The organism is Bacillus sp. AY3-1 (genome assembly GCF_008368785.1).
In the GTDB taxonomy this organism is placed as follows: Bacteria; Bacillota; Bacilli; order Bacillales; family Bacillaceae_G; genus Bacillus_A; species Bacillus_A wiedmannii.
This window is the reverse complement of sequence record NZ_QORZ01000020.1, coordinates 115344-165580: the sequence shown is the minus strand read 5'-3', so window position 1 is coordinate 165580 and position 50237 is coordinate 115344. Positions and strand designations below refer to the sequence as shown.

The following is a 50237-nucleotide window of genomic DNA, read 5'->3' as shown; positions in this document are numbered from 1 at the left end:
TTTTCGGGGTTCACTTCATTCATAATAGGCAAGCTTTTTCAAGTTAATTCTCACTCATTCTCTTCTTATACCAATCCTGCATTCTCTCCGCATCTGCTACTCTCGTATGCTCTAGTTTATAATTGGATGATGCGTTAGAGAACTTATACGTACATAAATCCGCTCGGCGCTGGAAATATGATTGTGTTTTTTCCATTGATTGGACATGTCTTCTTCTAACAAGTCCTGTATATTTTCCGACGCTGCGATATACAAGCGTAATTTGCTCTCCGTTTACACTGTAACCATTTGTTTTAAATGTTGCGTATCCAAGTGTAAAGATGAGGATCGCGAGCGGAATCAATGCCCACATGATGAAGTGCTTTTCAAAGTATATACTTATTCCAATAAGTGGGATTGCTAGCATTGCGAAGAATATAAAACTATCAATTAAGTAACGACGTAATGCTACTTTTGGTAATGAAATAATGTTTGTATTCAGTTCGTATGGTAATTGTAAATGTGCAAGTAACTGTTGTACGCGATCTTTTCGAATGATAGGATGCAGTGTAACTTTTTCTTTTTCGTCACCCATTCTCTTACTTTGAATGACTTCTACTTGCACAGCACAATAACCGAATGGCTGACGCAAAATACTTTCTTTTATCGTAATACCTTGAATACGATGTAACTTTAGTACGAGTTCTTTTTTCTCAAGTAATCCTTGCGAAATGCGGACCTCATCATTTCTTCGATTTACTGTGAAATTACCATGTTTTAACGCGTAACCAATTGTCGATATAATCCATGAAAGGACGATCAAAATGGCTACCATGAAAATCCAGCCATATACATCATGTTCCATTACATACGACTTTACGCCATTCTCTATCCATTTCGGAATGTACTCATCTACTTGGTGATACACGAAAAAGATTAATGAGAATAACAATCCAAACTGACCAGATGTAACAGATGCTAATAAAATTTCTTTCAAAGTTAATTTGTACTCTGTCGCTTGCTTTTCCTCTGTCATAACTTCTTTTTCTACTACTTCTTCTGATGTTTCTTCTGCTTTTACTTCTGGAGTTGGCTCATTTAGTAAGGAAATAAGCTCCTTCGCCTCATCTTCTGTAATACCAGCTAGGCTTACTTCGGCATCATCGCCTCCGCCAGCTGTTTCGATTTGAATTTTCTTTAAACCGAGCATTTGATATAACACGTTTGAACTTGTATTAATCGTTTGAACACGTTCTTTATTTAAGTAGCTCTCCTTCTTCACAAAGAGCCCTTGTTTCACATGTAATACGTTATTTTCAACCCAGTATGTTGTGTAATACCATTTTTCAAACGCTGAAAAGACGGTGAGTAAACCGAATGCAGCGGGAATTAAATACCAAAACGGGAATTTTCCATTTAAGCTAAACATAAAAATAATGAGTGGTATAAAGTCTGTTATTTTTAATTCTAATAACATCGTAATGGGATGCTGCCTCTTATACATCCTCATCACTCACTTTCGCTAATTCTGCGATTTTCGTTTTCAACATTTCTGCTTCATACATCGTTAAGCCTGGGATACTGTGAGAAGTTGCCGCTGTTGAAATGTGCAATTGTGCTAATCCATATTTTCTCATAATTGGACCTTGTTCAATTGTCACGTGCTGTACACGAATCATCGGTACTAATACGCGCTTTACGACGAAAAGACCGTGCTGAATTTCAAGTTCTTCTTCATTTAATTGATAACTGTAATAACGTTGACGAAGTTTTGGGAATAAAAAGTACGAAAATGGTGCAAACGCAACTGTTAGACCAATCATCACGTACAAAATCCACGCCCACCAATCAAACTTTATCATGAGGAAAAGGTAAGCTAGCATGACGAGAATACCGATTCCTTCTTCAATTACAGCACGAACTTTCCACACCTTGACCATGTCAGGGTTAATTTCATTTTTCAATGGATCCATGTAACCACTCCAAATCTAGTAATCTAATATATGAATACTCTCAATCTATATTTTACATAACTTTACATAAAATTGAAATTTTATTATTTATCCTCTTTCTTCTCAGGAATAAAATATCCGAACCAAAGTAACCAAATGAAGCCAATTAACTTCATCCAACTTCCATCTGCTTGAAAAGCTTCAATCATACCTGGTATTTTATAAATCCCAATAAACCCAAGAAAACCGAGCCACCAGTTTTTTTGCATTTTCATTTTTATTCCTCCTTCATTACGTTTTTCACATTTTGAATCCAAATTTCTTTATACTTTAACTGGAATCCCATCAGCATGTAATTACTCATATTATCGATTACGAGCGCTAACGTATGAGCATTTTCTTCCGTTGCATGTTGTGACACAACGTCAAGTTCTACACCTTTCTTCAATAAATCGTGGAAACCATTTAAGAAATCTTCTTGTATTTCAAATAAGCGTTTCTGATACTTTTCATTTCGCGCCGCAGTTACGATGAATTCATTTATAACACGTAATATTCCTTCTTGGCCTTCATACTCAGAGAGCATATGTAAACCATCGGCAATTAATTTTTCTGCAAAGTTTTCTTTCGTATATTGTTCTTTATTGAAATAACTCACGAAATGATACCCAGAAAAAATTTCTTCAAATAAAAAATCAACTAACGCTTCTTTAGAAGAAAAATGATAATAAATAGCCGGTTTTGAAATACCTACCTCTTTCGCGATCATGGAAAGGCTCATTTTCTCAATGCCGTGCTCTGCCATGAGTTTAAATGATGCCTCTACAATGTTTTGCGATGTTTGTAAATTCTTTGTCATACTGTACCTCACTTATTTTTACTTACCGGTCGGTAAGTAAATTATAAAATGAAACGAAATGATTTGCAAGTTAGTTAGCGCTTCAGGAGGAATTTATTGGTAAATACAGAAAAGTATAAAGTAAAAGCAACATATAACAATAAGGAGGATATTCCTATGGGACTTGGTGGTAAAGGCGGTAGTGGTGGCACTGGTGGCGGTGAAGCTGGACAAGACGGTAAGAGCGTTAGTAGTGGGTATATAGTACTCATTGTGCTCTTTATCGTATTGATTGTAGTCGGAGTTGGCTATAACGGCATTAACTTCTAAAAAAAGCATCCTACATTACACATGTAGGATGCTTTCTTTCTAATTTCTATTAAGTATTCGCATACGATAACAATTCATCGTCACTTCTCCGAGCCTTTGCAGTAATTGATAGTTCGCATATGCGCCGACCGGGGCACCGATTATTGGTACGAGCTGAAGCATTTTTGCTAAATCGATATAGTCTCGGTACTCTGTTTGGAACTTTTCCCAGTCCATATGATTTTCTTCTTCTGTATCCCACGTTTCGATTGCTTTCCATATTTCTTTTCGGTGGTCGTCACTTGAAAAGGCAAGTTGGAAAACATGGAGGATAAAAAGGCGTTCTTCTTTATTGCTCGTATCAAACCCGTACAACGTTGCTGCATCGAATAAAAATTTAATTTTAATGCCGAGTAAAAGCGGAAAATCAGCAAGGCCAAGGAGAATACCGCCAGCTCCCGTCCCTGCTCCTTCTGCCGCTGCTATTTTTTTGTACTCATCCATTTTTTTACGTACTTCGTCGTCTCTTCTTTGCAATGACCAGTTCGTCTCTTTTAATTTCGGCTTTATAAAGTTTGATCCGGCACTAATCGTTTGCACCATCATTCGAATCGTTTCCGTTAATACTTTTTGCACTTTCGCCGGAATAAGCTGTTGCACTTTCGTCTGCACTTTCTTAGAGAACCGTGTCATCATAGAAGAATCTTTCATGAATGTAGCTTTCCACTGCTCCAATTCTTTTATAACCTTCTCTTCGTATGTAATCATAGGTTCATTCCCTTCAATTTAAACGCTCAATACGTTTCGCCCCGTATTGATAAACGAAACCGATACTAAATACTATGCTTACGACTAGTAAAATTCCCGTCATCATGAAATCTTTCGTCGCAAGGGCGAATATAACTGTAAATACAACGCTGCCGGTAATAAGGATCGCATTTAATAAGACAAGAAAATCTTTCTTCTTCTCTTCTCCCCCTACCGGATACAAATCAAGCCAAATCTTCATGCGGTGATGTTTCCATAAAGTTAATAGCTGATAACCGATTAAGTATAGGAAAATAAGGCTTACGATAAATCGTCCATATAAAAACGGAATAAAGTAAAGAATAACTCCTCCAAGAGCGAGCAAACGCATATATAAACCGAAATAGTTACCAGATCGTAAAAACGTTCTCGTATATAAGTATAAATATGTACGCTTCTCACCAATCATCGAAAGAATGAAATCAAGCCATTTTCTACGTGCTACTCTTTCTTTTAATGCTGGTACATCAACGAACATGTTCGCGATGCGGTACAGCAGCATCATCTTCTTACCTTCTTCAGAAATTAAGTACTCCCAGTTTAGCGGCTTTCCCTTCACCATTTGATGCAGTACTACAAGGTATAACACCATGAGAAGGACGATTCCGCCAACAAAAATAACGGAAGTACGCTCTACAAGGAAGTACACAAATAAACCGTTTAAAATAAAACGAATGAACCAATCAGCTCTTTGTATATTTTGGTCTGTTAAAAATGATTTTTCCCATGCAACGAATAAGTTCCACGCTTTTACAATGACAAACGCGAGTACAATCCATATGTAAGCCGCTCCTGTTTGCTTCATTTGTTGGAAGTATAACGGGGCAAGCGCTGCCGCTACAATTGCGATTATGTATAACTGAATCATAAACGTAAAGAGAAATGCCTTTGTAAAGTACGGTTTTAACTTTTGTTCAACTGGCAGTAAGTAAACGAGATCTGCTTCTTTTAATAACGTTTGAATGGATCCGGCCGTTAATACGAGTCCAAGCAGCACTGCCATAACAAGTGCTGTCGGAAACGACGGTGTTAACGTTTGTAACCACTGCTGGTAATAATACGCTCCTGCGCCGATGATAAATACAAAAATAAATTTCAAATGATCATTAAATACGTATTTACTATATGTACGAACTTCTTTTAGAAAGTGACGAAATCGTTCTTTCCATAATGCTGTGCTATTCATAATCTTCTTCCTTCGTTAATGCAATATAAATATCATCTAACGTTGCACCTGGCATATTAAACTGTGATTGCAGTTCAGATAATGTTCCCTTCGCTCTTACTTCGCCTTGATGCAAAATAATAAACGAATCACAATAACGCTCTGCCGTCGCTAAAATATGTGTACTCATTAAAATGCCCGCACCGCTCTTTTTCATTTGATCCATCATTTGAAGGAGTGATTGAATCGCTAACGGATCAAGCCCAACGAAAGGTTCGTCCACAATGTAAAGAGATGGTTCCACTAAAAACGCACTCATAATCATTACTTTTTGTTTCATCCCTTTTGAGAAATGAGATGGAAACCATTTTAAACGATTTTTCATGCGAAATTCTTGTAATAGTTGTCCTACACGTTCTTCATATTGTTGTTCATCGACACCGTACGCCATCGCTGTTAATTTCAAATGTTCTTCTAGCGTTAGCTCGTCATATAATACTGGTGTTTCTGGGATGAACGAAAAACTAGAACGGTACGCTGTCATATCATCACGAATTGTTTTCCCGTTAATTGTGACAGTTCCTTTTTTCGGTTCCATTAAACCGATAATATGTTTAATTGTCGTACTCTTCCCGGCTCCATTTAAACCGATTAAGCCGACAAGTTCGCCTTTATTCACAGAGAACGAAACATCTTTTAGTACAGGTCGTTTCGTATATCCTCCTGTAACATTTTCTACACGCAATAACTCGCTCATACGACACCACTTTCTTCATTAGTATTCATTCTATATTCATCTTACCAAAAATAGCGCTGTACTACATAGTATCGATGCCCTCAAAAAAAAATTTAAATTTGTTAGCATATATTTTTACGAAAGCGGACATCATAATTAGTGAAGAAGGAACACATTGAAAAAGCAACCACCAATTGATGAGTACAACAACATAGTGAAGTCATCATGAAATGGGGTGTCCATGTTGGACAAAGAAATTTACACATAACCAGATCATTTGTTTCATTTTCGAAACGGGGTGTCTCCGAAAGAGCATATACTGTTTTAAAAAATAAACAATTTCCTTTTATAAAGATTGCAATTCATTTCACTTGAAAATGGGGTGTCTACGGCAGAAACTTTAGCCGATTTACCGTGCATTTCTTAAATAAATGAGGTGTCTGCGAAACGTAAATTACGATAATGCTTTTTCAATCCCTCTTCAGAAAACAGGAAGCTGAGTCAGCTTCCTGTTTTTCGTGTTTGTTCTCTTATATAATTATGGTAAAATACGGCTAAGGCTACTTGAAAGGATGAGATCAATGAACCATACAGCGGACAATTGTATTTTTTGTAAAATTATTGATGGGCAAATCCCTTGCTCAAAAGTATACGAAGATGAACATGTGCTTGCATTTTTAGATATTAGTCAAGTAACAAAAGGACATACTCTTGTTATTCCAAAAGTTCACAAACAAGACATTTTTGCGTTAACGCCAGAAATCGCATCACACATTTTTTCTGTCGTTCCGAAAATCGCAAATGCGATTAAAGCAGAGTTTAATCCAGTTGGCTTTAACCTACTTAACAATAACGGTGAAAAAGCTGGACAAACTGTGTTCCACTTCCACCTTCATTTAATTCCACGCTACGGTGAAAACGATGGTTTCGGTGCTGTTTGGAAATCACATCAAAATGAATACACAATGGAAAATTTACAAAACATCGCAAGTACAATTGCAAATAGTGTGGAATAGTGACACTATAATAAGAAGTAATACATAACAAGCCACTTTCCTAAAGTCATTACATATTGCACGGCTTGTTTCTCCATTCAAGATCTCGGGGAATGTGCATTGCACACTTTTCTTTCCCTTGTCTTAAAGATATGCATATTTTTTCACATCATGAATACGAACAAAAAATAAGGAGGTTTCCTTTTATGTCAAAAGCTAAATCCTTTATTACAGGTGTCATTTGCGGCGGAGCAGTTGCTGGATTAGCCGTTCTTTTCTCTACTCCTTCTTCTGGTAAAACTATGCGCGGTAAGCTAAAAGAAAAAGGAACTGATATTAAAAAGACTTTAGCTGATATTACAGCTGATACAAAATTATTAAAACGTCAAATCGTTGAAACTGCTTCAGAAGGTAAAGAAGTGTTTCAAGAATTAAAAGAAGATATGCAAGACACGCTTTCTAACTGGAAGCAAGATATTTCTCAAAACAAACGACATATTGAGCAAGAAATTTTGGACATTCAAAAATCAATTGAGAAACTACAAGAAGCTGTTCCGGAAAAAGCGTAAACAAATTCCTGCTTAGTTTTTTGCATATAACAAATATTTTTTATATAAATCGACCTTAACACGGCATATCACACAGATATGCCGTGTTTTTATGCATTTACAATATATGTTATCACTTAACATGTAAGGACAACACATGTATTCACGACTCATAAAACGCTTCCATAGTTATGCATGATTTGTATAGAATGTCATTTTTCCGAAAAATTTTCACAATTCTCACAAAAAGACTTTATTAATTTTTACTTTACTGGCATAATAGATAGTAATGAAAAAGAATGTTAAAGTGGGTGAGTAAATGAAAAGTGGAGAAAAAGATTACTCGGTAAAAGAAGCGATGATTTTCAGCCAACGCATTGCTCAATTATCGAAAGCGTTATGGAAATGTGTAGAGAAAGATTGGCAACAGTGGATTAAGCCTTACGATTTAAACATTAATGAGCATCATATTTTGTCAATCGCTTATCATTTAAAAGGGGCTTCTATTTCTGAGATTGCTAAGTTTGGAGTTATGCACGTATCAACGGCGTTTAACTTCTCGAAAAAGCTGGAAGAACGCGGCTATCTTGTATTCTCAAAAAAAGAAGATGATAAACGAAATACGTACATTGAGATTACAGACAAAGGGGAAGAATTACTACTTCGCTTAATGGAGGAGTATGATCCTGAAAATAACTCTGTATTTAATGGGGCTCTTGCACTTCGTAATTTCTATGGTAAGTTCCCAGAAAATATCGAACTTATCGCTATCTTGCGCAACATTTACGGACAAGACTTCATCGATATTTTTGAGAAATCATTAGAGAATATTGAGGAGAATTTTACGGAATCCGATCAGAAGTTAGTTAAGAAGTAATCTATTTATTGTTTCGCAATCATGCTTAAGAATTCATTCATAAGCGGCTTAAATAAACCTTGTTTTGCTAGCGCTTCCGCAGTTTCGTGTACTTCGAGCTGATGTGGAAGCGCTTTTTCAAATTGATCTAACAGCGCATCGAACAAAAGAAGCCCTTCTGCTTTCTCCACTACATATTGCTCGTTCAATATTTCACAAAGATTTAGTATACGTTCAATATCTTTTTTACGAGCTTTTTTCTTTATGATCAAAGAATAAAATGGACACTTTTCTTCATCAATCATTTTAAATAGTAGGTCTACGTAGTATTCAGCTTGTTCTAATCTTCTAACAACGTCCATTTTCTCCCTCTCTTTCTAACACAAAGTCTTCTATTTCTGAATTTTATAACACGAACAAAATATCGTATGATACAATATATAAAGTATATGTATTTTACCAAAAGGAGGTCTCGCCTCATGACACTTATAACAGTTGTTTTTGTCGCATTCGCACTTCTTGTTATATTTTACACGAATTTCATGACACATACACTGTGTGAACGAAAACAAATAGCTGCGAGCCGCCAACCCGGTGTCTTTCGGGTTATTAATGTATGTATAACAATTTTATTAATTTCTAGTTATATAGAAATTATATTTCATGGAAAGTGAGGAAGGAAGCCCCTTCCTCACTTTTTTCCTCTATAAGCAAATTATACCTACTATAACCAATAAAATAAACAGTACAAGTAATAAAATAAGTTGAGAATTCATCCCCATCCCCTCCTCTTTTCTGTATATGCGGCATGCGCCCAATATGGAACACCTTCAAAATCTGACACGCACTGGTTAAATTTTCTTTATCAATATGAAATCGAGTCGAAATATGATATATTAAATTTTGTACATATTGCTTATACTATGAAATAAATGACACGCATCTTAACTTTATCCTCAGCCTCGGTAAGCCCTGTTAAGCGCGCTTTACCAATATACAAAGCAAAAGTATCAGTGAGACTTAATCGGGCTCTTATGAACTAAAATTCATTGGTGTAGGATAAATTAAAAATACATAATAGTAGGAGTGTTTATCGAATGAAGAAAGCTATGCTTGCCTTAGCCGCAACAAGTGTAATCGCATTATCAGCATGTGGAACAGGATCATCATCAGACAAAATCGTTACATCTAAAGCTGGTGACATTACAAAAGACGAGTTCTACAATCAAATGAAGACACAAGCTGGTAAACAAGTACTAAACAACATGGTTATGGAAAAAGTACTTATTAAAAACTACAAAGTTGAAGACAAAGAAGTAGACAAAAAGTTCGATGAAATGAAAAAACAATACGGTGATCAATTCGATACACTATTAAAACAACAAGGTATTAAAGAAGAAACTTTAAAAACTGGTGTGCGTGCTCAATTAGCTCAAGAAAAAGCTATCGAGAAAACAATCACTGATAAAGAATTAAAAGATAACTACAAGCCTGAAGTTAAAGCAAGCCACATTCTTGTAAAAGATGAAGCGACTGCGAAAAAGGTTAAAGAGGAACTTGGACAAGGTAAATCTTTCGAAGAGTTAGCGAAACAATACTCTGAAGATACTGGTTCAAAAGAAAAAGGTGGCGACTTAGGATTCTTCGAACATGGTAAAATGGTTAAAGAATTCGAAGATGCTGCTTATAAACTGAAAAAAGATGAAGTAAGCGAACCTGTAAAAACACAATTCGGTTACCACATCATTAAAGTTACAGACATTAAAGAGCCAGAAAAATCATTCGAGCAATCAAAAGCTGACCTGAAAAAAGAGTTAGTTGCGAAGAAAGCACAAGACGCTGAATTCATGAACGATCTTATGATGAAAGAAATCAAAAAAGCTGACGTAAAAGTTGAAGATAAAGATTTAAAAGATCTTTTCAAAGAGCAAAAAGCTGACGCTAAGAAAGACGAAAAGAAATAATGAAAAGCTCGGGATTAGCCCGAGCTTTTTTTATTTGCCCTCTTCTCGCGATACATTGCATCTAGATTCGGTACATGAAATTATGTAGTTGATTTTCGTGAATCTAAATTATATCAGCGATTTTTCAATTATATCGGCGATTTTCAAAATATATCGACTTACCGACAAAAACTGACAATGATCGCGATCCCCTCTTCAAGAAACACAAAAAAACCTCGATTCCACCGCACGGAACCAAGGTTTATCTTATTATCATTGATTAAATTAAGAAACTATGTTAAATTAGTACAGAAACACGTTTTCAAAAATATATAGAACGTATTTATCCGTATCTTAATTATACACCAAAACACATCTTCAGTCAACCTCTATTTTTCACTTTTAAAGGAGTGCTTACCGTATGAACAAAAAACTTGATTTAGAGCAAAAACGATTGGATACCGTAATTGAAACGATTACGGAGCAAATTGATAAACTGGAAAACGAAACTGGCAGACGCCGGGCGGAAGTAATCCATATTCGTAAACACTTTTGGGATGACGTGAAAGTTAATACTGATACTTTTGATGATTATCTTGAAACAGTTATCAACTTAAGACAACAAGCTCAGTCACTAGCTGTCACACAAATTACCCATAAGCACACCTTTAATCGACTTGCCGCATTAAGACGTATGCATAAAGCACCTTACTTTGGGCGAATTGATTTCAAAGAAGAAGGAGAATCTGCTGCGGATCAAATTTATATCGGCGTAGCTACACTTACTGATGCAAGCGGAGAAAACTTTCTTATATACGACTGGCGTGCACCCATTTCGAGTGTGTACTACGATTATCCACCAGGGCCAGCTGAATACAGTACACCAGGCGGCGTAATCCACGGTAATGTGGAGAAAAAATTACAGTACATTATTCAAAATGGCGAGATTGATTCTATGTTCGATACGAGCCTTACAATTGGTGATGAGATCTTGCAACAAGCGCTCGGAAAAGGTACGAACAAACATATGCAAAGCATCGTTGCTACAATTCAGCGCGAGCAAAATGAAATTATCCGTCACGATGAAGGCCGACTCCTTATCGTGCAAGGAGCTGCTGGTAGTGGTAAAACGTCAGCTGCCCTGCAACGAATCGCCTACTTACTATATAAATATCGCGAATGGTTAAAAGCTGATCAAATTATTCTCTTCTCCCCTAACTCTATGTTTAACAGCTACGTTTCTAACGTACTACCTGAACTTGGTGAAGAAAATATGCAGCAAGTGACATTCCAAGAATATTTAAACCATAGACTCAGTAAGTCATTTGATGTTGAAGACCCTTATGAACAATTAGAATATATGTTAACTGAAACGAATAGCCCTACCTATAAAACGAGAAATGCGAGCATTCGATTTAAAGCATCTACTCAATTTTTCGAGATGATTAGAGCGTACAGACAATCTCTTGAATCTTCAGGCATGCTATTTAGAGGAATGAAATTTAGAGGAAAGTTAATTGCTTCTGCTAAAGAAATTACAGAGCAGTTTTACAACACTGACTCCTCCCTCCGCTTCCATAATCGAATTGAAAAGTTAACAGATTGGCTAAATAAACAAATAGATGCAATTGAAAAAACAGAACTGAAAAAACCTTGGGTAGAAGAGGAAATTGAATTACTTAGTAAAGATGAATACCAAAAGGCTTATAAATATTTACAGAAAAAAGGCGAGTTTGAAGACAACTCCTTTAATGATTATGAGAAAGAAACGAAAGTACTTGGACGTATGATTGTCCGTAAAAAATTGAAGCCGCTTCGTAAAGGCGTTCAAACATTGCGCTTCATCAATTTCACAGGCATATATAAACAACTCTTCACAGATGCATCATGGGTTACTGGGGAAAAACCGAAAGAGTGGGACGATATTTGCTCCTTAACAGTAAACATGCTTGATGAAGGAAAGCTATATTACGAGGATGCGACTCCATTTTTACTGTTAAAAGAATTAATTGAAGGCTTCCAAACGAATAGATCAATTAAACATGTACTCGTAGACGAAGCACAAGATTATTCACCGTTTCAATTTGAGTTTTTAAAACGTCTCTTCCCTGCTGCAAGAATGACTGTACTCGGAGACTTTAACCAAGCGATATTTGCCCATGCGAGTGAAGCAGTGAATTTCAATACACTTACTAGCTTATACGGACCAGACGAAACGAATGGCATCAACTTAACTCGTAGCTATCGCTCAACAAAACCGATTATTGAATTTACACGTGCTCTCGTACCGGAAGGAGAGAACATTCACGCCTTTGAACGTGATGGCGAGAAACCTACAGTGACGAAAGTATCAAATGACAGTGAACTGCACGAGCATATTACTGCCAAAGTTGCTGAACTACAAAAAGAGCAGCACAATACGATCGCAATTATATGTAAATCTGCAGCTGAAAGCGCCGCTGCCTATGAAGCACTTCGTCATATCGACAATATTAAACTTGTGAAAAGTAACTCAGCCGAGTATGAGCAAGGCATCGTCGTGATCCCTGCTTACTTAGCAAAAGGTATCGAATTTGATGCTGTTATTATTTACAATGCTTCTAAAGATGTGTACAGCGACGAGAGCGTCCGTAGATTGTTTTACACTGCTTGCACGCGCGCAATGCATGAATTGCAACTTTATAGCGTTGGCGAGCTTAGTCCTTTTATACTTGGGGCTAATTCGGAGAGTTTTGAGCTTATAATGAAAACACCTTGATGATTCAAGGTGTTTCTTTTTTATGCAGGATTTACACCTTTAAAATAGAATATATCAGTTTAGAAAAAGCTAAGGAGTAACAAGATGAATCATTATTTTATCGCTATTTATGACGGCGTATTTCCTACCGAAAAATTACATACCATTTTACAATCTAATCCTACTTTTACCGACCTAAACGTCCGCCCTCTCGAAATCTCATCACCAAGACCTTTCACATTATTAGTTGGCGCAGAATACGATGCACTTACAACTGGACTTACAGATACATACCATCTATTAACGAAAGAGTTACAAAAACTAGAAGAACAAGAAAAGTACTATTACGTATACGATTATAAAGTTAGAAAGACTATCGATAACCCTGACGAAAAATGCTTTCCACTAGCGACAATCCATATAAGTGTTACGAAATTCCATAAGATGATTCAAAAAGTAAAAGACTTAAAACGCCCTGTATTTGCAGGTTATCGTATCGCTTCTCATGATGCAGACATTCTTACACTTGATGTACTTCTATCTTCACCTTTATTAGATCCTAACACTTCCGAAAAAGATGCGGAAGAATACTCCTATTTACAACAACTAACTGAATCGATATCTCGTTCTGAATTATGTATTTCTGTTAAAGAGAGTACACTTATTTAAACACGAAAAGAGGGTTATTTATCATAACCCTCTTCTGCTCTCTATTTACGTCTATACTTGATCATAATAATGAATTTCATATACAACTTATAATAAGTATCAAGGTGTTTTTCTCATTCTAAACGACATATCTTTACGTCGATATACACTCAGCACAATTCCCATTATAAACGCATGAAATAGAGTTGGTATCCATCCGTAGCTAATAAAAGGTAATGATATAGAAGTACGCGGTAATAATCCTAAAATCATGCCAACGTTACAAATAAAATGGATTACAAAAAGAGTCACTCCGCCAACGAGGAGCAATTTACCATAACCATCATTTATTTTATAAGCTATGTTCATTATTCTTACTGCAAAAAGAGAAAGAATCAAGACAAGAACTAGTGCAAGCACATATCCATAATAGTAAGTCAAACTCGCGAATACAAAATCAGTATGGGCAGCAGGGATAGACTTTATATTTCCATATGTACCAAACCAACCTGCTGAAGACATCGCCTCTTGTAAACGTAAATCCCATTGATCATGCGCTGGGTTTATAAATCCTAAAATTCTAGCTATCCGGTATTCTTTTACGGCAGACCAGGAAAATAGATCCCTAATAATTAAGAGAAAAATTGGTAACATTGTAATGAGCCATGCTGTTTTCTTTCCTAGCTTACTCCACCAAAGCATAACAAATACCATCGTAATGTAGATGAAAATTGGTAAAAGAATTGATGTCGTTAAAAATAGATACAAAGAAAATACGTACAGCATAAAAAGATGTATAAACTTTAATCTACTGTTATTAAAAAATGAAGCCCAGGCTAGAAAAAAGAATGGTATCGTCATTAAACAGTCAATTTTGATGGGACCAATTTTTATGAGCGCTTCCCCATTCACGTAACCACTTGGAAACCATTTTAACGTTAACAGAATAAATACTCCGATTGTATAAAACAGCCATCCAAACCTTTCTAGCTTCCGGTAATCAAGCAACATCATCCCAACAGCCGTTACAATGCCAAGAATTACAAAAATTACTTTGTTCATTAGTAAATCATTCGTATGCCCAAGAGCGATTATTGGTAAAAACCCTAACCCCATAGCAGCCACTAATAAAATAAGTAAGAACCAATCAACCTTTGGCTTATGCAGTTTATTAAGCTCCTGCCCTAGTTTAATTGGACTTCCCATTTGTTCCACAGCTTTATTTTCAGCAACTTCCTCACTTAATCCTTTTTCTATCCATGTGTTCTTCGCCTGTTTTAAGTGAAAATCTAGTTCAGTTGCTACAAAGCTCTTTGCTTCTTTTGATTTAATATGATTCGTAACTTCGCTTACAAAACGCTCCCCTTTTTTATTCAATTTCGCCTCACTCCTGTACTAAGCCTTTTAATATAAATTGTACCTTCGTAGCATTTTTCTCTGCCTTTCGCAGCATCTTTCTTCCTTTATCATTTAATTGATAATATTTCGCTCCCGCGTGATCCCAACTTGATTGAATAAAACGATTCTGTTCTAGACGATGTAATACGGTATATAAAAAACCTTCATTTCCTTCGAATTTTCGAATCCCTCTCCCTCGTAGCAGCTGTGACAATTCGTATCCTGTTTTTTCATTACTGAGGAGTTGTAAAATGGCTAAAGAGATGTCCTCTTCCTTTTCGTGTGATGCATTGATTTTTTCACGCACCTGCTTTCGATGTTGATCAGAAAAACTCAAATGTTTAAACGTTGTATTCTCCATTGACTTTCGCAGGCCTTTTAATCGATCTTCCATTTGATTATTCCTCCAATCCTTTCTTCAAAAGCTCCTTCGCTTTTTTCAGTCTCGTTTTTATCGTGTTTTCTTTCACGTCTATTACAATAGCAATCTCTTTAATTGATAATTCTTCATAATAAAATAGATAAATCACTTCTCGATATTTTACCGGTAAACTCATCACTGCAGAAGCGAGCTCACGGTCCTCCGCATTTTGAATGACAATTTGTTCGACACTATCATTTTGAACCCCCATATAAGCAGATTCATCCTCTGCCACGATCACCTTTTTGTTATACCAACTCTTTATATAGTCCTTACATTGATTAATCGCAATTCTCCATAACCACGTTTTCACATTCGACTTCCCTTTATATGTATGAAGAGATTTATAACATTTCACAAATATATCTTGCGTTACATCCTCAGCAACCTCTTTATTATTCACATATGAATACACAAGCTGCAGGACTTCTTGTCCATACTTGTTCATGATTTCATCGATAAGGAGTTCCTTATCTTCTATTTCAAACGCTTCTACCGTTAATTCATCCACATCATTTCCTCCTTCCCTATATTAGACGACGCAACCTGTGGAAAAGTTTTATACATTCATAAAAAAATACGGGCGGCAATAACATTTTTTATAAATCACTTCCTAAGCAAATTACATATAATAAACCGAATAGTCATTACACTACATTCACCTAAAGAGCGTCTTCCTCCCAAAGCGCTCTTTCATTTTGAAATAAGGATTTCCCCTTAGTTTTCTATAGTCAAGATTCCCCTCACCTCTAAAGACCGCTAAATGAAAAAGAGAACTCATTTAATCGAGTCCTCCTTCTTCCTAACGCTCACTTAAAGAATCTAATATCTCATGGCCATACAAAGAGGGCTTCATAATATCAAAACCAATAAAGTCTTCATACTGCTTATCTGAAAAATAAAATACGATATTATGAAATAACACTTTTTGCAAATGAGTATCCTGAGAAAGTCTAAATGAGTATATGTATTTATTATCATTTGAAGTTTTCTTTTTATATATTTTACTCCTATTTGCTAATTCTTTTAATTTGCGAGCATTTTCTCCAAAAAACTCAATCCCCACTATGCGATCAAATTGATCTATATCTAAATTTAATGTCGGATTTTCTTCTAATTCTTCAGTCGATTCAATCTCAATATCTGAAGTGAATGGAATTACATACAAATATGCCATCTGGATTTCAGGATCATAAGTAATTAATTTTTTCATGCTGCACCTCATATCCGTATTCATTTGTCTTGTTCCCTATTTTAAAACATAATACAATTGAAATGTAACTTAATAAGCTATAACTAGTAGGTGTGATAATCATCTCTTCCATTTTGAAAAAAGGGGGGAGGTGATAATATGATCGCGATGTTTGTAATTAAATTAGTGTATGGTATCCTAACCGGAGCTGGCGTTGTCATCGGTAGAAGATACGTCGGTCCGTGGCTAATTTCTGTATACAAAAAAGCGAGAACCACCCTGCTTCGTGGAAAAGGTAAGGGCGGTTCTCGGCTAAAACGTTAATGTAATTGTCTTATAACCGCACCTACTACCACCACAATAGCAAGTTAGGTTACACAAGGCAGAAGTTTCTCAGGCTTCTGTCTTCTTTATTTTATGCAAAATTCATACTACATACTCTATCATCATTGTAACACATTTTATTTATTTTTAGTCAAGATAAAAACCACCTAAAGGCTCCCCTTCAGGTGGTTCTCTATTTTACGCTAACGCAGCCGCCTGCTCTTGTTGATCTACAGGAATGACAGCGTCTTTTAATGCTTTTTCTAATTCTGCTGTGTATTTCATTTGCTCTTCTTTGCTCCAGCCTAGTTTCGCAGCCATGTAGTTGATTACTGCTTCTTTCCACTCGTATACCCAGTGAATGTTGAAGAATACAGCGCCTCTGCGGCGTACGAAGAAGTCAACTGGTTTTGCTGTCATTTCGTAATCCATTGCGTATACAAGTGGGATTAGAACGTCTAGCGGCATGTTGTATTCTTTCGCTTCGTCTTTATGTTTTTTCGCTAAGTCGAACAGTACGTCAACGTTAGAGCCATAGAATTTCGCGAACTCTTCTGCTTGCGCTTTCGTTAAACCAGATTTCGTACCTTCGTCTGCTTTTTTCGCAACGAATGCTGGGAATCCGTGTGAACCACTTACATGTCCACCAGAGATTGGCATATGTTTCGTGTCGCTCTTCGGATATGCACTATGACCTTCTTTTTGTAATAGGTTTGTTACGTAGTCTACTACCATTTCAGCCATTTTACGGTATCCTGTTAATTTACCACCAGCGATTGTAATTAAACCAGATTCAGAAGTCCAAATTTCATCTTTACGAGAAATTTCAGATGCATTCTTACCTTCTTCGTAAATTAACGGACGTACACCAGCCCAGCTTGACTCCACATCTTTTTCTGTAATTTTCACACTTGGGAACATGTAGTTAATCGCATTAATGATATATGTGCGATCTTCTGTTGTCATGTGCGGTACAGCTGCGTCTTTATCATAGAACGTATCTGTTGTACCTACGTATGTTTTTCCGCCGCGAGGAATCGCGAACACCATACGTTTATCTGGTGTATCAAAGTAAATAGCTTGCCCTAATGGGAAACGTTTTTGGTCAATTACTAAATGCACACCTTTTGATAACTGAAGTACTTTCCCTTTTTTCGAGTTATCTTTTTCACGAAGTGTATCTACCCAAGGACCAGCTGCGTTTACAATTTTCTTACCGTACACTTCATACACTTCGCCATCTAGTAAATCGATTACACGTACACCGCATACTTTTCCATCTTTATATAAGAAACTGTCTACTTTTGCGTAGTTAACAGCTTTCGCACCGTGTTCAATCGCTTCTTTCATTACTTCAATTGTAAGACGCGCATCGTCTGTACGATATTCTACGTAGTAACCGCCGCCCTTTAGTCCTTCTTTTTTTACAAGAGGCTCTTTGTTTAATGTTTCTTCACGGTTAAACATTTTTCTGCGCTCGCTTCGTTTTACACCTGCTAAGAAGTCATATACACGAAGACCAATTGATGTACTGAATGATCCGAACGTACCGCCTGTATGGAACGGAAGTAACATCCACTCTGGTGTTGTTACATGGGGACCGTTCTCATATACGATTGCACGCTCTTTCCCCACCTCTGCTACCATTTTCACTTCAAGTTGTTTTAAATAACGTAGACCACCGTGTACAAGCTTCGTTGAACGACTTGATGTACCTGCTGCAAAGTCCTGCATTTCAAACACAATTGTTGATAACCCGCGTGTTGCTCCATCTAATGCAATACCAGAACCAGTAATACCTCCACCAATTACGATCACATCTAACTCTTGTTTATTTACTCCGTTTAATACGTCTTTACGTTGTTTACTTGAAAATTTCATGGTAATTCCTCCCTTTGATAACGAAAAAAGAGACCACGAACTCCGCTATAGATTTCGCCTCTATAGCGTGTTGTGGTCTCTCCAAATCTCCTACCGAATTATTAACTTGTCACCATTATAACACTGTTTATGATTATTTGAAAGCTTTTGTTGCTTCAATTGCTTTTTTCCATCCAGCATATAGCTCTTCGCTTGTTTCCGCTTCCATCGTTGGTTCAAAGCGTTTGTCCATATGCCACTGTTCTTTAATTTCATCTTGGTTTTTCCAATATCCAACCGCAAGACCAGCTAAGTATGCTGCACCTAAAGCTGTCGTTTCATTGATTACTGGACGCTCTACAGGAACATCTAAAATATCACTTTGGAACTTCATTAAGAAGTTATTTTTAACTGCTCCGCCATCAACGCGTAATGTTTTTAATTCAATACCTGAATCTGCTTCCATTGCGCATAATACATCTTTCGTTTGGTACGCTAAAGATTCTAGTGTTGCACGAATGAAATGCTCTTTCGTCGTACCGCGCGTTACACCAAACATAGCGCCGCGTACTTCACTATCCCAGTACGGTGTACCTAATCCTACGAATGCTGGTACAACGTATACACCGTCAGTTGATTCAACGCGAGAAGCATATACTTCACTCTCACTTGCATCTTTAAACATGCGCATTCCGTCACGTAACCACTGAATTGCAGAACCTGCTACGAAAATACTTCCTTCTAATGCGTAGTTTACTTTACCATCTATACCCCATGCAATTGTTGTTAATAGGCCGTGCTCAGAAGCTACTGCTTTTTCACCTGTGTTCATTAACATGAAGCAACCAGTTCCGTACGTGTTCTTCGCCATACCTTCACCGAAACAAGCTTGTCCAAATAATGCTGCTTGTTGGTCACCAGCTACACCTGCAATCGGTATATTTTGACCGAAGAAGTGATAATCAATTGTTTCTCCATATATTTCAGATGATGGACGTACTTCTGGAAGCATGCTCTTTGGCACTGTTAACATGTCTAGAAGCTCATCATCCCACTGTAAGTCGTGAATGTTAAACATTAATGTACGTGATGCATTTGAGTAATCCGTTACGTGCGCTTTACCGCCAGATAATTTCCATACAAGCCACGTATCAATCGTTCCGAATAATAGATCGCCGTTTTCTGCTTTTTCTCTTGCACCTTCAACGTTATCTAAAATCCATTTTACTTTCGTACCAGAGAAGTATGCGTCAATTAAAAGACCTGTTTTTTCGCGAACCATTTCGCTATACCCTTTTTCTTTTAACTCATCACAAATTTCAACTGTTTGACGAGATTGCCATACGATTGCGTTGTAAATTGGTTTTCCAGTCGTTTTATCCCAAACAACTGCTGTTTCACGTTGGTTCGTAATACCGATACCAGCGATTTGTTCTGGTTTTACATCCGCTTCGCTTAAGCAAGTTGCGATAACTGCTAAAATAGATCCCCAAATCTCTTGTGCATTATGCTCTACCCAACCTGGCTTTGGAAAATGTTGTGTAAACTCTTTTTGAGCTGAATGAACAATTTCACCTTTTTTATTGAACAGAATTGCGCGTGAGCTAGTTGTTCCTTGGTCTAAAGAAAGAATATATTTTTTCATATCGGTTTCCCCCTATGCTACTTTTCTACTATTTGTATTGCTTTCACTTTTTTTACTTGTCATATAAGAGATTGCTAGTACAATCACAGTTGCAATAATCACATAAATAAGTGCTGCATTTTGTTTTCCTTCAAATACAACTTGATGGAATAATCCTGCAAGTGACCCACCTAGAATTGGACCAACTACTGGAATCCATGCATACTTCCAGTTCGAACCGCCTTTTCCTGCAATCGGAAGGAAGAAGTGTGCGATACGCGGACCTAAATCACGAGCCGGGTTAATCGCATATCCTGTTGTTCCACCTAATGATAAACCAATACTTACAATTAAGAAACCTACGATAAATGGATTTAATCCATCTGCAAATTTATTTGCTCCAATTGCTAATATACCAAATACTAAAACGAATGTTCCAATCATTTCACTTAAAAGGTTTGCAAATGTGTTCGGAATTGCTGGACCTGTTGCAAATACACCTAATTTTGTTCCTGGATCTTCTGTTTCTTTCCAGTGTGGTAAGTAATGTAAATATACAAGAACTGCCCCGATAATTGCCCCAATCATTTGTGCTGCGATATAACCTGGTACGTCACTCCATGGGAACGCTCCCTTAAATGCTAATCCTATCGTTAAAGCCGGATTCAAATGTGCCCCACTAATTGATCCAACTGCATACGCTGCCATAGCAACTGCTAAGCCCCAGCCCATTGTAATAACAATCCAACCAGAATCTTTCGCAAACGATTTCTTTAAACTTACACCAGCGCAAACGCCGCCACCAAGTAAGATTAACAACGCAGTCCCTACTAACTCTCCTAAAAATGCTGACATAGTATCCCTCCACAATCAATTTAAACGCTTCCAAATGTGATAGAGGTAAAATGAATGGCCATTCGTTTTTGTCAAAAGAAAAAGACCCACAGCTTTGCACGCTTCTATATAAATTTATATAGAAACAATGAAATGTGGATCTCTTCTTTTCTCCGTCACGTTTATTAACTTGTCTATAATGTTAACCTTTCATGAAAGCGGTGTCAACAGAATTTTTTCACATTTTCGTCACTTTTTTTGGTAATGTTTCCATAGTTCTTTTTTTGATGTCGTAATTGCTGTCGCACCAGCGCTTAAAGCTCTTTCAACATCTTGCACAGTACGAATGAAACCACCCGCTAAAATCGGAACACCAGTACGCTCTTTCACTTCAGCAATCACATCCGTTAACGCACCAGGAAGCACCTCTATATAATCCGGCTTCGTCTTTTCTAACAAATTACAGCTCTTTTCCATCGCGCTAGAATCAATTAAAAAGATGCGTTGAATGGAGACGACACCCTTTTGCTTCGCCTTCATAATCACGCTCGCCTTTGTCGAAAGTAACCCGTACGGTTTATATTCTTGGCATAAAAACTCCGTCGCATGCCCATCACTTTGTAATCCATGGATCAAATCAACATGTAAAAACACCTTTTTACTATGCTGCTTCGCAAGTGACACAACACTCTTCAATTGACCAACATGAATATCTAAAATAACGATATACTCATACGAACTATGTAATAGTTTTTCCAAATCTTTAATTTGCCTCACTGCCGGCAAAATCTTTTGTTCATGAAATTCCATTCTAAATGTCCCCTTCTCTATGTCATCCTATCCTTTATAGTACACAATTTGAGTAGAAAGAACAGCTAGTGCAGGGAAATTATTTCCTCTATCTATATATTTTCTTCAACTTATCAGAAGCCGTGCCGCCTATGATCATTAATATAAGAGGTAGAAAGTTCATTACATACGGTGCCTCCGCTATAATAGTAATGCTCGCTCCTGCAAACTTATTTAACATCCATATACCGATTTTTGTAACAAACAAAAGTACCCCCATCATAAATAAACTATCAAAAAACACCTTCCATTTTGGGTATGCCAATTGCTTACTATCTTCAATTACTTTTTGCGTCAACTCTTCATCACTCCTTAGCAGTTCATCAATCGTAATACCGAACAGATCACTTAAATGAATAATAATTTCAATGCTCGGATAGTTCTTTCCCGTCTCCCATTTCGAAACAGACTGCCTACTTACATGAATTTTTTCAGCCAAATCACTTTGCGACCAATTTCGTTTTTCTCGTTCTTGTTTTAAGCGTTCACTAAAAATCATACTGTGTTTATCACCTCTCTACGTCTAGTATGGGCAAATAACTGATGAAGAGTAAAGCTAGTTATCATTGCGTAGGTTGTGCAACTTGTGCGTTACAGGTTGTAATGGCGCCATTTAGTATGTACATTCTATATGCTATGCTCCTATAATAATTTCCCGAACAATAATACACCGAACAGATACTAGTAAAGACTAGATTAGACGTAAAAAAATACGTCGCCCTTCTTATCATTCTCCAGAAAGAATAACGCAAAGTTTCATTTTTAAACTTTTTCATCAAAAAGAAAAGAAGCTAACAATAAATTGTTAACTTCTCAGCTGAAAGTAAAATATTATCTTTCTTTATCTTCTAATATCTAGGTTGTGATTGAATATTTGTAAGGTGAACATCATACATATCAATGATTTCAAGAAATCTATCAGCTTCACGGAAAACATGGTCTGCTAATAATGGATGAATGATACTCTTTATTTTACATTGCTCAATTAAATCACGTGCTGTTTTCTTAAAATCCCGAAGAGATGCAACCGACACACGATTTTGATCTAAAAATTGATCTAAAAGTGGGACTGTTTGAGATTGTGGTTTCATAGATTCTAAGTCAATTGCTTGATACATCAATTCATCAAAATCATGGCTAAAATTCCGTGCTGTGTCTACAAGCTTTCTTTCCGATGGATCAAGAAGATGACCAATAAATTTAGCATGGTCTGCCATAATCCTTAAAAAGAAAACATTTTCTTTAATAATAGCATCAGGAAGAGCATCTAATTTACCTTCATTTAATTGTATTAAACGTTTTCTAAAATAATCAGCTTCCCTACTCGTATGGTCAACTAACAATGGAAAGTTATTTTGTCCTGGCAATTTACATGTGAGAATTAATCCTAAAATTTTTCGTTTAAATCCCCAAATATTAGTTGCGGCTTGTTGTACTTCTGAATTAAATCTTTTTATTTGCTCAGGATCTGTTTCATTTGTATAGGAATGCGCTATTTGTTCGATATGTTCAAACAATCGATAAAATTGATTAGCCTCTTCGATTAGTTGAGTATCCTCACATCTAAACCCTAAGCGAAGAAAAAAAGAATGCTCCTTCATGATTCTAGACCAAAAACGAATTTCATTTAATGAACGCTCAACAAACATTACAGATGTAACACCTGTATCAGGATGTAATGATGTTTCATCCCTATGCATTGTTAATCCCCCCCCAGTAAATAATGCGCTAGTTCCATTCTTATGAGTAAAAAAATATATAAATACCATCAATAAAAGTTCATGATGAATATTGTATACATGTAAAATTCAACTTGTATAAGCTTAGCTTGATGAACATATACTGCTCCTCCAGCAAAAAAAGGCTACCAGCTAGATGTAAAGTTCTACTAGTTGGTAGCCTTTCAAAATTTCTATTAAAGCAATACCGAATCCTTATCAGTATCCTGATTCCGTTTCTCTCTCTCTTCTTCTAAACGCTTCATATACACTTCGCCTTCTTTTTCGATAAACTCATTATCCATATCTTGCTCTTTTTTTGAAGTATATAAAACCATGTAGCCACTTAATACGATCCCGACAATTACAAGATACACCCACCATGGTAAAGTTTCCACTGTACTTCATTCCTTTCCTTAGACAAGCCTTATTAGTTTCACTGTATGAGGAAAGAAGTGGATTTATGCTTAAAATTTATTGTGGATTCTTCGCGAAGAACGCTTGTACATATTCCATAAACTCTATTGGTTCCTGGCGAAACGGTGCATGGTATCCTTTTTCAATGATATGGAACGTACTATTCGCAAATAGCTCATGATACAGTTCACCATTTTTCCAAGAAACGCTCTTATCGTGTCGTCCCCATATAATTAAAGTCGGCACCTTAATTTTATCGGCTTCCATCGCAATGCGGCGCTCTCTCATTTTCGTCAGTTGATCATAATGCTCTTTATCATCGCGACTATTTTTCACTGCATTTTTATTGTAATCTGTAATCTCTGTTACAGTTTGTAAGTCCGTTGATAGCGGCGGCACTTCATAGCTTTCTTTTTGCTGGAAAGACTCGATCCCTGTAGAATCCGCTAAAACGAGATGCGTTACTGCATCCGGATATAAATACGCTAAATTTAGAGACATCTCTCCGCCCATCGAATGACCAAGTACTGCGAATTGATCGTATCCGAGTTTCTTCATTAACTTATAATATAAATTCACTTGCGCAGGAAACGAATACTGAAAATCAACCGGCTTCGAAGAACGTCCAAATCCTAAAATATCAACCGCGATAATCGTATGGTCTCGTGCAAGTTCCGGATAAATATCACTAAACCCATCTGAAGAACCACCAAACCCGTGAAGCATAAGTAAAGGCGGCTTCCCCTCACCAATTTGCTTAAAGTAAATCGTCTGCCCATCAATTTGCGCCATACTCTCTTTCGTATTCAGCTTCATCATAACAGTATTTTTCACTTCTCCAACCTTTGCAATCGGCTTATCAACGAAGTTACATACGATTAACAAAACGAGCATAATACCGCTAATAAAATAAAATTTAAACCGTTTCAACATTCCCGTCTCCTTTCTCTTGTTGCTATTTAAAGTTTTTACATTATTTGGTTGTTTTATAATTATTTTTTATTGTAACTATAACAGTTACAATTATACTAAAAAAATATTACTCACTGCCATTAGTGATGGTTATTTTGTAACTATTATAGTTACATATTTAAAGTAAGTCAATTCTTTTCTCTACATGGCCTAATAACAAAGAAAAGGACTTCCTGTTGAAGTCCTTTTCTTTATCATTATAGTTGGCTTACTCCGCCGTCTCCTCTATTATCTGCTGGTGCTCCTCCTGTATCTCCTATATTAACGTAGTCTGGTTTTGCTGGTGCTGGAACATCACCGTGCTCCGCTTGTTGTACAAAAGAACTATTTAAACCGACAGATACAATAACAACTAACACTATACCAGTTACAACCATACCTATTTTTTTAAACATTATTTTAATGCTCCTCTCTCTATCTTCTTCTCTTTTGCCTGTAATGCTTTGTAAAAATAATCACTTGCTTTCATGTAATTAGCATCCTCACGAAACTTTATTGCAAGTTTTTCCACATATTCCTGAGTGTAACTATATAAAGATTCTTTATCAAAATAAGTAATTCCTTTAAGGACAATCTGCTCTAATTCTTTAATAGGAACATTACCATTTACTGCTTTTAAAATACTAAAATGATGTATATACTCTTCATTTTCTAACTCCATACAAATATTTAATCCTCTATCAATTAATTCTTCAGCAATGTTTGTTTCTCCCAGTTTAAAATGTTCCCTAGCTTGTAGGAAAATCGCTTTGAAATGTGCTGGGAATTTCTCTGTTACTTCCGAAAGATGTCGAATAGCTAGTGCAGAAAGGTTTTGACTTGCGTATAGCCATCCTAAATTATGACGTACCCTTAAAAGTAATATAGCGTTATCCTGTTTTTGTAGAATATCTATCGCTGAATTTAGACACTCTTCTGCTTGTTCATATTGCTTTATTTGTATGGCAGTTAGTCCTAAAAGATTTTGAGATAAAGCAATATTCATATCTTGTCCTGCTTGTTTTGAAAAAATTTCTTTAGCTTTATTTACATATTTTATTGTATTCATTGGTTGCCTTGTATTGTAGAAAAATGCAGAAAGACGATAACAGAATTCCCCATATTCTAATTCATCAGGAATATATTTTATTAGTGTTTTGGCCTTCTCATAACATCTACTTGCATCATTGTAATTTGATATTAGAGTTGCATGCATTGCCTTAAAAAAATAATAGTAATATGACAAACGATTTTCAGACGTTTTATAAATTTCATCAATTTTATCAAAACTATTTTTAGTAATTTGTAAGCCATCCGCCAGCACTTTATATCTAAAATCTAATAAAGAGTAATATAGCCATAAATCCCCATCCTCTTTTACATTAGAAAACTCACTCTCAATATCTTCCTTCATTTCCCTAGCTTTCTCTATATTTTGCTGCAACATTACACGATACCAATCATCTAAAGAATGTTTCATTTGCTCCCTTCTTACTACCTCTGCTCCCATACACTCGCATCCCCTTTTCTCCAAACTTACAAAATTAGGATATTTATACAATTATCCAAATTGTATATTACCACCTCTTTTCTATGTATTGAAAAATAATTATCAGAAAATTAAATATTTTAATTAATTATACCAAAGTTTTCCTTTTTGATAACTTGAGAAAAAATTATCAGAAAACTTTATGGAACAAATAAAAAAGCAAGCAGTTCCAGCGATCAGCTAAAACTACTTGCTCTCCTACTTACTCTCTCTATTGTTACTCTTTAATAAATTCCTTCGTACTTCTCACTGTATCAATTGGACGAACTAATTTTTCGATTTCTTCACGTTTTGGCTCTAAGAACGGAGGTAACGATAATTTTTCGCCAAGTGTTTCGTATGGCTCATCTCCCATAAACCCTGGGCCATCTGTTGCAAATTCAAATAAAATTTGTGGTGCAACTCTTGCGTATAATGACTCGAAGAAGTGACGATTTACATAGCCAGATGAAGGAAGCCCTACGCTACTGATTCTCTCAATCCACTCTTCTAATACAGCACGATCTTCTACGCGGAATGCGGCATGGTGCACTGTACCAAAACCTTGTTGTGCTTCTGGAAGAACCGTATTATGTTCTACAATGACAGAAGCACCGTTTCCGCCTTCGTTTACTTCAAATAAATAGAATTCTCCTTCTTGAGCAATCTCTTTAAATAATAGAACTTTTTCTAACACTTCTTTAAAGAAACTAAAGTTTGAAATGCGGATAAATACAGGGCCTAAGCCAGTAATTGCATATTCTAATGGAACTGGACCGTTTTGCCACGGTGTACCTGACTCTATCCCTTTATCTAATTCATCAGAGATTAATTGATAGTGTTGATCGTCAAAATCAACGAAAGAAAGAGTTTTCTTACCAAATTGCTCTTTAATGCCTGTATGTTCTACTTCAAGACGGTCAAAACGGTTCACCCAATACGCTAATGCTGCATCAGTTGGAACGCGGAATGAAGTTTTTGAAATTTCATTTGTACCGTGTACTCCTTTTGGAATACCTGGGAAATCAAAGAATGTCATATCTGTTCCTGCACTACCTTTATCATCTGCAAAGAATAAATGGTACGTTTGAATATCATCTTGGTTTACTGTTTTTTTAACTAAACGCATTCCTAACACGTGAGTGAAAAACTCATAGTTCTTTTCTGCACTACTTGTAATTGCTGTAACGTGGTGAATTCCTTTTAATTGGTTCATTTTATATTCCTCCAATGTGTTTTTAAATTTATATTTTCTCTTCTATTATTTCTCTTCAATAGGTGCTAATTTCGCTTCAATTGCTGCGCGCTGATCTTCTAAGAACGGCGGTAAATCAAGTTTTTCTCCTAAATGCTCCACATCTCCATCAACTGTAAATCCTGGTCCATCTGTCGCAATTTCAAATAAGATTCCGTTTGATTCACGGAAGTATAAGCTTTTAAAGTAGAAACGGTCGATAATACCTGAAGAATGGAAACCTTTTTGTATTACCTGTTCTTCCCAATAAGCTAGCTCTGCATCGTTTTTTACACGAATTGCTAAATGATGAATGCTACCGCGGCCTGGCTTTTCAGTAGGACCATCCAAATATTTCACAACGATTTCTCCAAAGGCTTCTCCTTTAATAGACTGGAAAATCGCTTCTTCATCATTTCGGCTAACTTCTGTATAACCAAATATGTCTGTAAGTGTACTCGCCAGTTTATCAAGTCTACGCACTGTCATTTCCACAGAACCCATTCCTTGAATTTGATGTTCAGCAGGAACTTCTGATTTCTCCCAAGTTTCCCAGTGCTCCACTTTTTCTCCATTTGAAACGAGTAGCACGAGACGAAGACCTTCCGCATCCTCAAATTGCAAAGCAGGACGATTTGCATATGTTGTCATTTCACTATGTTTCATATCAAATTTCTCAAATCGTTCTTTCCAGTAATGTAAGCTTTCCTCTGACGGAACGAGTAATCCGATTCGCGTAATTGCATTCGTACCACGGTACGTTTTTCCTACTAAAGGCATTTCAAAAAACGATAGTTCTGTACCTGGACTTCCTGTTTTATCTCCGTAAAATAAGTGATACATGGACGGATCATCTTGGTTTACCGTCATTTTCACACGGCGTAAACCAAGCACGTTTTTATAAAAATGGTTATTCTCACTCGCGTTTTTTGTAACCATTGAAATGTGATGATGCCCTTTAATTTCATACATTGATAATTCCTCCGTTTCATTTTACTAGTCAAGTGATACCTAAAAAATAATATGCTTCTTAGCTTTTCAATTTATTCTCATTATGTTTTTGTAAATTCATCTTAGTTTTTACTGAATAAGTTACTTCGTTTTTCAATCGAAAGCAATTGAGTATATGTTTTTCATATGACTCAATCCCTTTCGTTACTATCACTTTACATCTCAAGTGATTAAAAAGCAAGTGATTTATCTCAAATTCGAGATATTTTTTTATTGGATAACATTTTGAACTGGAGAATGATAAAGTGAAGGCTAATAATCAGTGGGGGTTTTACTGTCCATTAACGCGGGATAAAGTATTCATACGAAGAGTAGACAACTTCTCCCCTTTAAAAAGGTTTATTACATGGTGAAAAGGAATATTATCCATAAAAGAAAGGGGTTAATTTATGAATAAAAATATATCATTACTGACCTTATCATTATTCCTATATCTATCCGCTTGTTCGACTGAGACAAACACTGGTAGTACATCTACTACTGAACAACCAAAAGTAAAAACTGCCTCAATACAACAAGAGGAAAATCATAAACCTATTTTCTTTCAAGGAAAGGAAATAAAGAAAATTGAGCTTATATCCGCTAAGGTAAAAAATAAAAAAGCAGTTATAAATCTAGAGTTTGATCAAATTATTAAATCCATGGAACATACAGGAATAGATAAGGATCGAGAAAGAGTTATTCCTCTTTTGCTAGATGATGAGGCCAAAGCAAATATTGATTATCAAATGAATGTAAATTACCAAGATGGTTCCAATGAAACATATTTAATTTGGCTAGAGGATAAAAAAGTTGTAATTGCTCGTCAAGATCATGAAGAACAAAAAAATCTAGAACATTACATAATAAGGGATACAGATGCTCAACAAATATTACGTTTATTTAAGAACAATGTAGAATAACAATAAGCTGCCCATATGGACAGCTTATTGTATTTTTTGCTTAACATATTTTTTCTGAAATGCTGGCGGTACTCAATTTAAAAGTTGATATGCCCCCATTCTAGTGGCAAGATATGTTTTATTAGTTCTTCGTTACACCCATGCGTACTTCTTAACTATTTTATTTCATTTTTAATAAAGTGAAACTTTAATCAGCCCTCACCAATCGGACTTTTATGGGCAGCCCGACCCCCACCTAACTTCTTTGCTTTCGCTGAATTTTGAGTTGGGGGTCTTACTGCCCATTAAAGCGGGATAAATTGAAATTTAATGACTTAACATTATGCTTATCTTGGGAGCAAGGTATTTTATCGGTGAGTGTATACAAACCATGTAATGCTTGCTGTTAATAATGCTGACGAAATCAAAGCTGTAAGAACACTATATGTTCGCCACATAAGTATTGTTGACCAATCGAAAGCACAGCACAGTATACCCAGGGCAATCGTAGCGGTCAGGAAAATAACTGTTACGGTTATTCTCTTTTTTGTCATTGGCTGCCGCTCATTCGTTCTCCTTCTGCGTAATCCTAAGAGAAATAGCAAAACGGCCAATAGGCAAAGAATAATTGTGATAGACGACAAAATGATATCCAAAAGCTGTGTGCCGCTTATTTCATATGACTGAGTTAGATTGCCTTCTAATATATCTTTAACTTTTAGTACCATGTTTGTATTGGTATTTGCGCCGTTGCTCAGCAAGGAGACGGCTGTTCGTTCATTTGGCAGTATGACTACTTCGGTTCTGAAATTTGGATTGCCCCCAGTGTGTTCTATAATCGTTTGTTCGGCGTTTACGGACCAGCCTGCCGCATAATACATACCGTTGACAGCCGAAACAGACATATCACCCCTATGTGATTTTTCGATAACCATGTGAAATATTTCGGGTATGTCCTGCACGATCCCCATCTGTATGCCCATCCAACGCGCCATATCTTTTGTATTAGAAATGATGTAGCCTGCGGGTTTATTCCCAGCATAATCCGGAGCTTTAAATGGAGTTGTCATAAAAAAGGAAGAACGGTAGCCCTGTGCCAACTGTCCAGTGGCTTGAGCAGCTTCTTTATAAACATACGTCTGGTGAAGACCTAACGGCTGAAATACCTGTTCCTTCATAAAGTCTTCATAGCTCTGTCGCGACACAATCTCAATAACCAAACCCAATACGTCATAATTAACGGTTCCATAGTTATACTGTTCACCGGGAGGGAACGCCAATTCAGCATCCACGAGCATTTCCACAGTCTTTTGCAACATATCCGGTGTATTGCCTTGTGGAATATTTTGAAGATGCCTAATATTTGTTAGACCACTGGTATGGTGAAGAAAGTTATTTAGTGTAAGACTTTGCATATCAACAGGTTTCCCTTGATATTTTAATGTAAACCAAGGTAAATATTTTTGGACAGGGTCAGTCATTGAAAGCAGCCCTTGCTCTTCCAATAGCATAATACCCATACCGGTAAAAGCTTTACTGACCGAGGCTAACTCATAGAGTGTATTTTCACTTGCAGACAACCCCTTTTCACGGTCTGCATACCCTGAAGAAAAGTAGAACACTTCATCATCAGCAAGTATTGAGATTGACATTCCCGGCACACCTGATATACGACAGGCATCATCTAGCAACGCTTGTATTGCCGCAGATTGCGAACCTGACAACGCATAACTTTGTGTTGCAAATCCTGAGAATAATATAAATATTGTTAATACAAAAACAATAATCTTTTTCATAAACTCTCCTTTTTGGAAAATTATAAGAGAATAATATAAAGTGAACCTATAATCAGCCCTCACCAATCGGACGTTTACGGGCAGCCCGACCCCCACCTAACTTCTTTGCTCCAGCCAAATTTTGAGGTGGGAGTTTTACTGCCCGTTAATGTCGGATAAATAACCTCCTTTTACAACTACGAAACTAAATTTTAATGTATCTTTCTATTCACCTGTATAATATCAAATAATTACGAATAGTTACACTTAAACGGACAGATGGATGTAATTTGAAACAACTTTAAAGAGCCTTGCTACGTAGAATGTAGTAAGGCTCTTAGCTTTTTAATAATCAAAATTCAATAACTTTATTATCATTATACAACAGCCCCACTAAGCTTTTAACACTTAATGAGGCCACTTTATTCACACTATTAATTATGGAACGTCGGTTTATAGAACGAACGATTATCAAGTGCAAAGACACGCTCTGTGTATTCGCCTGGTTTTGTGCGTCCTAATGCGCGATCCATCATGTTCATTTTTGCATCTAAGTTATCGATGTAGTGCAGAATTTCTGCTTCTTTTACTAACGGTGGTTTTGGGCTACCCCATTCTGCTTTTCCGTGGTGAGAAAGAACGATGTGTTGAAGAATTAATACTTCTTCTGCATCGATTTGTAGCTCGTCTGCAGCTTTACCAATTTCGTTCACCATAATAGAAATGTGGCCTAGTAAATTCCCCTCTAACGTATAAGTTGTAGAGATTGGGCCAGATAGCTCAATTACTTTACCAAGGTCGTGTAAAATAACGCCCGCATATAGTAAGTCTTTATCTAACGATGGGTATAAAGCCGCAATAGCTTTCGCTAAATCAAGCATCGATACAACGTGATAAGCTAGTCCAGATACGAACTCGTGATGGTTCTTTGTCGCTGCTGGATATTCTAAAAATTCGTTTTGGTGCTTATTTAACAAATGTCTTGTTAGACGTTGAATGTTTGGATTTCTCATTTCAAATATGTATTGCGTAATTTTTTCAACCATATCTTCTTTTTTCACTGGTGCTTTTTCTACGAAATCCGAGATATCTGTTACTTCATTTTCATTCGCAACACGGATTTGTTTCACACGTAATTGAATACGTCCTTTGTAGTTTAAAATATCACCAGCTACTTTAACGATTGTTTCTGCTACATATTGTTTCTCAACTTCTGGCGATACGTCCCATAGCTTCGCTTCAATATCTCCACTTGGATCTTGTAAGATTACTGTTAAAAATGGTTTTCCATTGCTTGCTAAACCTTTTGTCGCTGTTTTAATTAACAAGAAAACATCGACTTGTTCACCAACTTCATATTCTGCAATTTTCTTTTTCATTCGAATTCCTCCACCATATCAATTACTTTTAGTATAGCATACTACAACTCATTTTCTTTACGCTTATGCGTTAATTTTATAATCTGTTTTTCTGTAAAATACGTTAATAAATGCGCATGGCATGTAAAGAAGATGACTTGTCTATCTTTCGCAATTTCCTTTATTAGTTCAATTGTACGATTCGTCCTTACCGCATCAAAATGCACGAAACTATCATCAATAATGAACGGATAATCATGCTCAAATGTTTTCGCTAATGCAAATCGTAACGATAAATATAACTGCTCTGCTGTCGCTTGACTTAGTTCATGACTGTAAAAACGCATACCGTCGTTACGCTCAACGATGAACGGTTCTGCCTCTGACGGTGAAAAGATTTTACTATATCGTCCGCCTGTTAAATAGACGAAATACTCTTCTGATTTTTGTAAAATACGAGGAAGATGTACTTCATGATAATATTGCTTCGTTTTCGTTAATACTGTCTTTGCGGCCGCATAAGCAGCCCACTTCTTCACTTGTTCACGCACTTGCGCTTTTTTCATTTCCCATTCGTGCAGTAAATCACCGTACGTACTACCTTCTTCTAAATTCGCGATTTCCATACGATGTTTCGCAATACGCTCTGTCAGTTCTTTCTCTTTCATAAGACAATTTTGCGCAGCTGTCATTTCTTGCTTTAATTTTTCATCATAACCGTCAGCCTCATAATGTTCAGCTAATGATAAACTCGTTAAACGCTGTTCTAACAGATCAATTTGCGGTAATAAACGCCCGACTTGCTGCTCAGCATCTTCACGTTTTTCTGCCAGTTTACCTGCTTCTAAAAACATCTCTTCATCTGTAGAATGTGCGATATGCCATAAACTATCTCGTTCTACTAACAGTTGTTTCAATTGCTCTTGCATGAACTCATATTCTTCTTGCCATTCCACAAGCTTCTCTTTTAACTGCTTACAAGTTTGGCGCTTTTCTTTCTCATTTTGCATACGGCTTTGCGCCTCGTGCAGCTTACTATATTCCGCACTACCGATAACAGTTTCTAGTTTATGTTCAAATTGCGAAATCATTTCATATAATGAAGATTTCCGCTCATTTTGTTTCTCTAACTCGCGATATAATTGCTGCATTTTTTCCATACGCTCAAACGCCGGCAATATGTGTGCATACGTATAAAATTCAGGGAACATATAGCGCATTTTATACACATCTACTTGCTCGCTAATGCGGAACGTTTCTCTCTCCCATTCCTCATACGATGAAACGACTTTATCATAAGCTCGCTCCATTTGCTGTAACTTATACGACTCACGCTCAAATAATTTACGTATCTCTTCATCTTTTTCTAATTGATAACGAACTGACATTGCTTCTTCACTTTGTCTCCCACCAGCACTTTGCTGAAGAGTAAGAAGCTCTTCTTGTAATCCACTTGACGGATCTTTATATAAAACGAGGGCAAGAACGATCCCTACAAAAATAATGACACTAATAAATAAGAGTAGGCGGTTGTCCATAAATAAGCTTGTGAATAAAACGACTGTGTTAATAAGAAGTAACAGAAGACAAACTCTTTGCCACTGTTTTTTCTTTTGCACTGCCGCTCCCGCCTTCTCTTCATACTTGCGCTTCATTCTCTCTGCGCCCATACCGATAAACGCCGCATCTTGGAATGACTTTTCTTTCTCAACTAGCGTATTTCGTTCTTCATCCGCTAACATTTGGTGCTTAACCTGTCTTATGTTTTCTTCTTGTTCTTCTAATTGCTCCTGCGCTACTTTAAAACGCTCATCAAGCTGTGTTTTTTGCGTTTCTAGTTCGCGCGCCTTTTGCACCGTTTGCGTAATTAACTCTTTCGTTGCCAAACTCATATCAAACGAAAGAACTGTTTCTTTTTCAAAAGTAGCACCGATTTGTTGTTCTAGTTCTGCCAGTTCTTCTTTTATATTCGTAATTGTTCCTGTCATATCACGCATTTCTTGGCGTGCATTTTCATAAGACATATGCTGCATACGAAGTTCTTCTACATAACTTTCTTTTTGTAAAAACTCTTCATCTATTTGAATCGATTCAATTTCCGTTTGCACATTCTCTATTTTCTTATGGAGTGAATCAACTTGTAATTGGAGCGGCTCCATCTTCGCCTTAATCGCTTCATAACGCGCCATCCCGTTTACAGGAAACTGCCCGCTCTCGTTTTCTAACACTTTCTCATGCGCACGCTTTTCAATAACGAGAGGCTCTAGCACTGCTAATATTTCATAATCTTGCTTTCGCTTTTCTGCACTCTCTTTTTCCGCACGAACAGCAGCAAGTTTCTCTTCACTTTCTTTTAACTGCTCCACTTGCTTTTCATACATGCCAATTTTCCCTTGCCACTCTTTCATCTTCTCTTCAAGCTTCTTCATTTCTTGCAGTGACACGTTAATTTCTGGTTTACGACCGCTCGGCTTAAAGCGCTGATCCATTTCTTTTTCTAGCTTTTTATCTAGCTGCAATAACGCATCGCTTCCGACTGCGCTTGCCGAAAATAAATAATTTCCGATATCCGCTTCGCCGAGTTGATGAATATTTTGAAGGCCGTGCATATCAAATGAAAAGACTGATTCAAATAAACTTTCATTCATCCCGCTTAATATATCGTGTAAAATTTCCTCGTTGCCCGTTTTCCCGTCTTCAAAATAAACGGTCACCTCACCAGCTGCTGTCTTTGGCAATCGTTCAATTTTCAAACGGCCGTACTTCTCTGTTTGCACAGTCATCGCACCGCCATACTTGCCGCCTTCTTTCGGCTCATAACGGCGCTGTCCTCTCGTTGGAAAACCGAATAAAATACTTTTCATAAATGAGCGAATTGTCGATTTCCCCGCTTCATTTTCACCGTATAACACTGTCAGCATTGACAGATCCATTTCCACATTTTCTAATTTTCCGTACCCATAAATATGGAGTTTTTCAATTCTCATTTCTTATCCCTCTCTTGCTGGAATAATTGCTCTAAAATAATATTTTCTGCTTCCTTTTGAATCTCTTTCTTCTCTTCTTCTGTAAAAGATTCAATACTATTACGCGCTACAGGAGATGTCCAAATACTGCGCAATACGCCGTCCATATTGGTGAAAGCTTCTAACTCTTTCAGCACACTACCGACGAAATGGTTTTCCTCTTTCAAACGCTCGATTTCCGCAAAAGAAACCGTCTCATTTTTCCACTTCATCGCATATACGAAGTCTTTTCGCTCTTCGCCAGCTGCTAAAATATGAAAGATCTCTTCCACACGCTTTTCATCACGTAAATAAGGAGAAAGTGGGCCTTGTCCTGTAAATACGACAGTAAGTAGCGTCCCTTCCTCTTCTCTTCGGCACTCATTCATCGCACTCGATGCGCTCGTCATAAGTTCATCAACAGTTTCAAGTCCATCAATATTCACTTCTATCTCGTCCCACACAACATCCGCCGTATGGAAAAATGAACAGTGCGTTCCTTGTTTCGTAAGTTCAATCAGGTATGCACCCTTCTCTCCTGTTTCCTTACGATGACGTCCTTGTATATTACCTGGATAAATAATGCACGGCTCTTCTAATAAAATTTCACGTTTATGTATATGACCAAGAGCCCAATAATCAAACTGCTTTTCTTTCAGCTCACGAATTTGAAACGGTGCATAGCGATTATGCTCTGCATCTCCTTCCACACTTCCGTGAAGCATACCAATATGAAAAGGCGCATCACTCATTTTCGTAAACTGCGCTGTCATATTATCCGTTACCGCTTGCTGCAAATAACTAAACCCGTAAATAGAAGCTAACAACTCACCATTTTTATAAAATGATTTCTCTTCTACATAAGGCTCCGTAAACACATGAACATTTTCCGGAAACTCAATTGCTGCCCAGCTTCCCCCTAAATGATCGTGGTTACCGTGAATAATAAAAACAGGGATATCATACTGCGACAGTCTCTTCATTTGCTCGCGCACAAACACTTGCGCTCTCAAACTTCTCGTCTCCGCATCATACAAATCCCCGGCTAGTAATACGAAATCAACGCGCTCTTGAATCGCTTTATCAATAATACGTTCGAACGATTCAAACGTACTCTGCTTCATTCTTTCCCAAACAGACTGCGGTACATTCATTTCCATCCCTTTAAACGGACTATCCAAATGCAAATCAGCCGCATGTATAAACTTCACTTGTTTCACAAATAACGATCCTTTCTATATTTCAAAAGTTTCATTTTATCCGCATGAACACAAACACTACATGCTCAATTGGTGAAAACTAGTAATAAGCAGGAAATAAAAAACTCCCCACTGATTAAAGTTTCACTTTACCCCGTATTAACGGGCAGTAGGCAAAGAAGCCAATCTGAAAGTAAACTGCCCATAAATACCCGATTGGTTCAACTAATAACTAGTGGGGATGAAAAGACTCCCCACTAGTTAAAGTTTCACTTTATTGTAACACGCAATGTCATATATTTCTTTGCATATTCTAGCGATTTATGCCAAAATAGTTATAAGATTCTGATTTTTATTATTGGAGGGAATTTTCATGGGAGTATACGTTCTAACAGTCTTTGAAAAAGATGGTTCTAAAGCATTAGACGAATCATTCGAGGCGGCAACTGAAAAAGAAGCGAAAGCAAAAGGTGAATCTATTTTACAAGAAAAAGGATTGTATGAAAAAACACATCGCTGTACATCTTCTGCAGGTAAGCTCGTTTTATTCCAGCGCTAAAAAAAGAAGCGTCATCCGCTTCTTTTTACTCTACTATATCTTCGTCACACCACGTAAACGTCACATCTAGAATGCGATTACCGATACGTACGCGCTTATTCCATTTTCCTGTTTGGATCTGATGTTGCAACTCTGCTTTCATCTTTTCCGTCCAGTCGTGAATCGTTTCACTACCGTTGTACGGATATACGCTTGGAAACTCTTCCTGCAGTAGATGCAAGCTCTCTGCGTCAAAATGAAAATGGAAGAAGTAGTTTGCTGTAAGCGATGGTTCTTGCAATCGTAAAAAATGATCATCAACTTGCTTTCTATTTCTATAGAAAGTAAAGATATTCACTTTACCGCTCGTAATTTGGTCAATTTGAATTTCGTGCTTCTCTATAATCACGTCTTGCCCACCTCGTTATATACTATCCTTAGTATATATGTCTTTTGCAACAAAGTTAACCATTTTCGCGCGAAATTCATTTCCTTCATTAATACCCGTACCTCCAAGTATGATCAGAACAAACAAAAAATAAAGTTGAAGGGGAGCGATCACATGTATTTCGGAAGCAAAGGTTGGTATGTAAAAGAACTTAAAAAATTAGGTATTCGTACTTATGAAGGTAAAAAACTAGAGTCGTATCGTACGCATGTGTTATCTAGTTTACTTGAGAGAATGAAGAAGGCTTCGGCTTAATTGATGTAGGAAGCGACTACGGTTGCTTCCTTTTTATATAGTGGTAAAAAAGAAATAATCCTATCTTAACGTTCTATCTTTACCGTTATACTCTCTTGATAAAAACCACCGATTATTAACTGAATCTCTATTACTAAATTTCTTTCTAGATAATCATTCGTACATACTTTAAATTCCCCATACTTATTAACCCGTCCGCTTCCAACATACATATCACCACTTGTTATGACAATTGTTGAATGAGGTTCTGCACAGCCCGATACATAATTAGCACCACATTTTACAAAATCTATATTTATTTCCTTATGAATTTTAGTAACCGAATCTATATATTTCTTGTTACGCAAATTATCATCTTGCTCTTCAGCCCTCAAAAGCGTTTGATTTTTGCTAACTTTTTCTGAAGAGGAAGCAACATTCCTCAGCCAAATAAACCTATAAAATGTAGTAATAGGTAGAAACATCTACGCTAACTCCCCCATTCTTCCTTCTCGTTTTTATCGACTACAATCTTTCGATGAACTTACAGCATTGATTTATACATCAATATAAATTAATATTATTTTCCATTCAATTTCGCACTGTTAATTTGTACAGAATACATAGAATACTGTTTTGCACCCCAGATGCAATGGCAACACTACACAAAATAATCCACGATCCATTAAATGTAAATCCGCCTTCAAATGTGTTAATAATAATTATGTTGCCGATTATTAAAAGAATCCATGAAATGGAATACTGTTTTCCATTTGTAATATATAAAATTCCATCCTCATAACAAACTGTAATTCCTCCACCTTGCCAAACACCAATAGCGAAAGAAAAAAGCGTAACTGCCAATAACTCTGCTTGTAAATCTCTAGTCACTGGTTGCGGCGCCGTATAAGTAATAATCCCTATCATCATGAGAAAAGTAATAATATGTATCCAGTTTAATTTTGTTTGTTTACTTTGCAGCCAAATAAAGAAAATTACTACAGAAATTAAAAACAAAGTTGCCATTTAATTATTCTTCTTCCTTTCCCACATTAAAAACGTCTGTGTAATGCAATTAGAGCGTTCTTAAATCTCTCATACTTTCTAAAGCATAACATGAGAAAGAAATAAAAAAATCGTACAAAAGGGCAAGCCTATAATGTACGATTGGGCATATATAATGTTTTAAAAATGAATTAATTTCCTTTCAATAGATACAGCTACTGCTTCTGACCTTGAATTAACACCTAATTTATTGTATATATTTGTTAAATACGCTTTTACCGTTCGCTCAGCTATTCCCATATCGAATGCAATTTCTTTATTCTTATTTCCACGCGCAATAGCTTTCAACACAAACAATTCTTTTTCTGTTAAATTATTTTCTTCAACCATATTAGCATGTATTTCTTTCCTTTTATAATTCACTATCTTTTCCATAATATTGGGTTGTAGTAATATCTCACCTCGAATAGCCGCTTCCAATGTTCGAAACAAATTCTCACGATCCGTATCTTTTAGCAAATATCCTTTTGCTCCTAGCTCAATTCCCTTTAACATTAATTCATCTTCGTTATAAGTAGTTAATATAATAATCGGCGTATGATTTTGTTTTTTATTTAAAGCTTCAATTGTTTCTAAACCACTCATTTTAGGCATATTTAAATCCATTAAAATAACATCAGGTTCCTTTTTTTCTATGAAAGAAAGAGCTTCTTCTCCGTTTGCAGCCTCACCTATAATTTGAAATGAATCACTCGTTTCTAATATTAATTTCAGACCTTCTCTTACAACGAAATGATCATCCACAATTAATACGTTATACTTCATCGCTATCTCCTTCATTATTGATAGGTACTTGAATATACACTTTCGTACCCTTCATCTTTTCACTTAATATATGTATTTCTCCATTCATCAATCGAACACGCTCATTTAAGCCAATTAAGCCGTAATGTCCAGGATTCTTACCGATATCTCCAGTGTCAAAACCAATTCCATTATCTTCAACTTCAATAGTAAGTTTTTCAAGATCATCGATATATTCAACTTTTAAATTTACATCTGTTGCCTGCGAATGTTTTGCGATATTCGTTAAACATTCACTAATTACATATAAACAATGTTCCTTTACTAAGCTTGAAATATGCGGAGGGCTTTGAATAGTAAATCTCACGTGTATAGACGTAGCCTCAGAAAAACGTTGAACTTCTTCCTCTACTGCTTTATTAAATGAATTGGTAGTATGACGCAAATCATCAATAACCAGCCTTGCATCATGTAAAGTTTGTCTCGCTCTTATCATAGTTTGTTTCGTAATCTCTTGAGATCGTCCTGTATTCCCTTTTTGCATATGGGCATCTATTGCTTCCAATTGCATAATTAAGCTCGCTACACCTTGCGCTAACGTATCATGTAAATCCCTTGCCATTCGCTGCCTTTCATTAGCTAATGTCAATTCTTCTACTCTCATATATGCAGACTCTAACTCTTGAATGTAGCTCTGTATACGATTACGTGCATCATATTGCTGCTTATTAATATAAGAAAAAGGAATAATAATTGCTAGTACTAAAAGGAACATAGAGATAAGAATAGCTACTTTATTCACACCATAATTCATACTAATCGCAGTACAAAATATGGCATACATGAGAGTAAAAACCGCCATTACTTTAAATATATTGTTATAAACATATAGACTTTGGGCAATTAAAATAGGCGTTAATCCAACAAAAATAGCTATTGAACCATTTGGTACAATAAATGCAGCAAGAAACACAATGAAGAGTTGTACAAAAAAGAAATACAACAATTGTCTATTCTTTAATGAACTTGCATACCAATGAAAGATAGTATGAATAACAATAATTATTGTGAAGAAGAAACTATCCATTGAGAGAATATTATTACGAAATTCTAAAAGCATTGAAGCTATATATACGAGTGTAATCCATAAAACAACAAACCTTCTTGGAATAAATACCGCTTCCAATACATTTGTATCCAAGTCTATATTTGAATTCATTTTTTTCATATTCGACCTCCATCATTATATTATACAAGATGCAGCTTACATTTTGATAAAGTGAAACTTTAATTAGTGGGGCTTTTTTCCATCCCCATTACAGAATATAAATATGAAATATTGCATATCGAAATGCATTGATATAATTGTAAGCGCTTACTATAATAAGCGTATAAAGATTTATTGCATCTTACCATTAAAAAAGGAGGCACTCATATGGAAATCGCAATGGCAGTTTTAAAATTTGTAGGTGGAGTAATTCCATTAGTTCAAGAACTTTTAAAAGCATTCATGTAAGGTGATCATTCAGCAATTATCTATAATAATTATCATACAAATGATCTGTATATCAAAAACAAATTGATACACAGATCATTTGTGTGAGAAAACTTTATACGAGAACTATGTAACCTAGTAGAACAATAATAATGTATCTATCTCAAGTTAGAAAAAGTCGCTCACAAGAGCGTCTTTTTCTTATATTAGTACGTATTCAGAAGAAATCGATTTTATCAAATAGATAAACGACGAATTTCTGTTCCCTTTTATTTTTTGATAACGAAATAATCACTCCAACCAAAAATGCTATAATAAACCCAATCAAACTAAGGGGGAACATTTATCGTGCACGGAAAACACATTCAATTTCACGAGTTTGGCAACCCAAAAGATGTATTACAAGTTGAATATAAAAATATAGAACCACTAAAAGAGAATGAAGTTTTCGTTCGTATGTTAGTTAGGCCGATTAATCCATCTGACTTAATTCCAATAACGGGGGCGTACGCTCATAGAATCCCTTTACCTAACATACCTGGTTATGAAGGTGTTGGTATTGTAGAAGATGTAGGCGCGGGCGTTACGAGAGACCTTATCGGTAAACGTGTTTTACCGTTACGCGGAGAAGGTACTTGGCAGGAGTATGTGAAGACATCAGCTGATTTTGTAGTCCCTATTCCGGATTCTATTGATGATTTTACAGCGGCACAAATGTATATTAATCCTCTTACGGCGTGGGTTACTTGTACAGAAACGTTAAACTTACAGAGTAATGACGTTTTATTAGTGAACGCTTGTGGATCCGCTATTGGACATCTATTTGCGCAGTTATCACAAATTTTAAACTTCCGATTAATTGCTGTTACAAGAAATAATAAGCATACAGAAGAATTACTGCGCCTTTGTGCTGCATATGTAATTGATACTTCCACTGCCCCGCTTTATGAAACCGTTATGGAATTAACAAACGGGCTCGGTGCGGATGCTGCAATTGATTCTATTGGGGGATCTGATGGAAATGAATTAGCTTTCTCCTTACGTCCAAACGGGCACTTTTTAACGATCGGTCTTCTATCAGGAATACAAGTGAACTGGGCAGAGATTGTCACGAAAGCAAAAGTGCACGCGAACATATTTCATTTACGACATTGGAATAAAGAAGTATCACCATATAAATGGCAAGAAACGTTTCGTCACTTAATTCGCTTAGTGGAAAACAAACAATTACATTTTATGAAAGTCCATTCTACGTATGACTTAGCAGATGTGAAAAGTGCGGTTGATGTTGTGCAGTCTGCTGAGAAAACGAAAGGGAAAGTGTTTTTGACGAGTTATTGAATGCAATTGAAGAAGTCTTTTTGATTGACCTTTTAAATAGACTAAATAATACGTTTAGAAACATATAATTGTAAGTATCTGGTATAATTATATTAAAAGGTAAAAGGAGATTTTCACATGTGGTTCATTTCGGCAATCGCGCCTGTTGTAATAGTTGGTGGAATTGTAGTATTTGTAATTAAAAGATTGGAACATAAATATAAGAACGGAAAATTAGGTAAGAAAAACTCTCAAAAAGCTCAACTGTTATTAGATAGTTTAATACCTATGGGAATGCTTGTTGGCTGTATGATCGGTTTGATTTTCGGTATGTTTTTCCCGGATTTCTCACTGCTTTCCATTAGTTTAGGGTCTGGAATAGGCTATTTATTTGGTTATTTCGCCTATGAAATTTATAGCAAGACAGGAAACAACTTTTCCTAATCCAAAAAGAATAAGCGGGACAGTACATAGTCGTCATATAAAATATGTACTGTCCTTTATTTTTGCATCAACGTTATCACCTTACCTTCCACATCCTATACACCTTTTTTATTGATTTTCCTCTCCTCCCTCTTTTGTATATCCACTTTTTTATTTTCATTGGATCTATACCCATAATAAAGTAGAGCGCATGTAATAACTGAACCTACAATATATCCTAAAAAACATCCTAACCAAAACATAATATAACCGCCTCCATTCATTATAAATTTTTATGTAATACAACTCTTTACATGCTCAATCGTTTATTTCTATAAACTATACACCCTCTAAAGTTATTCATACCATTATTTCTCCCCTTACCTCAAATAACAATTTTATTATTTATCATAAAGTTAACACTTTCGTTAAACATATATAAAGATTGCTATATTCCTTACTTTTCTCCTTGAAAACGTTATATACTACATTTGAAATAAGCAAGTGTGTCTGCTTATTATCTAAATTCCCGTGCAATACCCCCTCACGAAATGCTAGGAGCAATCCTAGCATTTTTTACAATAACGTTTTGCTTATTTTAAACATATGTACAGTATAGTGTTTTTCAGCTTATCCCTTAAGCGGTTATATCATTTTAGCGAGCCAGTACATTCGCCATCAGCTCTTCTTCATTTTAACTGAACTGTAGTCATGAAACAAAAAAATCCCCTCAAAGCATGAACTTCAAGGGGGAGCCTGTTTTTTATTTACTTATATACGTACAGCTGTACCACTTACAGCAACCATTAACATTCCATCACGAACAACTTCGTAATCTACGTCAATACCAACGATAGCGTTCGCACCTTTTTGTTTTGCAAGTTCTTTCATTTCATCCATTGCGATATCACGAGCTTCTTTTAGCTTGCTTTCGTAAGAACCAGCACGACCACCGACAACATCACGAACAGAAGCGAATAAGTCGCGAACAATATTTGCACCCATAATAGCTTCACCATTTACAATATCGATATACTCAATAATTTCTTTACCTTGAATTCCAGACGTTGTTGTTACAATCATGACTGACACTCTCCTAATAAGTTGTAGTTTTAATTAGCTTTCTTATGTCTTTATTATGACATGGAAAAAGTAACTAATCTATTGAATTACCTTACAGGAATGTGACAGTTTTGTAAGAATAAAACGCGCATTATGTTTAATTTTAATAAAGCGCTTTAATATTGGGATACATAAAAGATTCTCTATTTTCTTTCCAGTCCTTTTCTACTTCTTTAAAAGTTGGTCTCCCTAACTCTTCCTTGTTTTCATGTTTACTAAACCATTTCTTCACATACTTCTCTCCATTTTGATTTTGAACTGTACAAAGGAAACTATTACTACTATCCTTTACTATTTTTACAATCACGAAAAGACACCTCTTTCCTTTTAAATAACAGAATAGAACTTGATCTTTTACTATAAGCCCTTCCTCTCTTATAGTCATACGACTCCTCGGCCGCGCCAAAGTTGTAAGATCAAAAAACGATATTCACTATGTTTACATTTTTCATCATTGATATGTGAAGTACATATTATTTAAAGAAATCAGAGTTATAAGCATTATGCTTATCAAATATTTTATAGATTTCTAACTTATCACCTAATTTTGCATCTACTAAAATTAATATATTTCCATCGTAAATGTATTCTTCATATTTCTTAGCGTGTTCTTCGGGAATTCCTAATCCGATAAATGCTCCTATTAAACTTCCAGCTCCTCCGCCAATACCGGCTCCTCCAATAGCTGCTGCGATAGGTCCCGCTGCTACGATTGGACCCATTCCAGAAACGGCAAGTATACCAAGACCTGTTAATAAACCACCGAGTCCGCCTGCTACTCCTCCTGCCACAAGCCCTGTCGCTGAAAAGATATCCGCTTTATGTGCAGTTTCATGATTCACTTTTTCACCCGATTTTTCTTCCAGATGTTCAATTTCCTTTTGATCCTTCGCAATAGCTGAAATATTATCCGCCGAGTATCCTTTATCATTTAATTCATTAATAACACATGCCGCATCATCAATTGTTCTAAAAACACCTACTATTTTTCTATCTACATCCATAACTATTAACCTCCTAAAGTTTTATATAATGTATCTTTATCTTTCTTCATTTCTGTATACACTAATCTTCTTATTAACATAACCATTTACGAAAAAAGCGAATAATAAAAGGATTACAAGCGAACTACTTAACAAGTAAATTAAATCAAATGTAATGTCAATCATCATTTCATTCATGTATACCAGACTCCTTTTTATTTAAAGTAAAAGTATATTTTTATAGACTAGAGCTCTTATAATTCATCTTCAGTCAATCTCTTTCTAGTATATGTATACCCTTCGTAACCCTTTCTAAACCTAAAATACTATAATTATATTTTTTCTTATTTATATGTTTAACTTTTTTTAAAACGGGTATGTTTATATTGTTATGCTTACTATATGGAAAGGAATATTTCGATGAATGCAATCCAATCTACTACTATTCTTTATAATGAAACACCTACAATAACGCAGATTCATCATTTTTATGCTTTAATGACAACATTTCAAACGAATTTATTTATAAGTAAACACGGAACACTTACTTCTATTAAAAGCTTAAGCACATTAATATCCTTTTTCCTTACTGTAAAAAAGAGAGAGCTTGTATTATTTATCTTTGAAGGAATAGATGCAAAAAAAGCTTTAAGAACACTCTTTCCTTCTTAAAAGTTATATGATCCCCCTATTCCCTCGATTGTTACTTTTCATATATAGTTTTATATTTCAAAATGATTTCCTCTATGAAAAACGAGCCCCCTAATACAATAGGGGGATTTCTAGTTTGGCCTTATAAAAACTGATATAATATATATTACGTTTTTCATTCTTTACAATTGAAAACTTTGAATAACCTTGAAGGTAGGAATTTTTAATGAAATCGAAAGCAAAATTTAGTATTCGCTACAAAATTATGGCTGGTTATTTAGTTATCATTTTGTTCTTACTTATTTCTTTCATTATGCTAAACAATGAGATTTCTAGTTTACAAAAATCTCGTAATTTTATTATTGATCACGATTTTAAAGTTCTTAATTTAACGAATCAAGTGGAGAAAGAATTGCTAACAATTGAAAATAAAGCGAAAGGATTTGTCACTTCTAATGATGCAAATTACGTGCAATCTCTTAACGCTGCGGAAAAGGATTACGAAAAACACTATCAAGATCTTTTGGCTCTATTAGAGGATAACCCCTCTCAACAGGAAAAATTAAAACAGATTAATGAAAACATTACTAGTTGGATTAATAAAGAGATTCACCCATTCATTACAAATCACAATAGTAATAACGTACAAGCAATCGACACGACTCAAATTCAATCATTACAATCGCAGCTAACTAACTTCCGTAGTGTAGAGGAGCAACTAACGAAAAAAAGAGCTGCACAATTAGATACTGAAAATAATAAATTAGAAATTTGGTTATACAGTTTATTGTTCTTACTTTCTTGTATTTCTATTATCATTTCACTCTATATTTCGAATTCCATTACAAAAACGATTAAAAATGTAATTCAAGTTATTAAATCCATTTCTTCTAAAGAAAAAATTACGGAAAGAATTCATGTGAACAGCCATGATGAAATAAAAGATCTAGCTCACACAACGAACCACCTACTAGACGAAATATCGAAAAGAGAGTGGTTGCAAACCGAGCTTGCAGAATTAATTTTAATGTATCAAGGTGTATCTTCTATTGAGATGTTAGGTAACAAAATTCTTAGTGGAGTTATACAAAAAACGCAAACTTCTTGCGGTGCATTCTATGTACGTGAAGAAATTGAAGAAACTGTCTACTATGTGAAGAAAGCTTCTTTCGCAGATCAAGGTGCTGATATTGGGAAACAATCCATTAAAATGGGGGAAGGTTTAATTGGGCAATGTGCTTTAGAAAAACAAAGCTTTATTCTTCGAGAAATACCAGAAGAATTTCGTTATGTCACTAGCGGCTTATTAGAAATACGCCCTCAAAATCTACTAGTCGTCCCTATCTTATTTGAAGATGAAGTGATCGCAGTAATGGAATTAGTAAGTGTAGCTGAGATTTCAGATTTACATCAAGATTTAATTCAACAAACCGTTGATAATCTAGGTTTAACAATCCATAGCATTATGGGACGTATGCGAATTCAAACTCTATTACATGAATCACAAGCAATGACAGAAGAGTTGCAAGTTCAATCAGAAGAATTGCAAACGCAAGCTGAAGAACTACAAATGCAAGCTGAAGAATTAAGAACAACGAATGAACAACTAGAGTCTAGAACGGAAGAGGCCGAGCAAAAGACAGCTGACTTACAAATTACTAAATCAGAATTAGAAGAAAAAGCAAGTGAGCTATTACGTAGCTCAAAATACAAATCAGAATTCCTAGCAAATATGTCACATGAATTACGCACACCGTTAAATAGTATTTTACTCTTATCTGAAATGTTAAAAGAAAATCATGATAATCATTTATCCGATGATGAAATTGAATTAGCAACCGTTATTCATTCATCAGGAAAAGATTTACTTACTTTAATTAATGACATACTAGATTTGTCTAAAGTAGAAGCCGGAAAACTAGATGTGATTTTTGAAGCAACGAACATAAGTGACATGGCAGCAAATATGCATCAAAACTTTTTACATATAGCTGCACAAAAAAATGTCGAATTTACTATTGAAGACAGTGATGCTATTCCTGATCTGTTTTATACAGATGCAAAACGTATTGAACAAATTATTAAAAACTTATTATCCAATGCATTTAAATTCACGGAAAAAGGATCCGTTTCTTTACATTTCGATTCGATAGAAACAACCCATTTAAGTCATGAAATGCAGTCTATAAGTAATGATTGGATGACAATTTCGGTAAAAGATACTGGTATTGGTATCGCTACAGAACAGCATCAACTTATTTTCGAAGCCTTTCAACAGGCAGATGGCGCAACGATTCGGAAATATGGTGGTACAGGCTTAGGGTTATCTATTTGTAAAGAATTTGCTAGATTGTTAGGTGGTTGGATTACGTTAGAGAGTCATGTAGGAGAAGGCAGTACTTTCACTGTATATATTCCTAACCTTCCAAATGGATTAACTGATATACAAGTATCCAATTTAGAGGTTGCAGCAACGATAGATGACGTTATTCCTGTTGAAGTGGTTGAGGAAACTATAGTGACTCCAGAAACAGATAACGTCTTCCAAGAGAAAACCATTTTAATTGTCGATGATGATCACCGAAATATATTTGCATTACAAAATGCATTAGAAAAACAACATGCCAACATTATTACTGCACAAAACGGTATAGAGTGTTTAAAAATACTTAAAAACAATACAAATATTGACCTTATTTTAATGGATATTATGATGCCTAATATGGATGGTTATGAAACGATGGAACATATCCGAATGAACTTAAGGTTACATGAAATACCTATTATCGCATTAACTGCGAAAGCAATGCCAAATGATAAAGAAAAATGTTTATCTGCTGGCGCTTCAGATTATATAAGTAAACCATTAAATTTACATCAACTCTATTCGGTAATGAGTGTATGGTTAATAAAATAAGTGAGGTTTAATTTAAGTGGAAAATAAGTATTATAATTTTGATCCATCCGTCGATATGGATAAGCGCACGAACTTAGAAATTGAATTACTATTAGAAGCGGTATTTAAACTATCTGGCTTCGATTTCCGCCAATATGCTCGCACATCTATTTATAGAAGAATTTGTAATCGAATGCAGCTCTCTAATATACCAACCATTTCAAAATTAATTGAAAAAGTAATTCATGAGGAAGGCTTTTTAGAACAGGTATTAAATGATTTCTCCATTAACGTAACTGAAATGTTCCGTAACCCTAACTTTTTTAAAGCGCTAAGAGAGCATGTCATTCCTGAATTAAAAAAGTATCCTGAAATTAGAATTTGGCATGCTGGATGCGCAACTGGTGAAGAAGTATTATCAATGTCCATCTTACTTCACGAAGAAGGATTAAGTGAAAAAGCTGTTATTTACGCAACAGATATGAATACAAATGTGTTAGAAAAAGCAAAACAAGGCATCCTTCCGTTAAATAAAATGCAAACTTATACGAAAAACTATTTACAAGCTGGCGGTACACAAGCATTTTCTAACTACTATTCAACAGATAATCGTTTTGCTTATTTTAATCCATCTCTTTTACAAAACATTATCTTTGCGCAACATAATTTAGTAACTGATCAATCTTTTAACGAATTTCATATTATACTTTGCCGTAACGTTTTAATTTACTTTACAGGTAAACTTCAAAACCAAGTACAGCAACTATTTTATGAAAGTTTAGGCCACAATGGATTCCTATGTTTAGGAAATAAAGAAACTCTTCGTTTTTCACATATAATGCCGTATTATATCCAGTTTAATCCGAACGAACAAATCTATCAAAAAATACAATAAAAGCGTATGAAATCCTCTGTTTGGATTTCATACGCTTTTTATTTCGCATTCGTTTGTATCATAATTAGGCACATATCATCTGATTGTTCTTTCTTCTGTTCTTCCTTATAAAACCCTTCTATCTCTTCTTCTAAATCTCCCCATTTTCTTTCTGTAAAAGCACGTAATTTCTCTTCAGACTCAAATTCATCATTTGCAATTGCTTCAAGAACACCATCTGTAAACAATACGATTTGAGCGTTCTTCTCAAAAGGTATAACTGTCTTTTTAACTTTTATTTCATCAAAAAATCCTACCGCGCAACTCCCGCGATTTAGTTCCACTACATTCG

At 35.8% G+C, this 50237-nt stretch carries 56 protein-coding genes and 1 pseudogene (1 of these 57 only partly in view); 18 read left to right on the top strand and 39 right to left on the bottom strand.

Annotation, left to right across the window (positions count from 1 at the left end; all coding sequences use genetic code 11):
* Positions 1-43: 43 nt before the first annotated feature.
* From DN389_RS22005 to DN389_RS21995, 4 genes are all read right to left on the bottom strand, one after another.
* Positions 44-1483, bottom strand: a complete 1440-nt coding sequence (locus DN389_RS22005; protein ID WP_098802226.1) for a PH domain-containing protein — start codon at positions 1481-1483, stop codon at positions 44-46.
* Positions 1476-1952: a PH domain-containing protein gene (locus DN389_RS22000; protein ID WP_088082709.1), complete on the bottom strand. Its 477-nt coding sequence runs from the start codon at positions 1950-1952 to the stop codon at positions 1476-1478. Before DN389_RS22000 ends, DN389_RS22005 begins: the two co-directional genes overlap by 8 nt.
* 83 nt (positions 1953-2035) lie before the next feature.
* A complete protein-coding gene (locus DN389_RS28530) occupies positions 2036-2206 on the bottom strand; it encodes a hypothetical protein (RefSeq protein WP_170959451.1) in 171 nt (56 codons plus the stop codon).
* Between the two features lie 2 nt (positions 2207-2208).
* Positions 2209-2790 (bottom strand): TetR/AcrR family transcriptional regulator, encoded by a 582-nt coding sequence (locus DN389_RS21995; RefSeq protein ID WP_000164863.1) that lies wholly within the window; start codon positions 2788-2790, stop codon positions 2209-2211.
* A 156-nt stretch (positions 2791-2946) separates the two neighbouring features.
* On the opposite strand from DN389_RS21995, the gene DN389_RS21990 reads away from it, so the two are divergent.
* Complete coding sequence (locus DN389_RS21990) at positions 2947-3099, top strand: sporulation protein YjcZ (RefSeq protein WP_075310498.1); 153 nt, start codon at positions 2947-2949, stop codon at positions 3097-3099.
* A 39-nt stretch (positions 3100-3138) separates the two neighbouring features.
* On the opposite strand, the gene ecsC is transcribed toward DN389_RS21990, so the two are convergent.
* The 3 genes from ecsC to ecsA are packed head-to-tail and all read right to left on the bottom strand — an operon-like array spanning position 3139 to position 5807.
* Positions 3139-3846 (bottom strand): ecs operon protein EcsC, encoded by a 708-nt coding sequence (ecsC, locus tag DN389_RS21985; protein ID WP_064471027.1) that lies wholly within the window; start codon positions 3844-3846, stop codon positions 3139-3141.
* Positions 3847-3859: 13 nt separating this feature from the next.
* The gene (gene ecsB / locus DN389_RS21980) at positions 3860-5071 is read right to left on the bottom strand and encodes an ABC transporter permease EcsB (RefSeq protein ID WP_001089119.1); all 1212 of its coding nucleotides are present in this window, start codon (positions 5069-5071) and stop codon (positions 3860-3862) included.
* Positions 5064-5807: an ABC transporter ATP-binding protein EcsA gene (ecsA, locus tag DN389_RS21975; RefSeq protein WP_001292607.1), complete on the bottom strand. Its 744-nt coding sequence runs from the start codon at positions 5805-5807 to the stop codon at positions 5064-5066. The genes ecsB and ecsA overlap by 8 nt, the downstream gene beginning before the upstream one ends.
* A gap of 560 nt (positions 5808-6367) precedes the next feature.
* Here ecsA and DN389_RS21970 point away from each other — a divergent pair.
* From DN389_RS21970 to DN389_RS21960, 3 genes are all read left to right on the top strand, one after another.
* Positions 6368-6802: an HIT family protein gene (locus DN389_RS21970; protein ID WP_001016839.1), complete on the top strand. Its 435-nt coding sequence runs from the start codon at positions 6368-6370 to the stop codon at positions 6800-6802.
* 185 nt (positions 6803-6987) lie between these two features.
* Entirely contained in the window at positions 6988-7350 is a 363-nt protein-coding gene (locus DN389_RS21965; RefSeq protein WP_088121566.1) for a YtxH domain-containing protein, read from the top strand.
* A 298-nt stretch (positions 7351-7648) separates the two neighbouring features.
* The gene (locus DN389_RS21960; RefSeq protein WP_000834920.1) at positions 7649-8206 is read left to right on the top strand and encodes an HTH-type transcriptional regulator Hpr; all 558 of its coding nucleotides are present in this window, start codon (positions 7649-7651) and stop codon (positions 8204-8206) included.
* 5 nt (positions 8207-8211) lie between these two features.
* On the opposite strand, the gene DN389_RS21955 is transcribed toward DN389_RS21960, so the two are convergent.
* On the bottom strand, positions 8212-8547 hold the full coding sequence (locus tag DN389_RS21955; RefSeq protein ID WP_000383652.1) for a DUF1878 family protein: 336 nt from the start codon (positions 8545-8547) through the stop codon (positions 8212-8214).
* A gap of 117 nt (positions 8548-8664) precedes the next feature.
* On the opposite strand from DN389_RS21955, the gene DN389_RS21950 reads away from it, so the two are divergent.
* On the top strand, positions 8665-8859 hold the full coding sequence (locus DN389_RS21950; protein WP_000172690.1) for a hypothetical protein: 195 nt from the start codon (positions 8665-8667) through the stop codon (positions 8857-8859).
* A 30-nt stretch (positions 8860-8889) separates the two neighbouring features.
* On the opposite strand, the gene DN389_RS29235 is transcribed toward DN389_RS21950, so the two are convergent.
* Positions 8890-9003 (bottom strand): hypothetical protein, encoded by a 114-nt coding sequence (locus DN389_RS29235; RefSeq protein WP_002007073.1) that lies wholly within the window; start codon positions 9001-9003, stop codon positions 8890-8892.
* Between the two features lie 279 nt (positions 9004-9282).
* Between DN389_RS29235 and prsA the strand changes: the two genes are divergently transcribed.
* The 3 genes from prsA to DN389_RS21935 all read left to right on the top strand — a co-directional run bounded on the left by prsA (position 9283) and on the right by DN389_RS21935 (position 13534).
* Positions 9283-10149 carry a peptidylprolyl isomerase PrsA gene (gene prsA / locus DN389_RS21945; protein ID WP_088062326.1) on the top strand — a complete coding sequence of 289 codons (867 nt, stop codon included), beginning with the start codon at positions 9283-9285 and terminating at the stop codon, positions 10147-10149.
* Between the two features lie 400 nt (positions 10150-10549).
* Positions 10550-12886: an RNA polymerase recycling motor HelD gene (helD, locus tag DN389_RS21940; protein WP_149237625.1), complete on the top strand. Its 2337-nt coding sequence runs from the start codon at positions 10550-10552 to the stop codon at positions 12884-12886.
* An 84-nt stretch (positions 12887-12970) separates the two neighbouring features.
* The gene (locus DN389_RS21935) at positions 12971-13534 is read left to right on the top strand and encodes a hypothetical protein (RefSeq protein ID WP_060489201.1); all 564 of its coding nucleotides are present in this window, start codon (positions 12971-12973) and stop codon (positions 13532-13534) included.
* A gap of 99 nt (positions 13535-13633) precedes the next feature.
* Here the strand turns inward: DN389_RS21935 and DN389_RS21930 are convergent, their stop codons facing one another.
* From DN389_RS21930 to DN389_RS21915, 4 genes are all read right to left on the bottom strand, one after another.
* Positions 13634-14890, bottom strand: a complete 1257-nt coding sequence (locus tag DN389_RS21930; RefSeq protein WP_149237624.1) for an FtsW/RodA/SpoVE family cell cycle protein — start codon at positions 14888-14890, stop codon at positions 13634-13636.
* Positions 14891-14897: 7 nt separating this feature from the next.
* Positions 14898-15305 carry a PadR family transcriptional regulator gene (locus DN389_RS21925; RefSeq protein ID WP_000390169.1) on the bottom strand — a complete coding sequence of 136 codons (408 nt, stop codon included), beginning with the start codon at positions 15303-15305 and terminating at the stop codon, positions 14898-14900.
* Positions 15306-15309: 4 nt separating this feature from the next.
* Complete coding sequence (locus DN389_RS21920) at positions 15310-15843, bottom strand: sigma-70 family RNA polymerase sigma factor (RefSeq protein ID WP_098082747.1); 534 nt, start codon at positions 15841-15843, stop codon at positions 15310-15312.
* A gap of 291 nt (positions 15844-16134) precedes the next feature.
* Positions 16135-16545, bottom strand: coding sequence for a DUF2283 domain-containing protein (locus DN389_RS21915; RefSeq protein ID WP_088080557.1), 411 nt, complete (start codon positions 16543-16545; stop codon positions 16135-16137).
* Positions 16546-16683: 138 nt separating this feature from the next.
* On the opposite strand from DN389_RS21915, the gene DN389_RS28525 reads away from it, so the two are divergent.
* Positions 16684-16848 carry a hypothetical protein gene (locus DN389_RS28525; protein WP_000561154.1) on the top strand — a complete coding sequence of 55 codons (165 nt, stop codon included), beginning with the start codon at positions 16684-16686 and terminating at the stop codon, positions 16846-16848.
* Positions 16849-17046: 198 nt separating this feature from the next.
* Here the strand turns inward: DN389_RS28525 and glpD are convergent, their stop codons facing one another.
* The 12 genes from glpD to DN389_RS21855 form a co-directional block, all read right to left on the bottom strand.
* Positions 17047-18729, bottom strand: a complete 1683-nt coding sequence (glpD, locus tag DN389_RS21910; protein ID WP_149237623.1) for an aerobic glycerol-3-phosphate dehydrogenase — start codon at positions 18727-18729, stop codon at positions 17047-17049.
* A 133-nt stretch (positions 18730-18862) separates the two neighbouring features.
* Positions 18863-20353 carry a glycerol kinase GlpK gene (glpK, locus tag DN389_RS21905; protein WP_000759998.1) on the bottom strand — a complete coding sequence of 497 codons (1491 nt, stop codon included), beginning with the start codon at positions 20351-20353 and terminating at the stop codon, positions 18863-18865.
* A gap of 12 nt (positions 20354-20365) precedes the next feature.
* Complete coding sequence (gene glpF, locus DN389_RS21900) at positions 20366-21187, bottom strand: glycerol uptake facilitator protein GlpF (protein WP_001272204.1); 822 nt, start codon at positions 21185-21187, stop codon at positions 20366-20368.
* 228 nt (positions 21188-21415) lie between these two features.
* Positions 21416-21976, bottom strand: a complete 561-nt coding sequence (gene glpP / locus DN389_RS21895) for a glycerol uptake operon antiterminator GlpP (protein ID WP_000394296.1) — start codon at positions 21974-21976, stop codon at positions 21416-21418.
* A gap of 88 nt (positions 21977-22064) precedes the next feature.
* A complete protein-coding gene (locus tag DN389_RS21890; RefSeq protein ID WP_046953967.1) occupies positions 22065-22514 on the bottom strand; it encodes a helix-turn-helix domain-containing protein in 450 nt (149 codons plus the stop codon).
* Between the two features lie 349 nt (positions 22515-22863).
* On the bottom strand, positions 22864-23715 hold the full coding sequence (locus DN389_RS21885) for a DUF2935 domain-containing protein (protein ID WP_098189599.1): 852 nt from the start codon (positions 23713-23715) through the stop codon (positions 22864-22866).
* Positions 23716-23930: 215 nt separating this feature from the next.
* On the bottom strand, positions 23931-24131 hold the full coding sequence (locus tag DN389_RS21880) for a sporulation YhaL family protein (protein ID WP_000449224.1): 201 nt from the start codon (positions 24129-24131) through the stop codon (positions 23931-23933).
* Between the two features lie 76 nt (positions 24132-24207).
* Positions 24208-25080: an alpha/beta fold hydrolase gene (locus DN389_RS21875; protein ID WP_052767421.1), complete on the bottom strand. Its 873-nt coding sequence runs from the start codon at positions 25078-25080 to the stop codon at positions 24208-24210.
* Positions 25081-25319: 239 nt separating this feature from the next.
* Positions 25320-25517: a Phr family secreted Rap phosphatase inhibitor gene (locus DN389_RS21870; RefSeq protein WP_149237622.1), complete on the bottom strand. Its 198-nt coding sequence runs from the start codon at positions 25515-25517 to the stop codon at positions 25320-25322.
* Entirely contained in the window at positions 25517-26611 is a 1095-nt protein-coding gene (locus DN389_RS21865; protein WP_098189598.1) for a response regulator aspartate phosphatase, read from the bottom strand. The genes DN389_RS21870 and DN389_RS21865 overlap by 1 nt, the downstream gene beginning before the upstream one ends.
* Positions 26612-26867: 256 nt before the next feature.
* Positions 26868-27845, bottom strand: coding sequence for a ring-cleaving dioxygenase (locus DN389_RS21860; protein WP_149237621.1), 978 nt, complete (start codon positions 27843-27845; stop codon positions 26868-26870).
* A 45-nt stretch (positions 27846-27890) separates the two neighbouring features.
* On the bottom strand, positions 27891-28835 hold the full coding sequence (locus DN389_RS21855; RefSeq protein ID WP_149237620.1) for a ring-cleaving dioxygenase: 945 nt from the start codon (positions 28833-28835) through the stop codon (positions 27891-27893).
* Positions 28836-29263: 428 nt separating this feature from the next.
* On the opposite strand from DN389_RS21855, the gene DN389_RS21850 reads away from it, so the two are divergent.
* Entirely contained in the window at positions 29264-29776 is a 513-nt protein-coding gene (locus tag DN389_RS21850) for a hypothetical protein (protein WP_088121560.1), read from the top strand.
* A gap of 347 nt (positions 29777-30123) precedes the next feature.
* On the opposite strand, the gene DN389_RS21845 is transcribed toward DN389_RS21850, so the two are convergent.
* From DN389_RS21845 to DN389_RS21830, 4 genes are all read right to left on the bottom strand, one after another.
* Positions 30124-31551 carry a serine hydrolase domain-containing protein gene (locus DN389_RS21845; RefSeq protein ID WP_088121559.1) on the bottom strand — a complete coding sequence of 476 codons (1428 nt, stop codon included), beginning with the start codon at positions 31549-31551 and terminating at the stop codon, positions 30124-30126.
* Between the two features lie 413 nt (positions 31552-31964).
* Entirely contained in the window at positions 31965-32909 is a 945-nt protein-coding gene (gene yhaM, locus DN389_RS21840; RefSeq protein ID WP_000726645.1) for a 3'-5' exoribonuclease YhaM, read from the bottom strand.
* A gap of 41 nt (positions 32910-32950) precedes the next feature.
* The gene (locus DN389_RS21835) at positions 32951-35875 is read right to left on the bottom strand and encodes an ATP-binding protein (RefSeq protein ID WP_098189595.1); all 2925 of its coding nucleotides are present in this window, start codon (positions 35873-35875) and stop codon (positions 32951-32953) included.
* Positions 35872-37113 carry a metallophosphoesterase family protein gene (locus tag DN389_RS21830; protein ID WP_149237619.1) on the bottom strand — a complete coding sequence of 414 codons (1242 nt, stop codon included), beginning with the start codon at positions 37111-37113 and terminating at the stop codon, positions 35872-35874. Before DN389_RS21830 ends, DN389_RS21835 begins: the two co-directional genes overlap by 4 nt.
* A 352-nt stretch (positions 37114-37465) precedes the next feature.
* Here DN389_RS21830 and DN389_RS21825 point away from each other — a divergent pair, with 352 nt between their 5' ends.
* Positions 37466-37651, top strand: coding sequence for a YhzD family protein (locus DN389_RS21825; RefSeq protein ID WP_000539551.1), 186 nt, complete (start codon positions 37466-37468; stop codon positions 37649-37651).
* Between the two features lie 25 nt (positions 37652-37676).
* Here the strand turns inward: DN389_RS21825 and DN389_RS21820 are convergent, their stop codons facing one another.
* Positions 37677-38039 carry a hypothetical protein gene (locus DN389_RS21820; RefSeq protein ID WP_098082720.1) on the bottom strand — a complete coding sequence of 121 codons (363 nt, stop codon included), beginning with the start codon at positions 38037-38039 and terminating at the stop codon, positions 37677-37679.
* Between the two features lie 153 nt (positions 38040-38192).
* On the opposite strand from DN389_RS21820, the gene DN389_RS21815 reads away from it, so the two are divergent.
* Entirely contained in the window at positions 38193-38333 is a 141-nt protein-coding gene (locus DN389_RS21815; RefSeq protein WP_000273536.1) for a YflJ family protein, read from the top strand.
* Between the two features lie 65 nt (positions 38334-38398).
* On the opposite strand, the gene DN389_RS21810 is transcribed toward DN389_RS21815, so the two are convergent.
* The 4 genes from DN389_RS21810 to DN389_RS21795 all read right to left on the bottom strand — a co-directional run bounded on the left by DN389_RS21810 (position 38399) and on the right by DN389_RS21795 (position 41349).
* Positions 38399-38797, bottom strand: coding sequence for a hypothetical protein (locus DN389_RS21810; RefSeq protein ID WP_098802190.1), 399 nt, complete (start codon positions 38795-38797; stop codon positions 38399-38401).
* Positions 38798-38903: 106 nt separating this feature from the next.
* Positions 38904-39338, bottom strand: a complete 435-nt coding sequence (locus tag DN389_RS21805) for a hypothetical protein (protein WP_149237618.1) — start codon at positions 39336-39338, stop codon at positions 38904-38906.
* A gap of 159 nt (positions 39339-39497) precedes the next feature.
* A complete protein-coding gene (locus DN389_RS21800; protein ID WP_000876843.1) occupies positions 39498-40142 on the bottom strand; it encodes a response regulator in 645 nt (214 codons plus the stop codon).
* Positions 40132-41349, bottom strand: coding sequence for a sensor histidine kinase (locus tag DN389_RS21795; protein WP_149237617.1), 1218 nt, complete (start codon positions 41347-41349; stop codon positions 40132-40134). The genes DN389_RS21800 and DN389_RS21795 overlap by 11 nt, the downstream gene beginning before the upstream one ends.
* A gap of 103 nt (positions 41350-41452) precedes the next feature.
* On the opposite strand from DN389_RS21795, the pseudogene DN389_RS29230 reads away from it, so the two are divergent.
* The 3 genes and pseudogenes from DN389_RS29230 to DN389_RS21785 all read left to right on the top strand — a co-directional run bounded on the left by DN389_RS29230 (position 41453) and on the right by DN389_RS21785 (position 43380).
* Positions 41453-41637, top strand: a pseudogene (locus DN389_RS29230) (hypothetical protein).
* A 327-nt stretch (positions 41638-41964) separates the two neighbouring features.
* Complete coding sequence (locus tag DN389_RS21790) at positions 41965-42957, top strand: zinc-dependent alcohol dehydrogenase family protein (RefSeq protein ID WP_149237616.1); 993 nt, start codon at positions 41965-41967, stop codon at positions 42955-42957.
* Between the two features lie 117 nt (positions 42958-43074).
* Positions 43075-43380, top strand: a complete 306-nt coding sequence (locus DN389_RS21785; RefSeq protein WP_048545423.1) for a hypothetical protein — start codon at positions 43075-43077, stop codon at positions 43378-43380.
* Positions 43381-44130: 750 nt separating this feature from the next.
* Here the strand turns inward: DN389_RS21785 and DN389_RS21780 are convergent.
* The 4 genes from DN389_RS21780 to DN389_RS28520 form a co-directional block, all read right to left on the bottom strand.
* Positions 44131-44442 carry a YbjQ family protein gene (locus tag DN389_RS21780; protein WP_000637510.1) on the bottom strand — a complete coding sequence of 104 codons (312 nt, stop codon included), beginning with the start codon at positions 44440-44442 and terminating at the stop codon, positions 44131-44133.
* Positions 44443-44584: 142 nt separating this feature from the next.
* Positions 44585-44788 (bottom strand): DUF4028 family protein, encoded by a 204-nt coding sequence (locus DN389_RS21775; protein ID WP_116300196.1) that lies wholly within the window; start codon positions 44786-44788, stop codon positions 44585-44587.
* Between the two features lie 166 nt (positions 44789-44954).
* The gene (locus DN389_RS21770; protein WP_149237615.1) at positions 44955-45485 is read right to left on the bottom strand and encodes a general stress protein; all 531 of its coding nucleotides are present in this window, start codon (positions 45483-45485) and stop codon (positions 44955-44957) included.
* A 36-nt stretch (positions 45486-45521) separates the two neighbouring features.
* The gene (locus tag DN389_RS28520; RefSeq protein ID WP_001004564.1) at positions 45522-45662 is read right to left on the bottom strand and encodes a hypothetical protein; all 141 of its coding nucleotides are present in this window, start codon (positions 45660-45662) and stop codon (positions 45522-45524) included.
* Positions 45663-45884: 222 nt separating this feature from the next.
* Between DN389_RS28520 and DN389_RS21765 the strand changes: the two genes are divergently transcribed.
* From DN389_RS21765 to DN389_RS21755, 3 genes are all read left to right on the top strand, one after another.
* Positions 45885-46136 carry a hypothetical protein gene (locus DN389_RS21765; RefSeq protein ID WP_000991707.1) on the top strand — a complete coding sequence of 84 codons (252 nt, stop codon included), beginning with the start codon at positions 45885-45887 and terminating at the stop codon, positions 46134-46136.
* A gap of 205 nt (positions 46137-46341) precedes the next feature.
* Positions 46342-49032 carry an ATP-binding protein gene (locus DN389_RS21760; RefSeq protein ID WP_149237614.1) on the top strand — a complete coding sequence of 897 codons (2691 nt, stop codon included), beginning with the start codon at positions 46342-46344 and terminating at the stop codon, positions 49030-49032.
* A 16-nt stretch (positions 49033-49048) separates the two neighbouring features.
* The gene (locus tag DN389_RS21755) at positions 49049-49906 is read left to right on the top strand and encodes a CheR family methyltransferase (protein ID WP_000429032.1); all 858 of its coding nucleotides are present in this window, start codon (positions 49049-49051) and stop codon (positions 49904-49906) included.
* Between the two features lie 38 nt (positions 49907-49944).
* Here the strand turns inward: DN389_RS21755 and DN389_RS21750 are convergent, their stop codons facing one another.
* Positions 49945-50237, bottom strand: partial view of a fused response regulator/phosphatase gene (locus DN389_RS21750; protein ID WP_098802187.1) — the final stretch only. The gene runs 850 nt beyond the window's last position; only the last 293 of its 1143 coding nucleotides appear in the window; its start codon lies off the right edge, out of view; it ends in the stop codon at positions 49945-49947.

What these genes read in the sequence shown, in the direction of transcription:
- DN389_RS22005 (WP_098802226.1), bottom strand. Translation starts at nt 1,483, where the DNA reads ATGTATAAGAGGCAGCATCCCATTACGATGTTATTAGAATTAAAAATA.
- DN389_RS22000 (WP_088082709.1), bottom strand. Translation starts at nt 1,952, where the DNA reads ATGGATCCATTGAAAAATGAAATTAACCCTGACATGGTCAAGGTGTGG.
- DN389_RS28530 (WP_170959451.1), bottom strand. Translation starts at nt 2,206, where the DNA reads ATGAAAATGCAAAAAAACTGGTGGCTCGGTTTTCTTGGGTTTATTGGG.
- DN389_RS21995 (WP_000164863.1), bottom strand. Translation starts at nt 2,790, where the DNA reads ATGACAAAGAATTTACAAACATCGCAAAACATTGTAGAGGCATCATTT.
- DN389_RS21990 (WP_075310498.1), top strand. Translation starts at nt 2,947, where the DNA reads ATGGGACTTGGTGGTAAAGGCGGTAGTGGTGGCACTGGTGGCGGTGAA.
- ecsC (WP_064471027.1), bottom strand. Translation starts at nt 3,846, where the DNA reads ATGATTACATACGAAGAGAAGGTTATAAAAGAATTGGAGCAGTGGAAA.
- ecsB (WP_001089119.1), bottom strand. Translation starts at nt 5,071, where the DNA reads ATGAATAGCACAGCATTATGGAAAGAACGATTTCGTCACTTTCTAAAA.
- ecsA (WP_001292607.1), bottom strand. Translation starts at nt 5,807, where the DNA reads ATGAGCGAGTTATTGCGTGTAGAAAATGTTACAGGAGGATATACGAAA.
- DN389_RS21970 (WP_001016839.1), top strand. Translation starts at nt 6,368, where the DNA reads ATGAACCATACAGCGGACAATTGTATTTTTTGTAAAATTATTGATGGG.
- DN389_RS21965 (WP_088121566.1), top strand. Translation starts at nt 6,988, where the DNA reads ATGTCAAAAGCTAAATCCTTTATTACAGGTGTCATTTGCGGCGGAGCA.
- DN389_RS21960 (WP_000834920.1), top strand. Translation starts at nt 7,649, where the DNA reads ATGAAAAGTGGAGAAAAAGATTACTCGGTAAAAGAAGCGATGATTTTC.
- DN389_RS21955 (WP_000383652.1), bottom strand. Translation starts at nt 8,547, where the DNA reads ATGGACGTTGTTAGAAGATTAGAACAAGCTGAATACTACGTAGACCTA.
- DN389_RS21950 (WP_000172690.1), top strand. Translation starts at nt 8,665, where the DNA reads ATGACACTTATAACAGTTGTTTTTGTCGCATTCGCACTTCTTGTTATA.
- prsA (WP_088062326.1), top strand. Translation starts at nt 9,283, where the DNA reads ATGAAGAAAGCTATGCTTGCCTTAGCCGCAACAAGTGTAATCGCATTA.
- helD (WP_149237625.1), top strand. Translation starts at nt 10,550, where the DNA reads ATGAACAAAAAACTTGATTTAGAGCAAAAACGATTGGATACCGTAATT.
- DN389_RS21935 (WP_060489201.1), top strand. Translation starts at nt 12,971, where the DNA reads ATGAATCATTATTTTATCGCTATTTATGACGGCGTATTTCCTACCGAA.
- DN389_RS21925 (WP_000390169.1), bottom strand. Translation starts at nt 15,305, where the DNA reads ATGGAAGATCGATTAAAAGGCCTGCGAAAGTCAATGGAGAATACAACG.
- DN389_RS21915 (WP_088080557.1), bottom strand. Translation starts at nt 16,545, where the DNA reads ATGAAAAAATTAATTACTTATGATCCTGAAATCCAGATGGCATATTTG.
- DN389_RS28525 (WP_000561154.1), top strand. Translation starts at nt 16,684, where the DNA reads ATGATCGCGATGTTTGTAATTAAATTAGTGTATGGTATCCTAACCGGA.
- glpD (WP_149237623.1), bottom strand. Translation starts at nt 18,729, where the DNA reads ATGAAATTTTCAAGTAAACAACGTAAAGACGTATTAAACGGAGTAAAT.
- glpK (WP_000759998.1), bottom strand. Translation starts at nt 20,353, where the DNA reads ATGAAAAAATATATTCTTTCTTTAGACCAAGGAACAACTAGCTCACGC.
- glpF (WP_001272204.1), bottom strand. Translation starts at nt 21,187, where the DNA reads ATGTCAGCATTTTTAGGAGAGTTAGTAGGGACTGCGTTGTTAATCTTA.
- glpP (WP_000394296.1), bottom strand. Translation starts at nt 21,976, where the DNA reads ATGGAATTTCATGAACAAAAGATTTTGCCGGCAGTGAGGCAAATTAAA.
- DN389_RS21890 (WP_046953967.1), bottom strand. Translation starts at nt 22,514, where the DNA reads ATGATTTTTAGTGAACGCTTAAAACAAGAACGAGAAAAACGAAATTGG.
- DN389_RS21885 (WP_098189599.1), bottom strand. Translation starts at nt 23,715, where the DNA reads ATGCATAGGGATGAAACATCATTACATCCTGATACAGGTGTTACATCT.
- DN389_RS21870 (WP_149237622.1), bottom strand. Translation starts at nt 25,517, where the DNA reads ATGTTTAAAAAAATAGGTATGGTTGTAACTGGTATAGTGTTAGTTGTT.
- DN389_RS21865 (WP_098189598.1), bottom strand. Translation starts at nt 26,611, where the DNA reads ATGGGAGCAGAGGTAGTAAGAAGGGAGCAAATGAAACATTCTTTAGAT.
- DN389_RS21860 (WP_149237621.1), bottom strand. Translation starts at nt 27,845, where the DNA reads ATGAACCAATTAAAAGGAATTCACCACGTTACAGCAATTACAAGTAGT.
- DN389_RS21855 (WP_149237620.1), bottom strand. Translation starts at nt 28,835, where the DNA reads ATGTATGAAATTAAAGGGCATCATCACATTTCAATGGTTACAAAAAAC.
- DN389_RS21850 (WP_088121560.1), top strand. Translation starts at nt 29,264, where the DNA reads ATGAATAAAAATATATCATTACTGACCTTATCATTATTCCTATATCTA.
- DN389_RS21845 (WP_088121559.1), bottom strand. Translation starts at nt 31,551, where the DNA reads ATGAAAAAGATTATTGTTTTTGTATTAACAATATTTATATTATTCTCA.
- yhaM (WP_000726645.1), bottom strand. Translation starts at nt 32,909, where the DNA reads ATGAAAAAGAAAATTGCAGAATATGAAGTTGGTGAACAAGTCGATGTT.
- DN389_RS21835 (WP_098189595.1), bottom strand. Translation starts at nt 35,875, where the DNA reads ATGAGAATTGAAAAACTCCATATTTATGGGTACGGAAAATTAGAAAAT.
- DN389_RS21825 (WP_000539551.1), top strand. Translation starts at nt 37,466, where the DNA reads ATGGGAGTATACGTTCTAACAGTCTTTGAAAAAGATGGTTCTAAAGCA.
- DN389_RS21815 (WP_000273536.1), top strand. Translation starts at nt 38,193, where the DNA reads ATGTATTTCGGAAGCAAAGGTTGGTATGTAAAAGAACTTAAAAAATTA.
- DN389_RS21810 (WP_098802190.1), bottom strand. Translation starts at nt 38,797, where the DNA reads ATGTTTCTACCTATTACTACATTTTATAGGTTTATTTGGCTGAGGAAT.
- DN389_RS21805 (WP_149237618.1), bottom strand. Translation starts at nt 39,338, where the DNA reads ATGGCAACTTTGTTTTTAATTTCTGTAGTAATTTTCTTTATTTGGCTG.
- DN389_RS21800 (WP_000876843.1), bottom strand. Translation starts at nt 40,142, where the DNA reads ATGAAGTATAACGTATTAATTGTGGATGATCATTTCGTTGTAAGAGAA.
- DN389_RS21795 (WP_149237617.1), bottom strand. Translation starts at nt 41,349, where the DNA reads ATGAAAAAAATGAATTCAAATATAGACTTGGATACAAATGTATTGGAA.
- DN389_RS21785 (WP_048545423.1), top strand. Translation starts at nt 43,075, where the DNA reads ATGTGGTTCATTTCGGCAATCGCGCCTGTTGTAATAGTTGGTGGAATT.
- DN389_RS21780 (WP_000637510.1), bottom strand. Translation starts at nt 44,442, where the DNA reads ATGATTGTAACAACAACGTCTGGAATTCAAGGTAAAGAAATTATTGAG.
- DN389_RS21770 (WP_149237615.1), bottom strand. Translation starts at nt 45,485, where the DNA reads ATGGATGTAGATAGAAAAATAGTAGGTGTTTTTAGAACAATTGATGAT.
- DN389_RS28520 (WP_001004564.1), bottom strand. Translation starts at nt 45,662, where the DNA reads ATGAATGAAATGATGATTGACATTACATTTGATTTAATTTACTTGTTA.
- DN389_RS21765 (WP_000991707.1), top strand. Translation starts at nt 45,885, where the DNA reads ATGAATGCAATCCAATCTACTACTATTCTTTATAATGAAACACCTACA.
- DN389_RS21760 (WP_149237614.1), top strand. Translation starts at nt 46,342, where the DNA reads ATGAAATCGAAAGCAAAATTTAGTATTCGCTACAAAATTATGGCTGGT.